Genomic DNA, 57,671 nt, shown 5'->3' with positions numbered 1-57,671 from the left:
CAGATGGGGGTGATCTTCATTACTCACGATATGGGCGTGGTGGCCGAGATCGCCGACCGGGTGCTGGTGATGCGCCGCGGTGAGCAGGTGGAGCAAAATCGGGTGCGTGAGCTGTTCGCCGCGCCGCAGCAGGACTACACGCGGGCGCTGCTGGCGGCGGTGCCGAAGCTGGGGGCGATGGCCGATCGCCCGCTGCCAGCGAAGTTTCCGCTGCCGGGTGACGAGGGCGATGAAGCGCCGCAGGATACCGTGCCGCCGAGCGCCGCGCCGATCCTGCAGGTGGAGCATCTGGTCACGCGTTTTGATCTGCGCGGCGGGTTGTTCAATCGGGTTACTCGCCGGGTACACGCGGTGGAAAACGTCAGTTTCGATCTTTACCCCGGCGAGACGCTGGGACTGGTGGGCGAGTCCGGCTGCGGCAAGTCCACCACCGGGCGCTCTTTGCTGAAGCTGGTGGACAGCCAGAGCGGCACCATCACCTTCGCCGGGCGGCGAATCGATCAGTTGAAGGGGCCGGCGCTGCAGCACCTGCGGCGCGATATTCAGTTCATCTTTCAGGATCCCTACGCCTCGCTCGATCCGCGCCTGACGGTCGGTTTCTCCATCATGGAGCCGCTGCTGGTGCACAACGTGATGCGCGGCCGGGAGGCGGAGCGGCGGGTGGCCTGGCTGCTGGAACGCGTCGGCCTGCTGCCGGAGCATGCGCGCCGCTACCCGCACGAGTTTTCCGGTGGCCAACGCCAGCGCATTTGCATCGCACGCGCGTTGGCGCTGAACCCGAAAGTGGTGATCGCCGACGAGGCGGTCTCGGCGCTGGACGTGTCGATTCAGGCGCAAATCGTCAATCTGTTGCTCGATCTGCAGCGCGAGTTCGGCATCGCTTTTCTGTTCATTTCACACGACATGGCGGTGGTGGAGCGCATCAGCCACCGGGTGGCGGTGATGTACCTCGGGCAAATTGTCGAGATCGGCCCGCGGCAGGCGGTGTTTGACAACCCGCAGCATCCCTACACCCGCAAGCTGATGGCGGCGGTGCCGGTGGCCGATCCCGCTCACGCCCACAAACGGCAGCCGTTGCCGGTCGATGAGATCCCCAGCCCGGTACGCGCGCTGGGTGATGAACCCGTTACCGCACCGCTGGTGCAGGTTGGCGCCGGGCACTTTGTCGCCCGCCACCCGATCGCCGGTGCTTTTTAAAGACCTCAGGAGAGACAAGCGACATGAAGCACACATTCAAACGCAATGCGCTGTTGGCCGCCGTACTGCTGGCGGCGGGAACCGGCCCGGTCTGGGCGGCCAAGGACGCGGTGATCGCCGTGGCGTCCAACTTCACCACCCTTGATCCTTACGACGCCAACGACACGCTGTCGCAGGCGGTAGCCAAGTCTTTCTATCAGGGGCTGTTCGGCTTCGACAAGGACATGAAGCTGGTGAACGTGCTGGCGGACAGCTATGAGGTCAGCAAAGACGGCCTGACCTACACCGTTAAACTGCGCCAGGGCATTAAATTCCACGACGGCACCGCGTTCAACGCCGAGGCGGTGAAGGTTAACCTCGACCGCGCCAGCAACCCGGACAGCCACCTCAAGCGCTACAACCTGTTCAAGATGATCGACAAAACCGAGGTGGTGGACGCCAATACGGTGAAAATCGTGCTGAAGGCGCCGTTCTCGGCGTTCGTCAACAATCTGGCGCACCCGGCGGCGGCGATCATCTCGCCGGCGGCGCTGAAGCAATACGGCAAGGAGATCGGTTTCCACCCGGTCGGCACCGGGCCGTACCAGTTCGAGACCTGGAACCAGACCGATTTCGTCAAGGTGAAGAAGTTCGATGGCTACTGGCAGCCGGGGCTGCCGAAGCTCGACAGCATCACCTGGCGCCCGGTGGTGGATAACAACACCCGCGCGGCGATGCTGCAGACCGGCGAGGCGACCTTCGCCTTCCCGATCCCTTACGAGCAGGCCAAGGTGCTGGAGGGCAACGCCAAGCTGGACGTGGTGGCCGCGCCGTCGATCCTGCAACGTTACATCAGCATGAACGTCACCCAAAAGCCGTTCGATAATCCGAAGGTACGTCAGGCGCTGAACTATGCCATCAATAAGGACGCGCTGATCAAGGTAGCGTTCGCCGGCTACGCGGTGCCGGCGGAAGGGCCGGTGCCGCCGGCGATCGACTTCGCCGCCCGCTATAAGCCGTGGCCGTACGATCCGGCCAAGGCGCGCGAGCTGCTCAAAGAGGCCGGCTATCCGAACGGTTTCACCACCACGCTGTGGTCGTCCCACAACCACAGCACCGCGCAGAAGGTGCTGCAGTTCACTCAGCAGCAGCTGGCGCAGGTCGGGGTGAAAGTGACGGTGACGGCGATGGACGCCGGGCAGCGCGCGGCGCAGGTGGAAAGCGTCGGGGTGAAAGACACCGGCGTGCGGATGTTCTATACCGGCTGGTCGGCCTCGACCGGGGAGGCCGACTGGGCGCTGTCGCCGCTGTTCTCCACTCAGGCGGCACCGCCGAAGCAGTTCAACACCGCGTTCTACAGCAACCCGCAGGTGGACAAGGATCTGACCGATGCGCTGGCGACCACCGATCGCGCCGAGAAACAGAAACTGTACCAAGACGCGCAGGATCGCATCTGGGCCGACGCGCCCTGGATCTTCCTGGCGACCGAACGTCTGTTGTCGGCCAACAGCAAGCAGCTGAGCGGCTTCTACGTGATGCCGGATACCTCGTTCAACTTTGATAACGCCGATCTGAAATAAGGCGCCCATCCCCGCCCGTGGCCACGCGGCTGCGGGCGGGGGAAGGAATGAGATGCTCAATTATTTTCTGAAACGACTGCTGGGTCTGATCCCGACGCTGCTGATCGTGGCAGTGCTGGTGTTTCTGTTCGTCCATCTGTTGCCGGGCGATCCGGCGCGGCTGGCGGCGGGGCCGGAGGCCGACGAGGCGGTGGTGCAACTGGTGCGCAAGGATCTGGGGCTGGATAAGCCGCTGCCGCAGCAGTTCGCGCACTTCTTCGTCAACGCGCTGCGGGGCGACTTCGGCATCTCGATGGTGTCCAAACGGCCGGTGAGCGAAGAGATCGCTTCGCGCTTTATGCCGACCTTCTGGCTGACCGTGGCCAGCATGCTGTGGGCGGTGGCGTTCGGTCTGGCGATCGGCGTGGTGTCTGCGGTGTGGCGCAACCGCTGGCCGGATCGTCTCGGCATGACGCTGGCGGTGTCGGGGATCTCGTTCCCGGCCTTTGCTCTCGGCATGCTGCTGATGCAGGTGTTCTCGGTCGAGCTGGGCTGGCTGCCGACGGTGGGCGCCGACAGCTGGCGGCACTACATTCTGCCTTCGATAACCCTGGGGGCGGCGGTGGCGGCGGTGATGGCGCGCTTCACCCGCGCTTCGTTCGTCGAGGTGCTGCAGGAGGACTACATGCGCACCGCGCGCGCCAAGGGCGTGCGGGAAAGCGTGGTGGTGATGAAACACGGCCTGCGTAACGCGATGATCCCGGTGGTGACCATGATGGGGCTACAGTTCGGCTTCCTGCTCGGCGGTTCGATCGTGGTGGAGAAGGTATTCAACTGGCCGGGGCTGGGGCGGTTGCTGGTGGACTCGGTGGAGATGCGCGATTACCCAGTGATCCAGGCTGAGGTGCTGCTGTTCTCGCTGGAGTTCATCCTGATCAACCTGCTGGTGGATATGCTGTACGCGGCGATCAACCCGGCGATTCGTTACCAATGAGGACGCGGCATGATTAAGCATTGGCGGCGCAACGTTGCACTGAAGGCGATGCCGCTTATCGACCCCAACGCGGTGCGCACGCCGTGGGGCGAGTTTTGGCGGCGTTTTCGCCGCCAGCGGGCGGCGCTGGTCGCCGGTCTGTTAGTGCTGCTGCTGATCGCGGCGGCGCTGCTGGCGCCTTATCTGGCACCGTTCGATGCGGAAAACTATTTCGATTACGACCGGCTGAACGAAGGGCCTTCGCTGATGCACTGGCTGGGTGTCGATTCCCTCGGGCGCGATATCTTCAGCCGCATCCTCATGGGCACGCGCATTTCGCTGGCGGCCGGGGTGTTCTCAGTGCTGGCGGGCGGGGCGATCGGCACCTTGCTGGGGCTGCTGGCCGGCTACTATGAGGGCTGGTGGGATCGCCTCACGATGCGCGTCTGCGACGTGCTGTTCGCGTTTCCCGGCATTCTGCTGGCGATCGGCGTGGTGGCGATCATGGGCAGCGGCATGGCCAACGTGATCGTCGCGGTGGCGATCTTCAGCATTCCGGCCTTTGCTCGCCTGGTGCGCGGCAACACGCTGGTGCTGAAGCACCTGACCTATATCGAGTCGGCGCGCAGCATCGGCGCCTCGGACTGGACCATCATCCTGCGGCACATTCTGCCGGGTACGTTGTCGTCGATCGTAGTCTATTTCACCCTGCGCATCGGCACCTCGATCATCACCGCCGCCAGCCTGTCGTTTCTGGGTCTGGGCGCCCAGCCGCCGACGCCGGAGTGGGGGGCGATGCTCAACGAGGCGCGCGCCGATATGGTGATCGCGCCGCACGTGGCGATCTTCCCCAGTCTGGCGATATTCATCACCGTGCTGGCGTTCAACCTGTTGGGCGACGGATTGCGCGACGCGCTCGATCCGAAGCTGAAGGGATGATGCTTTAACGTATGGCGCATATTTGAACGGGCTCAAATGTCGTCTCAATGCTACTATCGTTCAATAAACCGTGTTGTTTGCACGAAAATGAGTGAGAGAGGTGCCGATGCCAGTAAAACAACGAACGACGCAAAGTGTGACCATGACGCTGGAACGCAGTTTGTTGAGCCGTGCGCGTGAGGCGGGGATTAATCTCAGTGCGACGCTAACTGCTGCTTTAGATGCTGAGTTGCGTCAGCATGAGAGGATAAAATGGCAGGAAGAAAACCGAGAGGCGCTTGAAGCGCTTAACCGATTTAATGATGAGCATGGTTGCTTTAGCGACGAATACAGGACGTTTTAGCGATGCAATTTACGGTGTATGCGAATAGGGGGAACAGCGCGGTTTATCCCCTGCTGCTTGATGTGACGAGCGATATCATTGGGCAATTAAATCGTCGGGTTGTGATCCCTTTGTTGCCCGTTGAAAAATACCCGGGGAGTACACGACCGGAGCGCTTGATCCCGTTGATCAGATTGATTGATGACAACGAGTACGCCGTGATGACATATGAAATGGCCAGCATCCCGGTTCGGGCTTTGGGGGCCGAGTTTTGTGATGTTTCCCAGTATCGGACCAGGATAAAAGCCGCCATCGACTTTCTTCTTGACGGTATTTGAAGAAATCCGGGCGGTTTAACCGCCCGGATTTTTTATCAGCGGAACAGGTGCTCGGCGTGGAAGCGCAGGTGATCTTCCACGAAGGTGGCGATGGTGAAGTAGCTGTGATCGTACCCCGGCTGAATGCGCAGCGTCAGCGGCCAGTCGCGCTGACGCGCCAGTTCGGCCAACCGCGCCGGCTGCAGCTGATCGGCCAGGAACTGGTCGTCGTCGCCCTGGTCGATAAGCACCGGCATTTTCTCCGCGCCGCTGGCCAGCAGATGGCAGCTGTCGTACTGCAGCCATTGGCTTTCGTCGCTGCCCAGATAGGCGGTGAAGGCCTTGCGGCCCCACGGCACCTGGCACGGGTTGACGATCGGCGCGAACGCCGACACCGAGCGGAAGCGCTGCGGATTGCGAAACGCCATCATCAGCGCGCCGTGGCCCCCCATCGAGTGACCGAAGATCGATTGACGATCGCTGACGCTGAAGTGCTGTGCGATCAGCGCCGGCAGTTCGGCGCTGACGTAATCGTACATGCGGAAGTGACGATCCCACGGCGCCTGGGTGGCGTTCAGGTAGAACCCGGCGCCCTGGCCCAGATCGTAGCCTTCGTCGTTCGGCACTTCGTCGCCGCGCGGGCTGGTGTCCGGCATCACCAGCACCAGACCCAGCTCGGCGGCGATGCGTTGCGCGCCGGCTTTCAACGTGAAGTTCTCGTCGTTGCAGGTCAGCCCCGACAGCCAGTACAGCACCGGCGGCGGGTTATCATCGCGCGGCGGCGGCAGGTAGATGCTGAATGTCATGTTGCAATTCAGGCTCTGCGCCGCGTGGCGATAACGCTGTTGCCAGCCGCCGAACATGCGGTGCTCTTCGAGAAGTTCCAATGACAACGTCATCTCTGCCTCCTGGCTTATTGGTCGAAGTGGATAACGGTGCGGATCGATTTGCCTTCGTGCATCAAATCGAACGCTTCGTTGATCTGCTCCAGCCCCATGGTGTGGGTGATAAAGTCGTTCAGCGCGAACTCGCCGTTCAGATAACGCTCGACGATGCCCGGCAGCTGCGAACGGCCCTTGACGCCGCCGAACGCCGAACCGCGCCAGACGCGGCCGGTCACCAGCTGGAACGGACGGGTGGCGATCTCTTCACCGGCGCCTGCGACGCCGATGATCACCGACTCGCCCCAGCCCTTGTGGCAGCATTCCAGCGCGGAGCGCATCACGTTAACGTTGCCGATGCACTCGAAGGAGAAATCGACCCCGCCGTCGGTCAGCTCGACGATCACGTCCTGAATCGGCTTGTCGTAATCTTTCGGGTTGATCAGATCGGTGGCGCCCAGTTTTCGCGCCAGATCGAATTTGCTGGTGTTGAGATCGATGCCGATGATGCGGCCTGCGCCGGCCATTTGCGCGCCGATGATCGCCGACAGGCCGATACCGCCCAGGCCGAAGATCGCCACGGTATCGCCCGGCTGCACCTTGGCGGTGTTGATCACCGCGCCCATGCCGGTGGTCACGCCGCAGCCCAGCAGGCACACTTCTTCCAGCGGCGCTTCCTTGTTGATTTTCGCCAGTGAGATTTCCGGCACCACGGTGTACTCAGAGAAGGTGGACGTGCCCATGTAGTGGAAGATCGGCTTGCCGTCCTTGAAGAAGCGGGTGGTGCCGTCCGGCATCAGCCCTTTACCCTGAGTGGCGCGGATCGCCTGGCACAGGTTGGTCTTGCCGGATTTACAGAATTTGCACTCGCCGCATTCCGGGGTGTAGAGCGGGATCACGTGGTCGCCGACCGCCACGCTGGTGACGCCTTCACCGACCGCTTCCACCACGCCGCCGCCCTCATGGCCGAGGATCGCCGGGAACACGCCCTCCGGATCTTTGCCGGACAGGGTGTAGGCGTCGGTATGGCAGACGCCGGTAGCGACGATCCGCACCAACACTTCGCCTTTTTGCGGTGGCATCAGATCGACTTCCTCAATCTTCAGCGGCTGGTTCGGACCCCAGGCAACGGCGGCGCGGGTTTTGATCATCTCCATCATAGTCTCCTCAGTGGTTTTCTTTTTAAATCAGGCGATATCGCTAACGTCTGATAAATCGTTGGGGGTGCTTTCATCAACAGCGGCGGTTTCCGTCTGTTCAATAATCAATTCTTTCAGCGCGCGCACGTTCGGCCCGAACGCGTCGCGGCGCCACAGCAGCCAGGTGGCGGTGTCGGCCACTTCCGGCGGGAGGGCGTGAACCCGCACCCGCTCATGGCCCGGCAGCAGGCTGAGCACCGAGTGCGGGATCATCGCCAACCCGGCGCCGCTGGCGACGCAGGCCAGCATCGCGTGATAGGACTGGATCTCCATGACCTGCCCCGGCCGCGCCCCTTCGTTTTTGAACCAGGCTTCCAGCCGCAGGCGGTAGGAGCAGCTGGCGCGAAAGGCGAACAGCGTTTCGCCATTGGCGTCTTTGGCGCTGTGGATCGGCGCATGATCGAGACAGGAGATCACCACCATATGTTCAGGATAGGCGATACAGCCGTTCAACTCGTCATAAGGCACCGGGCCGTCGACCAGGGCGGCCGCCAACGTGCCGGCGCGCACCCGATCGGCGATTTCGCCGGAGGTGCCGGTGGTCAGCGACAGTGAAACCTGCGAGAAGCGCTGGTGGTAAGCCGCCAACAGCGAGGGCAGGCGGGTGGCGGCGGTGCTTTCCATCGAACCGAGGGCGAAGTTGCCCGCCGGTTCGCCGGCGTGGGTGATGCTCATCGCCTCGTCGCTCAGCGCCAGAATCCGGTTGGCGTAACACAGAAAGTTATGGCCCATCGGCGACAGGCGCAGACGCTGCTTTTCTCGGATAAACAGATCGGCGCCGAGCTCCTGCTCGAGCTGGCGCAGCCGGGTGGTCAGATTCGACGGCACGCGGTGCAGCTGCTCGGCGGCGCGGGCGACCGAGCCGGTTTCCGCCACGCAGCAGAACATGCGAAGCTGGGTCAGATCCATTTCATTCTCTTTTCGTGATGAACTTGATAACTATTATTCAGTTTTTGTGAGTTTAATACTGCGGCATGATACTGGCAACCTTCTTTTAACCTTTTGGATATCGATATGGCTTTACGCATTGCCTTGAGTGGTTTTGTCGCGCTGATCGTCGCGATGGGCATCGGCCGCTTCGCTTTCACCCCTCAGGTGCCGCTGATGATCGCTGAACACCAGTTCAGCCTGACCGGCGCCGGGCTGGTGGCGGCGATCAACTATTTGGGCTACCTGTGCGGCGCCTATGATGCGATGCGCGCCACGCGCCACGTCGAACGGCGCCTGTGGCTCGGCGTGTGGGGCGCGGTAGTGCTGACGCTGCTGTCGGCGCTGGCGCAGGATGCGTGGACGCACGGTGCGCTGCGCTTCGTCATCGGTTGGGCCAGCGGCTGGGCGATGGTACTGGTGGCGGCCTGGACCAACGAGCGGTTGGCGCACTACGGTAGGCCGGCGCTGAGCGCGGCGGTGTTCGCCGGGCCGGGCGCCGGTATCTTCCTCAGCGGCATGCTGGCGGTGGGCATCAACACGCTGGGGCTGACGGCGGCACAGGCCTGGCTGGCGTATGGCGTGCTGGCGCTGGTATTGATAGGAGCGATTAGCGCCTATCTGCCGCGGGCCGGCGAGTTGCACCGCCCGAACGCAGCCCTGGAGCCGCTGCTGTTGACGCCGGCGCTCAAACGTTTGGTGTGGAGTTACAGCCTGGCCGGCTTCGGCTACATCCTGCCGGCGACGTTCTTGTCGCAGATGGCGGCGGCGCGTTTTCCCGGCAGCCTGTTCGCGCAGTTCGTCTGGCCGGTATTCGGCGGCGCGGCGGTGCTGGGGATCGTCATCGGTATTCTGACCCGCCACCGCCTGACCACCCAGACCCGATTGGCGATCACGCTGTGGGTGCAGGCGCTGGGCGTGCTGAGCGCCGAAGTGGTGCCGGGCGTGGCCGGTCTGGCGCTCGGGGCGTTGTTGACCGGCGGCGGTTTTCTCTGCGTGGTGCAGCTCGCTCTTCAGCACGGCCGGGAGCTGGCGCCGCGCCATGCGCGCTACATGGCCGGGTTGCTGACTACCGGCTATGCGATCGGCCAGCTGGTAGGGCCGATGCTGTCGGCGCTGTCGACCGCTTTGACCCATCGGCTGGAGCCGGCGTTGTACGTGGCGGTGGCGGCGCTGTTGGCGGCCGGCGTATTGGTGGTCAATACGCCAGCGCGGCGATTGGTGCAAAAAGCGGCGCCGCGGTGATTAAAATCCATACAAAAAACGTGGAATCCCGCAGCCGGCCTGATTGTGCTAAATGCGAATATTTCACCTGCGGATGACGCACAATCACTGGATAATCGCCGCGCTCTCATCTACAGTGGGGGCAAAATCTTGACCGGGTTCACGTTATCCATCACGAAAACTCTGCCGTCACGAGAGCAAGCAATCCGTCGGCCGCACGCCATGCCTGGCCGCCGGCGGGTTCCGTCCGCAGGAGAACAAGTACATGACATCATTAAGTAAAGAAGCCGCGCTGGTGCATGCGGCGCTGGAAGAGCGTGGTCTGGAGACCCCGCTGCGCGGGGAAGTGCTGGATCGCGAAACGCGCAAACGCCGCATCAAAGAGCACATGACCGAAATCATGCAGCTGCTGAATCTCGATCTGTCCGACGATAGCCTGGCGGAAACGCCGCATCGCATCGCCAAAATGTATGTCGACGAGATCTTCTCCGGCCTGGACTACGCCAACTTCCCGAAAATCACCGTCATCGAAAACAAGATGAAGGTGGATGAGATGGTGACGGTGCGCGACATCACGCTGACCAGCACCTGTGAACACCACTTCGTGACCATCGACGGCAAGGCCACCGTGGCCTATATCCCGAAAGACTCGGTGATCGGTCTGTCGAAGATCAACCGCATCGTGCAGTTCTTCTCCCAGCGTCCGCAGGTGCAAGAGCGCCTGACCCAGCAGATCCTGGTGGCGCTGCAAACCCTGCTCGGCACCAATAACGTGGCGGTATCGATCGATGCGGTCCATTATTGTGTCAAGGCGCGCGGCATCCGCGACGCGACCAGCGCCACCACCACCACCTCGTTGGGGGGGCTGTTCAAGTCCAGCCAGAACACCCGCCAGGAGTTCCTGCGCGCGGTGCGTCATCACCAGGGGTGATGGCGTTGCGGGGCGACCCGCAAGACGACAACAGGCGCCTGCGGGCGCCTTTTTCATGAGCGGAAGACAGCGATAAAAAATGAACAGTCATCCTCTGCCGCGCATCGCCACGCTGGACTGCGTGCGCGGCATCGCCATCCTCGGCATTTTATTGCTGAACATCAGCGCCTTCGGTTTGCCGAAGGCCGCCTACCTCAACCCGGCTTATCTGGGTATGCCGTCATCACGCGACGCCTGGACCTGGGCGCTGCTCGATCTCTTCGCCCAGGCCAAATTCCTGGCGATGTTCGCGCTGCTGTTCGGCGCCGGGCTGCAAATGCTGTTGCGACGAGGCAAAAGCTGGATCCGCGCGCGGCTGTCGTGGCTGGTGCTGTTTGGCCTCGCGCACGCGATCTTGTTGTGGGACGGCGACATTCTGCTGGCCTACGGGCTGATCGGCCTGGTGTGCTGGCGCCTGATCCGCGATGCCAAAGAAACCTTTCAACTGCTGAAAACCGGCGTGGTGCTGTATCTGATCGGCGTGGCGGTACTGCTGCTGCTCGGGTTTGTTTCGCACGGCGAACCGGGCGGCTTCTGGCTGCCTGGCGTGGCGGAGTTACAGTACGAGAAGTTCTGGAAGCTGCAGGGCGGTTTCGAAGCCTGGCGCAGCCGCGCCGATCTGCTCTCTTCCAGCCTGTTGGCCATCGGCGCGCAGTATGGCTGGGAGCTGGCGGGGCTGATGCTGTTCGGCGCCGGGCTGATGCGCAGCGGCTGGCTGCGCGGCAGCTACTCCTCCGGCTATTATCTGCGGCAGGCGGCGTGGCTGCTGCCGCTCTCGGTGCTGATCCAACTGCCGGCGGTGGCGCTGCAATGGCAGGTGCATTGGGACTATCGCTGGAGCGGTTTCCTGCTGCAGGTGCCGCGCGAGCTGGGCGCGCCGCTGCAGGCGATGGGCTATCTGGCATTGTGCTATGGCTTCTGGCCCGCGCTGTCGCGCCTGCGCATCGCCCACTGGCTGAGCCAGGTGGGGCGCATGGCGCTGAGCAACTACCTGTTGCAAACGCTGATCTGCACCACGCTGTTTTATCGCTTCGGTCTCTATGAGCGGTTCGACCGGCTGCAGCTGTTGGCGTTTGTACCGCTGGTCTGGTTGATCAATCTGGCGTTTTCCGCACTGTGGCTGCGTTATTTCACCCAGGGACCGATGGAGTGGCTGTGGCGCAAGCTGACGCAGATGGCCGCCGGCGAAGCGGAAACCAAAGCGCCGAAGTGAGCGCCCGCCGGCAGGTTAAAAAAATGTATGTAAACGTTTTCTTTCCTGTGACGTAATTCACGCAGAACAGCGGGCCAATCGGGGTAGGATAGCGCCACCGGCCACTACCCCGATTTCAGGATCCTGCATGCCTCCAGTTCATCCGATCACCATTCGCGACGTGGCGAAACGCGCCGGGGTCTCTGTCGCGACCGTCTCCCGGGTACTCAATCATAGCGCGTTGACCAGCAAGGAGACGCGCGAGCTGGTGCTGCAGGCGGTGGCGGAGTTGGGCTACCGCCCCAACGCCAATGCACAGGCGTTGGCGACCCAAAGCAGCGATACCCTGGGCGTGGTAGTGATGGACGTGTCCGATCCGTTCTTCGGTGCGCTGGTGAAAGCGGTAGACACGGTGGCGCAGAAACACCACAAATATCTGCTGATCGGCAACAGCTATCATCAGGCGGACAAAGAGCGCCATGCGATCGAAGTGCTGATCCGCCAGCGTTGTAACGCCCTGATTGTCCATGCCAAAGCCCTGAGCGATGCCGAGCTGATCGGTTTTCTGGAGCAGGTGCCGGGCATGGTGCTGATCAACCGCATCGTTTCCGGCTATGAATCGCGCTGCGTCGGGCTGGATAACGTCTGCGGCGCCGAGATGGCGCTGCGCCTGTTGCTGTCGCAGGGCCATCGGCGCATCGGCTATCTGGGTTCCAACCACCCGATCGAGGACGGGCCGCTGCGTCAGCAGGGCTACGCACAGGCGATGGCCGCCGCCGGGCTGGCGACGCCCGATAGCTGGCGCGCCTACGGTTCGCCGGATCTGCAGGGTGGCGAGGCGGCGATGGTGGAACTGCTGGGGCGCAACTTACAGCTAAGCGCGGTGTTCGCCTACAACGACGCCATGGCCGCCGGTGCCATGGCGGTACTGAAAGAAAACGGTATCACTGTGCCGCCGCATTTCTCGCTGATCGGCTTCGACGACATCCCCATCGCGCGGTACACCAGCCCCAAACTTACCACGGTGCGCTACCCGATCGTCTCGATGGCCACGCTGGCGACCGAGCTGGCATTGCAGGGCGCAGCTGGCCTGGCAGAGCCACAGGCCGCGCATCTGTTCATGCCGACGCTGGTGCGCCGCCATTCCGTCGCTCCCTGGCAAAGTGAGGCGACGGTCACTCTCTGACGATTTAGTCTTGTGTAACCGTTTTCAATCTGTGAGAAAATTCACAGATTATTAACATCACGCCGTCTATGCTCTAGGCGTTTTCCGGCGCAAAGGCCCTTGCCGCTGTAACCTTTATCTCGCGCTGACGCAGCATTTCTCGGAAATAACAAGATCCACGGACGACAGGTGTTGAGTGGAAATCGCCTGGCCTGGGGTGTGCGCACTGCCGGTGACCATTGGCTCAAAGACGAGTAATACCCTACACAGAACCGGAGACTGACAATGAATAAGAAGGTTTTCACCCTGGCCGGCCTGGCCGCAGCCATGATGTTTGGCGCCGCAGCCCATGCTGATACCCGTATTGGCGTCACGATTTACAAATACGACGACAACTTCATGTCGGTGGTGCGCAAAGCGATCGAAAAAGACGCCAAGGCCTCGCCGGACGTCACCCTGCTGATGAATGACTCGCAGAACGACCAGTCCAAACAGAACGACCAGATTGACGTGCTGTTGGCCAAGGGCGTGAAAGCGCTGGCGATCAACCTGGTCGACCCGGCCGCGGCGCCGGTGGTTATCGATAAGGCGCGCGCAAACGATATCCCGGTGGTGTTCTACAACAAAGAACCTTCCCGCAAGGCGCTGGACAGCTACGACAAGGCGTATTACGTCGGCACCGACTCCAAAGAATCCGGCGTGATCCAGGGCGAGCTGATCGCCAAGCACTGGAAAGCCAACCCGGCCTGGGATCTGAACAAAGACGGCCAGATCCAGTACGTGTTGCTGAAGGGCGAGCCGGGCCACCCGGATGCCGAAGCGCGCACCACCTACGTGGTGAAAACGCTGAACGAGAAAGGCATCAAGACCCAACAGCTGCAGATGGATACCGCGATGTGGGACACCGCACAGGCGAAAGACAAGATGGATGCCTGGCTCTCCGGCCCGAACGCCAACAAGATTGAAGTGGTGATCGCCAACAACGACGCCATGGCGATGGGCGCGGTGGAAGCGCTGAAAGCGCATAACAAGACCAGCATTCCGGTGTTTGGTGTCGATGCGCTGCCTGAAGCGTTGGCGTTGGTGAAATCCGGCGCGATGGCGGGCACGGTGTTGAACGATGCCGACAACCAGGCGAAAGCCACTTTCGAGCTGGCGAAGAACCTGGCGGCGGGCAAACCGGCCACCGAAGGCACCCAATATAAAATCGAAAATAAAGTCGTGCGTATTCCTTACGTCGGCGTAGATAAAGACAACCTGTCTCAGTTTGTTAAATAAACGCTGAGATCCCGCTAAGACCCCGCCTGCGGCGCCAACACCAGGGATACCGCCGGCGGGGATGTTTACGACTGCAAATCGTTAAGCCAGGTGTATTTATGGCCGATAGTTCACGCGAATTTTTGCTGGAAATGACGGATATCTGTAAGTCGTTTCCCGGCGTCAAAGCCTTGGATAATGTCAATTTACGCGTCCGTCCGCACTCGATTCATGCCCTGATGGGGGAGAACGGGGCGGGGAAATCGACGTTGCTGAAATGCCTGTTCGGCATTTACAAAAAAGACAGCGGCAGCATCGTGTTTCAGGGCCGGGAAATCGATTTCAAGAGCTCGAAGGAGGCGCTGGAACACGGCGTTTCCATGGTGCACCAGGAGCTGAACCTGGTACTGCAACGCACCGTGATGGACAACATGTGGCTGGGGCGCTACCCGATCAAAGGCCTGTTTGTCGATCAGGATAAAATGCTCAAAGACACCCAGGCGATCTTCGACGAGCTGGATATCGACATCAACCCGCGCGAGAAGGTGGGTAATCTGTCGGTGTCGCAGATGCAGATGATCGAGATCGCCAAGGCGTTCTCCTACGACGCCAAGATCGTCATCATGGATGAACCGACCTCCTCGTTGACGGAGAAAGAGGTCAATCACCTGTTCACCATTATCCGCAAGCTGAAAGAGCGCGGCTGCGGCATTGTCTATATCTCGCACAAGATGGAGGAGATCTTCCAGCTGTGCGACGAGATAACGGTGCTGCGCGATGGCCAGTGGATCGCCACCCAGCCGCTGGAAGGGCTGGATATGGACAAGATCATCGCCATGATGGTCGGCCGCTCGCTGAGCCAGCGTTTCCCCGACAGGCAGAACACGCCGGGTGAAGTGATCCTCGAGGTGAAGAACCTGACTTCGCTGCGCCAGCCCTCGATCCGCGACGTTTCCTTCGATCTGCATCAGGGCGAGATCCTCGGCATCGCCGGGCTGGTGGGCGCCAAGCGCACCGATATCGTCGAGACGCTGTTCGGCATTCGCGAAAAGGTGGCGGGCACTATCAAGCTGCACGGCAAGGCGATCGACAACCACAGCGCCAACGAAGCGATCAACCACGGCTTTGCGTTGGTGACCGAAGAGCGGCGTTCCACCGGGATTTACGCTTACCTCGACGTGGGCTTCAACTCGCTGATCTCCAATATCCGCAATTATAAGAACAAGCTCGGCCTGCTGGACAACGCGCGAATGAAGAGCGACACCCAGTGGGTGATCGACGCCATGCGGGTGAAAACGCCGGGGCATCACACCCATATCGGTTCGCTGTCCGGCGGCAACCAGCAGAAGGTGATCATCGGCCGTTGGCTGCTGACGCAGCCGGAGATCCTGATGCTGGATGAACCGACGCGCGGCATCGACGTGGGCGCCAAGTTCGAGATCTATCAGTTGATGACCGAGCTGGCGAAGAAGGGCAAGGGGATCATTATCGTCTCGTCCGAAATGCCGGAGCTGTTGGGGATCACCGACCGCATTTTGGTGATGAGCAATGGTCAGGTTGCGGGCATCGTTAACACCAAACAGACCTCGCAAAATGAAATCTTACGTCTCGCCTCCCTGCACCTTTAAGGATCGGAATTATGAACGCGCTAAATAAAAAAACCTTATTTACCTATTTCAAGGAAGGCGGCATTTACGTGGTGTTGCTGGTGCTGTTGGCCATCATCATCATTCAGGACCCCACCTTCCTCAGCCTGATGAACCTGAGCAACATCCTGACACAGTCTTCGGTGCGCATCATCATTGCGCTGGGCGTGGCGGGGCTGATCGTCACCCAGGGCACCGACCTGTCCGCCGGGCGCCAGGTGGGGCTGGCGGCGGTGGTGGCTGCGACGCTGCTGCAATCGATGGATAACGTCAACAAAGTGTTTCCGCACATGGAAACCTGGTCGATTCCCCTGGTTATTCTGCTGGTGTGTGCGGTCGGCGCGGTGATCGGCCTGGTCAACGGCTTGATTATCGCCTATCTCAACGTGACGCCGTTTATCACCACCTTGGGCACCATGATCATCGTCTACGGCATCAACTCGCTGTATTACGACTCGGTCGGCGCTTCGCCGGTCGCCGGCTTCGATCCGAAGTTCTCCACCTTTGCCCAGGGCTTTTTGCGCTTCGGTGACTTCAAGCTGTCGTACATTACCTTCTATGCGCTAATAGCCATCATATTCGTCTGGATCCTGTGGACCAAGACCCGCTTTGGCAAGAACATCTTCGCCATCGGCGGCAACCCGGAAGCGGCCAAGGTGTCCGGCGTCAACGTGCCGTTGAACCTGATCATGATCTATGCGCTGTCCGGCGTGTTTTACGCCTTTGGCGGCCTGCTGGAAGCGGGGCGCATCGGCAGCGCTACCAACAACCTCGGTTTTATGTACGAGCTGGACGCCATCGCCGCCTGCGTGGTGGGCGGCGTCTCGTTCGCCGGCGGTGTGGGTACGGTGTGGGGCGTGGTGACCGGGGTGATCATCTTCACTGTCATCAACTACGGTTTGACCTATATCGGCATCAACCCGTACTGGCAGTACATCATCAAGGGCAGCATCATCATCTTCGCCGTGGCGCTGGATTCGTTGAAATACGCCAAGAAGAAGTAGCTGTTTGGCTTCGCAGACAACAAGGCCGGCATATTGCCGGCCTTTCTTGTTGGGCATTGCGCGTCAGGGCTGTTTAGCTTTCTGCTTCTCTTCTTTCAGCTTGTGCTCCAGCTCCACCAACTGTTCCGGCGAGACGGCGGGATACCCCTGGGCGTCTTCCGGCACGGTGTGCATGGCGGAGATCGGGATCAGCGGGCCGAGGAAGCGCGGCTCGCGCTTGAGGATGTACAGATCGGTCAGTGCGCCCAAGCGGGCGAAGATCTCGCGAGCGCGCACCGTCATCATGTCTTTCGGCGACGGCACCGCGTAGCACTGCGCCTGAATCCCCATGTGCAGGGCGATAAACAGCGCCCGCTCGCAGTGGAAGCGTTGGGTGATGATGATGAAGTCGTTGGTGTCGAACACCTTGCGGGTGCGCACGATGGAATCCAGGGTGCGGAAGCCGGCATAGTCCAGCACGATATCGCTCGGCGCTACGCCGGCGGCGATCAGATCGCGCCGCATGGTCATCGGTTCGTTATAGCTTTGCTGGGCGTTGTCACCGCTCAGCAGCAGGTATTTCACCTTGCCGCTGTTATAGGCGTTGATCGCCCCCTGAATGCGGTAACGGTAATACTGGTTGATCACCCCGGTGCGGTAATACTTGGCGGTGCCGAGCACCACGCCAACCTGGCGGTGCGGCAATTCCTGCAGTTCGTCGTAGACGTAAGGCGCGGTTTTCCAGCTGATCCAGCGATCGAGCGCAATAGCCGAGCCCATCAACACCGCAATGATGATGAACAGGCTGATTATCAGGCGTTTCCACATGTTGTTGCCTTACGCGCGCCGGGCTGAAAAAGATGGATCAAGGCTACTTTACCTGACCGGGCGACGCAAGACGCGAACCGCCTGAAGCACGCGCTCCGCCGCATTTTTCGGCGGTTTTACCGCACAAAAAAGCCCGGCGGAGCCGGGCTGGGTCATTTCAGCGCGCCGATCAGAACGAGGTGCGCTTGTAGCTGCGGTACTGCGGCCGCCAGAAGTTGTGCTCGATGGCTTTCGACAGCGCGTCTTCGGAGGTGACGATCGCCACGCCCTGCAGCTGCGCGGCTTTGCCCACTTCCATGGCGATGCACTTCGACACGCCCTGAATATCGTCGATATTCGGCAGCAGCGCGCCGTGGCCGTCGGTAGCCAGCGGCGAGCAGTCCGCCAGCGCGCGGCTGGCGGCCATCAGCATGGAATCGGTGACGCGGGTGGCGCCGGAGGCCAGCACGCCGAGGCCGATGCCCGGGAAGATGTAGGAGTTGTTGCACTGGGCGATCGGGAACAGCTGGTCTTTATAGCTCACCGGCGCGAACGGGCTGCCGGTTGCCACCAGGGCGGCGCCGTCGGTCCAGTTGATGATGTCTTCCGGACGGGCTTCCACGCGTGAGGTCGGGTTGGACAGCGGCATCACGATAGGGCGTTCGCAGTGCTTATGCATCTCGCGGATCAGCTCTTCGGTAAACAGCCCCGGCTGACCGGACACGCCGATCAGAATGGTCGGCTTGGCGTTGCGCACGACGTCCAGCAGCGAAATGGCGTCGCTGGCGGTTTCCCAGCCGGCGAGATTTTCGCTCTTCTGCACCAGCTTGCTCTGGAAATCGAGCAGGTTCGGCAGCTTGTCGGTCAGCAGGCCGAAACGGTCGACCATGAACACGCGGGCGCGCGCTTCGTCTTCGCTCAACCCTTCGGACTTCATCTGCGCGATGATCTGCTCGGCGATGCCGCAGCCGGCGGAACCGGCGCCGAGGAAGGTGACGGTTTGATCGCGCAGCTGGCTGCCGGCGGCGCGGCTGGCGGCGATCAGGCTGCCGAGGGTGACCGCAGCGGTGCCCTGAATGTCATCGTTGAAGCAGCAGATCTCGTCGCGGTAGCGGTTCAGCAACGGGGTGGCGTTGTTCTGCGCGAAGTCTTCGAACTGCAGCAGCACGTTCGGCCAGCGGCGTTTGACCGCCTGAATAAACTCTTCGACAAAGGCGTGGTACTCCTCGCCGGAGATGCGCGGATGGCGCCAGCCCATGTACAGCGGATCGTTGAGGCGCTGCGGGTTGTTGGTGCCGACGTCCAGCACCACCGGCAGGGTGTAGGCCGGGCTGATGCCGCCGCAGGCGGTGTACAGCGACAGCTTGCCGATCGGAATCCCCATGCCGCCGATGCCCTGATCGCCCAGGCCGAGGATGCGTTCGCCGTCGGTGACCACGATCACCTTGACGTTCTGCTTGGTGGCGTTTTGCAGCATGTCATCGATGCGATCGCGGTTCGGGTAGGAGATGAACAGCCCGCGCGCGCGGCGGTAAATATCGGAGAAGTGTTCGCAGGCCTCGCCGACGGTCGGGGTGTAGATGATCGGCATCATCTCGCTCAGGTGCGAGTCCAGCAGGCGGTAGAACAGGGTTTCGTTGGTGTCCTGGATGTTGCGCAGATAGATGTGCTTATCGTTATCGTTCTTGAAATCCTGATACTGGCGGTAGGCGCGTTCCACCTGTTCTTCGATGGTTTCCACCGCTTCCGGCAGCAGGCCGTGCAGGTTGAAGTGGCTACGTTCTTCCTCGGTGAAAGCGCTGCCTTTGTTCAGCAGCGGAAATTCCAGCAGAATTGGGCCGGCGTAAGGGATGTAGAGCGGGCGTTTGCTTTCGTATTCTAGTTCCATCAGTTTTACTCTTCACGTATCAGATAACTTTATTGCCGACGATCCTAAAAGATAAAGAGCAGATGTACAGCATTTGTTGCCAGATGATGAACCAGGTTGGCGTAATTATCGACAATCAAATGATTTTTTAACTAAATAAAGTGTCTACGGCGGCGTCGGGGCATTGTATTTGGCGGGCGGGGCTGTTAGCGGCGGAACCGGATGGCTCCGCCGTGGTGCGCTTAGAACGCGGTGCGGCTGACGTTCTGGCAGCCCAGCGCCGCCAGGGTGGCGCGGGTGGCGTCCCATTGGCTGATGATCGCGTCCTGCGGTTCGGCCAGCACGGCGCGGCGGATGTTCTGGCAGTCGCCGCCGGAGAGGTTCAGCAGGATCAGCGCGGCCTGCAGCGGCGGCAGGCTCGGGTTGAAGGCGGCGTTTTCCGCATAGCGGCCGGCGTAGATGTTGCCGTCTGCCGTTTCCAGCGCCACGCCGCTATGGGCGCGGCTGTATGGCGCGTGGCTTCGGTTGGCCGCCGCCAGCGCCGCTTGCGCCAGCGCATCGTTCAGCGCCAGCTGATGACCGTGATCGACCTCGTCCATCAGCAGTGAGGCGACATCCAGATCTTTCGGGCCGAAGGCGTCCGGCAGATAGTCCGCCAGCGTGGCCGGCGCGCGGCCCGGCAGGCGGATTTGCAGCTCGCCGCCGCTGTTCAGCTCATTCATAAACTGGCGGCAGTGGCCGCACGGCGTGTAGTTGACGGTGACCGAGGCCAGCGCTTTTTCGCCGCGCAGCCAGGCGTGCGTCACCGCACTCTGTTCCGCATGCACGGATTGCTGCAGCGGCGCATCGCTGAACTCCATATTGGCGCCGAAATAGAGATTGCCGCTTTGCCCGCGCGCGATGGCGCCGACATGGAAATGCGATATCGGGGTTAACGAGCAGGCCGCCGCCAGCGGCAGCAGAGCGAATGCCAGCGCGTCATCGTCCAGTCCGCAGCCTGAGCGGATCGCCGCCGCTTGCTCGGCCGTGAACATCGCCGGAAAGTCGGACGCGTCCAGATAGGGCTGCAGGGCGGATTGCAGTGTCGCGGGCAGTGCGCTGAAAGCGGTGTGAAAACGCGGATGCATAGAAGGTCTCTCTACAGGTTAACGGGATAACATTCTAGGCAGCGCGGCAATATTAAAGTGTGACCGATATCTCTTAATTGATGAAATCAATGCAATGAAATACATAAATGCGAGATGTATCGCAAGTTTAATCCTGTTTAACCGAACAGGTGCAGCAGCACCGGGAACAGAAATGGCGCCAGCAGTGAGGTGATGATGCCGCAGATCACCAGCGCCAGCGAGCCGAAGGCGCCTTCCTGGTAGTCCATCTCCGCGCAGCGCGCGGTGCCCAGCGCGTGAGATGCGGTGCCCATCGCCAGGCCGCGCGCCGAGTGGGTGGTGATTTTCAACAGGTTGAACAGCGTATGGCCGAACACGGCGCCGAGGATGCCGACGAAAATGACGCAGACCGCGCTGATCGCCGGAATACCGCCGAGCGAGTCCGCGACGGCCATGGCGATTGGCGTAGTGACCGATTTCGGCAGAATAGAAGCGGCGATTTCCGGCGTAGCGCCCAGCCACAGGGCGATGGCGCCGCCGCTGATCATGGCGGTGAGGCTGCCGATGAAGCACACCGCGATAATCGACTTCCAGCGCGCGCGAATTTGGTGCAGCTGCTCATACAGCGGGAAGGCCAGCGCGACGACCGCCGGCTGCAGCAGATCGTTGAGGATCCTGCTGCCCTGAAAATAGCGCTCATAGGGGATGCCGGTGAGCAGCAACAGCGGGATGATCACCGCCATGGACACCAGCAGCGGGTTGAGCAGTGGCATGTTCAGTTTGCGCGCCAGCCAGCGCGCGGCGAAATAGACCGCCAGCGTCAGCGGCAGCGACCACCAGATTTCATGGATCATGGATTGCCCTCCGCATCGTCGGGCTTACCGACGATGCGGCGCTCGCGGTGGAAATAGTGTGAGGTATAGCCGACCACCACCAGCACCATCAGTGTGCTGATGAGGCAAGAGATAACCAGCGGGCCCAGGTGCGCCACGATCTGGTCGTAGTATTTCATGACCCCGACGCCGATCGGCACGAACAGCAGCACCATATAGCGGATCAGTAAATGGCAGCCGGGTTTGACCCACTTGGCCGGCAGGATCTGGGTGGAAAGCAGGGCGAACAGCAGCAGCATGCCGAGGATGCTGCCGGGAATGGCGAACGGCAGCAGCGCCGCCAGCGCGTTGCCGACGAACAGACAAAGGTAGATGAGGAGCAGGGCCCTGAGGTATTTCCAGCACAGTGTGAGCACGTTGGCCATTGTCTTTTCCCGTTTAACTGATGCATTCATCATACAATTAAACTGTGAGCCATGCCACAGATCGCACCATGAATTCTCGCTATGGCCGCCATGCACGATCGTTGGGTTGACAGCCTGGATTAAGTGTAGCGCGCCGGATTAAGGTGCATCTTCAGCCGCCGTCGCCTGTTCCGCCAGCCGATGGCCGAGGAAGAAAAACAGCAGGCTGAGCAGGGCGGCAACGATCAGCATCACGAACATCAACGGCGGCGCGGCGTAGCTGAGCAGCACCCCGCACAGCACCGGGTTGATGGCGCCGCCCAGCGCGCTGAGGTTCTGTACCCCATAGTAGCTGCCTTTCAGGTGCGGCGGCGCGATAAAGTCGATGAACATGTATTCCACCGGGATAACGATGATTTCGCCGAGGGTAAACACCGCCATCGCCGCCAGCCACAGCCAGACCGCCTCGCCGGCGACCATAAAGCCGAGTAGCCCGACGATGAAAAACAGCGTGCCCAGCGCCAGCCAGCGCAGCATGTTTTCCTGGCGCATGCCGCGACTGAGCAGGTATTGCAGGGCGATGACGATGCTGGCGTTGACGATCATCACCAGCCCGATGATTTTGTAGGCGAATTCGGCGCTGGAAACGGTGATCAGGTACTGCGACAGATAGCCGGTGAACTGTCCGAACACCACGGCGCCCAGGGTGCTGCCGAGGGTGAAGTAGATCAGCCGGCGATCGCTGCGCAAGATGGTCAGCGTCTGGCGGAAGTTGGGCAGTGAGGCTGATGCGGCGATAGGGGCTGCGTGCTGTTCCCGCCCGCGCAAGCGCAGGCTCAGCGCCGCCACCGTCGCCAGCGCCAACCCGCCCGACAGGTAAAACGGCAGTAGCGGGTTGAGGCCAGCCACCAGTACGCCGAGCGCCGAGCCGATCGCCCAGCCGATGTTGACCAGCGTGTAGTTGATTGAGAAAGCCTTGATGCGCTGCTCGACCGGCAACCAGTCGGCGAAGCAGGCCTTGATGGTGATGCTCAGCACCGAATAACAGGTGTGCAGGATCGCCAGCACCACGATCACGCCGCCGGGGCGCGGGATCCAGGGAATGGCGAAGAAGCTGAGCGCAAACAATAAAATCGACAGCAGGATCAGGCGATTTTTGCTGAATTTGTCCACCAGATAGCCGCCGTACAGGCTGGCGATGATGCCGAGGGTGAGGCTGACGCCCAGGATCACGCCCACGCTCTTCGGCAGCAGGTGGAAATGCTCGGTAAGGTAGATGGTGATGAACGGCAGAGTGACGCCGCGACCGATGGTCAACACCAGCGAACTGGCCAGCAGCACGTTAATCTGCGAGGGGAATCCCTTCATTCGAAACCTGTTTATGCATACAGTTATTAGGCGATGCAAATAACATAGCGCATTTTGGCGGGGACGGAAGGGGGAGGCCGATAATTAGTTGAAAAACAGAGGCTGCGTCGGCAGCCCCGTGAAAAACAGCATTATTTACCGTGTTCTGCCTGTAGCGTGGCGAACCACGGCTGAACGAAATCGCTGCTGCTGCCCCAGCCGGGGATGATCTTCGCCAGGCCGGCGACGTTGACCGGCCCCGGCTGCGCCAGCAACAGTGCCTGCGGAATGGCCGTCGCTTTGAACTGGTAGTTGTCCGGCGTGCTTTCTCCGGCAATTTTGTTGGCCACCAGGCGCAGGTTGACCGCGCCGATCAGCTTCGGATCCACCGCGACGCTAACCTGCCACGGGCTGCCGGCCTCACGCATCAGCTGCAAGTCCTGGTTGGAGATATCGATACTGTACAGTTTGATTTCGGTGCGTCCGTTCTCTTTCAGCGCCTTGTAAGCCCCTTGGGTAAAGGCATCCCAGGTGCCCCAGATGGCGTCGATCTTGCCTTTCGGGTATTTCGCCAGCACCGCGCCCACCTTGTTGGCGGTATCGCCCTGTACGTCGGATGAGACCGCGCCGATCGATTCCAGCTCATGAATGCCCGGATGCTGTTTCAGCAACTGCTGATAGGCGGCCTGGCGGCGCTCCATCGGTGGGAAGCCGGCCACCCAGAGTTTGATGATGTTGGCCTGGCCGTTGAAATCTTTCACCAGCTGGCCGAAGGAGGCGTTGGCCAGCGAAGCGTCGTCCTGCTGCGAGACGGTGATGCCGGGAATGCTGCCGCTGACGTCGGTATCGAAAGCCGCGACGGCGATGCCGGCCGCCGCGAGGCGTTTGACCAGATCGGTGGAATAGGGGGCTCGCCCCTGCGAGAGAATGACGCCGTCATATTTCTGGCTGATGGCCTGGTTGACGAAGTCCTGGAAGCGCGCGTCGTCGCCGTTGCTGAGAAAGGTATCCACCTTGAAGCCCAGTTTGCGCCCTTCCTGAATGGCGCCCGCCAGAAATTGCGTGGTGTTGTCGTCGGAACCGAGATTACGGATCACCGCGATGCGCACCGGCCCCTGATGCTGAGCGATGGCAACCGGCACGGCGGCCTGTTCCGCCGCCTGCAGCGGCAGAGCGGACAGCAGGCTGAGGGCGAGCAGCGAAGTCTTGAGATTTTTCATTATTATAGGCTCCAAAAAGGCAGGGAAACGGTCCCGGCGAAGGTCTGTTATAGCAGTCTTTCTGTCTGGACGTCTATTTGTTGTTTCGGAGCATCATAGCCGGATGCGGCGGGCCTGGGAATCAGCGCGGTTATGACTTTTTCTTAATGCTTATAACTCTGAGTTTGGGGCAATAAAAAAGGGCCGAGCAAGCTCGACCCTTGAAACCGCGCGTTAGTGCGATTACTTGACCTGCATGCCAGGCTGCGCGCCGCTGTCCGGGCTCAGCAGGAAGATCTCTTTCCCGCCAGGGCCCGCCGCCATCACCATGCCTTCTGACACGCCGAAGCGCATTTTGCGCGGCGCCAGGTTGGCGACCATGATGGTCAGACGGCCTTCCAGCGCCTTCGGATCCGGGTAAGCGGAGCGAATGCCGGAGAAGATCTGGCGCGATTCGCCGCCCAGATCCAGCTGCAGCTTCAGCAGCTTGTCGGAGCCCTCGACGAAGTCGGCGCTCTTGATCAGTGCGATGCGCATGTCTACCTTGGCGAAGTCGTCGAAGGTGATGGTTTCCTGGATCGGATCATCGGCCAATGGACCGGTCACCGGTTTGGCGGCGGCCATGTCCTCCTTCGAGGCGTTGACCATCTCGCTGACCTTGTCCAGATCGATGCGGTTGAACAGCGCTTTAAATGCGTTTACCTGGTGACCCAGCAGCGGCTGCGGGATCGTGTCCCAGCTCAGCTCGGCGTTGAGGAACGCTTCGGCGCGTTCGGTCAGCGAAGGCAGCACCGGCTTCAGGTAAGTCATCAACACGCGGAACAGGTTGATGCCCATCGAGCAGATGGCCTGCAGATCGGCGTCGCGGCCTTCTTCCTTCGCCACTACCCACGGTGCCTGCTCATCCACGTAACGGTTGGCCAGATCGGCCAGTGCCATGATCTCGCGGATCGCGCGGCTGAACTCGCGGCCGGCGTAGGCTTCGGCGATGCTCTGCGCCGCGTCGACGAAGGTCTGGTACAGCGCCGGATCGGCCAGGCTGTCGGCCAGCTTGCCGTCGAAGCGCTTGTTGATAAAGCCGGCGTTGCGTGAAGCCAGGTTCACCACCTTGTTGACGATATCGGCGTTTACGCGCTGTACGAAGTCTTCCAGATTGAGATCGATGTCATCAATGCGTGAAGAGAGCTTGGCGGCGTAGTAATAGCGCAGGCAGTCGGCGTCCAGATGCTGCAGGTAGGTACCGGCCTTGATGAAGGTGCCGCGCGACTTGGACATCTTGGCGCCGTTCACCGTCACGTAGCCGTGCACGAACAGGTTGGTCGGTTTGCGGAAGTTGCTGCCTTCCAGCATCGCCGGCCAGAACAGGCTGTGGAAGTAGACGATGTCCTTGCCGATAAAGTGATACAGCTCGGTGGTGGACTCTTTGCGCCAGAATTCGTCGAAGTCCAGATCGCCGCGCTTGTCGCACAGGTTCTTGAAGGAGCCCATGTAGCCGATCGGTGCGTCCAGCCAGACGTAGAAGTATTTGCCCGGCGCATCCGGGATTTCAAAGCCGAAGTAAGGCGCATCGCGGGAGATGTCCCACTGCTGCAGGCCGGATTCGAACCACTCCTGCATTTTGTTCGCCACCTGCTCTTGCAGCGCGCCGGAGCGCGTCCACGCCTGCAACATTTCGCTGAAGGCCGGCAGATCGAAGAAGAAGTGTTCGGAGTCGCGCATCACCGGCGTCGCGCCGGAAACCACGGACTTCGGATCGATCAGTTCCGTCGGGCTGTAGGTGGCGCCGCACACTTCGCAGTTGTCGCCGTACTGATCCGGCGATTTGCATTTCGGACAGGTGCCTTTCACGAAACGGTCCGGCAGGAACATGCCTTTCTCCGGATCGTAAAGCTGAGAAATGGTGCGGTTCTTGATAAAACCGTTTTCTTTCAGGCGGCTGTAAATCAGGGTGGACAGCTCACGGTTTTCATCGCTATGGGTCGAATGGTAGTTGTCATAGCTGATGCCAAAGCCGGCGAAATCCTGTTGGTGCTCCTGGCTCATCTCCGCGATCATTTCTTCCGGTTTGACGCCCAGTTGCTGCGCTTTCAGCATGATCGGCGTGCCGTGCGCGTCGTCCGCGCAGATGAAATGCACTTCGTGGCCGCGCATTCGTTGGTAACGCACCCAGATATCCGCCTGGATGTGCTCGAGCATGTGGCCGAGATGGATGGAACCATTTGCGTACGGTAGCGCGCACGTCACCAATAATTTTTTCGCGACTTGAGCCATAGTGAGAACTTGCTTTCTGTAATGAATAAAAGGGCCTTCGATGTTAACCGATCGCGCCCTTCGCTGCTAGGGCGGTTTCTTACAGGTTATACGCGCCAGCTACCGGGCAGTTCTGATATGCTTAGCCGGAAGCGACTCATTCAAAATCAAGGAGCCGGGATGAACGCAAAATCCCCTGAGCAGACCAACCCCGAAGTTCTGCGCGCCCTGGTGACCGGTGTACTGGCCGCCTTTGAACACCCGACGTTGAAAAACAACCTGACTGCGCTGAAGGCTATTCATCACTGCGCATTATTGGACGATGTACTGCATATCGAACTGACGATGCCGTTTGCCTGGCAGAGCGGCTTTGAAGCGCTGCAGGCGAGCGTCGGCCCTGAGCTGCTGCGCGTGACCGGCGCCGCCGCCATCGACTGGAAGTTGAAACACGACATCACGACGCTGAAACGCGCCAACGGCCAGGCTGGGATCAAAGGCGTGCGCAACATCATCGCCGTCAGCTCCGGCAAAGGCGGGGTGGGGAAATCCAGCACCGCCGTCAACCTGGCGCTGGCGCTGGCCGCCGAAGGCGCCAAGGTCGGTATCCTTGACGCCGACATTTACGGCCCGTCAATCCCGAACATGCTGGGCACCGAACATGAGCGACCGACCTCGCCGGACGGTCAGCACATGGCGCCAATCATGGCGCACGGCCTGGCGACCAACTCCATCGGTTACCTGGTGACCGACGACAACGCTATGGTGTGGCGCGGCCCGATGGCCAGCAAGGCGCTGATGCAGCTGCTGCAGGATACGCTGTGGCCGGATCTGGATTACCTGGTGCTGGACATGCCGCCGGGCACCGGCGACATCCAGCTGACGCTGTCGCAGAACATTCCGGTGACCGGCGCGCTGGTGGTCACCACGCCGCAGGATATCGCCTTGCTGGATGCCGCCAAGGGCATCGTGATGTTCGAAAAAGTGCACGTGCCGGTGCTGGGCATTGTCGAGAACATGAGCGTGCATATCTGCAGCAACTGCGGCCACCATGAGCCGATCTTCGGCACCGGCGGCGCCGAGAAGCTGGTGCAGAAATACCACAGTCGTCTGTTGGGTCAGATGCCGCTGCATATCTCGCTGCGTGAAGACCTGGATCGCGGTACGCCGACGGTGATCAGCCGCCCGGACAGCGAATTCGCCGAGATGTATCGCCAGCTCGCCGGCCGCGTAGCCGCGCAGATGTACTGGCAGGGCGAGGCGATCCCGACGGAGATTGCGTTCCGCGCGCTGTAATTTGCCTGGAATAATGATGAAAGAACCCGGCTTAAGCGCCGGGTTTTTTATGGGGTATGGGTAGGCTTGTGCAGATCCGCACGGGTATAAGGGCGTTCGATCTGCGCCAGCGTTTTGGCGATATGCTCCAGCAATCCCTGGGTGGGAGCCGGTTGCCGCTGCCCCACCAGCGCCAGCGGCAAGGCCAGTGCGATGACGAATTGCGGCCAGGAGAGCTGGGGACGTGTTTTGTTCCGCTGCAACCACAGGAACAGCGTGCTGGCCAGGTAGCCTAAAATCAGCCCGCTGATCACCTCGGATACCGAGTGCACGCGAATTTCCAGCCGCGATACGCCGATAGCGAAAGGCAATATCCATCCGGTCAACAGTGCGATGCTGCGCACTGGGTGGGAAAACCGGCCGCTCAGCGCCCAGAGCAGTGGTGGCCAGATGCTGGCGGCGAGGGCCGAATGGCCGCTGAATCCGGTGAAGTCATAACTTGCGTTACCAATACCCCAGCCCATAAAGGCCAGTTTGGACAGACAGACCACCCCGCCGGTGAAGCCGAAGATCAGCGCCCACTGCCAGCCTGCCGCACGGGTGGCGGAAGACGTAAGCAGCAATAGAAACAGAATCAGCGCGCAGGGCAACAGCAACATGCTGTCGCCGAAAAAAGTCAGAAAATACCAATCCAGCACATCACTCTCCGATGAAAGACTACGGGGTCCAGAAGTCAGCGCTGGAGTTTAACCTGTTGCCGGGCATTGCCCTAGCCGTGAGATTCTTAAAATACCGCCTTGCCGATAAGACGCGATAGCCCGAATTCGCCGGTCGTCGCGCAATATACAGTGGCGCAAACCCCGACGACTCCCTATAATTGTCGCGTTTTAGTTCCCCCCTTCACATTACGAAATCAGGTCTTTAATTTTATGACTGACAATCCGCATCAGTGCGTCATTATTGGTATAGCTGGCGCATCTGCCTCCGGAAAAAGCCTTATTGCCAGCACGTTGTACCGCGAACTCCGTGAACAGGTCGGCGATGAGCACATCGGCGTTATTCCAGAAGACAGTTACTATAAAGACCAGACTCACCTGACCATGGAAGAACGGGTCAAAACCAACTATGACCACCCGAGCGCCATGGATCACAATCTGCTGTTCCAGCATCTGCAGATGCTGAAGGCCGGCAAAGCGATCGAACTGCCGCTGTACAGCTACACCGAACACACGCGCAAGAAAGAAACCGTTCATCTGGAACCTAAAAAAGTGATCATTCTGGAAGGGATCTTGTTGCTGACGGATATTCGTCTGCGCCAGGAGATGAACTTCTCGATCTTTGTCGACACGCCGCTCGATATCTGCCTGATGCGCCGTATGAAGCGTGACGTCAACGAGCGCGGCCGCTCGATGGATTCGGTGATGGCGCAATACCAGAAGACCGTGCGCCCGATGTTCCTGCAGTTTATCGAACCTTCCAAACAATACGCCGATATCATCGTCCCGCGTGGTGGCAAAAACCGCATCGCGATCGATATTCTGAAAGCCAAAATCAGCCAATTCTTTGAATAATGCCGCTTAATGGCCGGAAATGTGCATTTCCGGCCGACGGCCAACTATTTGCAGCCCGGCGTAGACCTTTCGCCCGTTGTGTGGCAATTTTTGTTTAGTTACGCGTTTTGATGGAGAAGAAACACATGAGACTGTGCGACCGCGATATAGAAGCCTGGCTGGATAGCGAGAAACTGGTGATTTCCCCGCGTCCGCCGCTCGAACGCATCAACGGGGCCACAGTAGATGTCCGTTTGGGCAATCAGTTCCGCGTGTTCAGTGGCCATACCGCGCCTTTTATCGACCTCAGCGGGCCGAAAGATGAAGTCAGCGCTGCGTTGGATCGCGTGATGAGCGACGAAATTGTCCTGCCGGAAGGCGAGGCGTTTTTCCTCCATCCCGGTGAGCTGGCCCTGGCGGTGACGTTCGAATCCGTGACGCTGCCTGACGATCTGGTGGGTTGGCTCGACGGCCGTTCTTCCCTGGCGCGTTTGGGATTGATGGTGCACGTCACCGCGCACCGCATCGACCCGGGCTGGCATGGGCGCATCGTGCTGGAGTTTTACAACTCCGGCAAGCTGCCGCTGGCGCTGCGGCCGGGGATGCTGATCGGCGCCTTGAGCTTTGAGCCGTTGTCCGGCCCGGCGGCCCGGCCATACAACAGCCGTCAGGACGCAAAATATCGCGATCAGCAGGGCGCAGTAGCCAGTCGAATCGACAAGGACTAACGGCGCGGGATGCACCGTCGGTGTGGCGCTGACAAGAGGGTGGCATGAGAAGATTACTGACGACATTGGCGATTTTACTGGTGGTAGTGGTGGCGGGAATGTCCGCACTGGTGCTGCTGGTGAATCCGAATGATTTTCGCGGTTATATGGTCAAGAAGGTCGAGCAGAAAAGCGGTTATCAGCTGACGCTCGAAGGCGATCTGCGTTGGCATATCTGGCCGCAGCTCAGCATTTTGGCCGGGCGCATGACGCTGACCGCGCCGGGCGCCAAGGCGCCGGTGGTCAGTGCGGAAAACATGCGCCTCGATGTCAAACTGTTGCCTCTGTTGTCGCATCAGCTGTTTGTGAAACAGGTGATGCTGAAAAACGCCGTCATTCGCCTCACGCCCGACAGTGAAGAACATTCGCAGGTGGATGCGCCGATAGCTCCGGCCGGCAGCGGCACTGACGCGGCAGACGCGGCCTGGAAGTTTGATATCGATGACTTGCGGGTCGTGGACAGCCTGCTGATTTGGCAGCGTGCCGACAACGATCAAATCAATGTTCGGGACATCAATCTCACCCTGCAGCAAACGGCGAAACGGCAGGCGCAGCTTGAACTGTCCAGCCGGGTCAACCGCGATCAGCGTGACCTGACCTTCAGCATGGCGGCCGATGTTGACCTGCAGCAGTTCCCACACCAGATCGGCGCCAAAGTGACCCAGTTCAATTATCAACTGGCCGGGGCGGACATTCTTAACGGCGGCATTCAGGGCGAGGGCAATGCCCAGGTAGTCTATCAACAGACGCCGGCGCAGATTGTCGTCAGCCAACTGAACGTCAGCGCCAACAACAGCCAGTTGGCCGGCGATATCAGCGCCACGCTGGGGGCGGTGCCGGGCTATGTGGTGAATCTCAATTCGGCTAACCTCGATCTCGACGCGCTTTCCGGCTGGCAATCCAGCAGCAATACTGCCGAGCAACCGGCCGTGACTGCCGCCCCGGTGATCGCGAGCCAGGTTGACGATCGGCAGCAGAATTTAGAGGCGCTGCGCGATTTCAATGCGCAGTTGAACCTGCAAGCGGCGCAGTTGACCTATCGCGGCATGAATGTCACCCAATTGGCCGTTGCCGCGGACAACCAACGCGGTCTGTTGACGCTGCATAAGCTGGCCGGGCAATTGGCCGGCGGGGATTTCTCCCTGCCAGGATCGCTGGATGCTCGCGGAAATAAACCGGTCATCAGCGTGCAGCCGACGTTGAACCAGATTGAGTTGGGCACGGTGCTCAAAGCCTTCGACATGCCGCAGATGCTGACCGGCAAGTTCAGCATGAAAGGGGATCTGACCGGCGATCGCCTCTCTTCACAGTCATTTGAGCACCGCTGGCGCGGTACGGCGCAGCTGGCGATGCAGGATGCGCAACTGCACGGCTTGAACATCCAGCAGCTGATCCAACAGGCCGTGGCGCGCAATGACAACAGCGTGCGCGGACAAGACAGCTATCAGCGCTATACCGAGGTCAAAAGCGTTTCGGCGCAGGCTACCCTGAACCAGGGCACGGTCAAACTCAGCGGCCTGACGGCGGATTCGCCTTTGCTGGCGCTGACCGGCGCCGGCAGCATTGATATGCCGGGTAAACAGTGTGATATGGCGCTTAACGTGCGCGTCACCGGCGGTTGGCAAGGGCGCGGCGAGCTGATCGAACAGCTGCAAAAAACGCCGATCCCGCTGCGGGTCTACGGGCCGTGGCAACAGCTGAACTATCAACTGCAGGTCGATCAGGTACTGCGTAAAACGCTGCAGGATCGGGCCAAGGATGCGCTGAACAAGTGGGCTGAAAAGAACAAGGATTCGCGCGAAGGCCAGGATCTGAAAAAGCTGCTCGACAAACTCTAATCATCCCTGATGCGGGCCGTCTTGTGGCCCGCGTCAATATCGACATTTCCCGTGAATATTTCCCTCCGTTACCTTGATGAAGGTCATGAAGACCCGCGCTCAGATTGTGCAAAGTAAGGGCTTGTTCTGCTATGACTGTGCGCCTGAGCGCGAAAACATGACGAGTTGAGGAAACATGATAGAGCTTCTTATTGGCGCCTTAGTAGCGGCGGGCGTGGGCCGTTACATCATCAAGGGGTATTCCGCCACCGGCGTCTTGATGGTGGGAGGGCTGCTGCTGCTCGGCATCAGCGCCCTGATGGGGAAAACGCTGCTGCCGTCCGGCGCTGCGTCTACCGGCTGGCGCGCGACCGACATGATCGAGTACGTCAAGATCTTGCTGATGAGCCGCGGCGGCGATCTGGGCATGATGATCATGATGCTGTGCGGCTTTGCCGCCTACATGACGCATATCGGTGCCAACGACGTGGTCGTCAAGCTGGCCTCGCGCCCTTTGCAGATGATCAACTCGCCTTATCTGCTGATGGTGGCGGCGTACTTTGTCGCTTGCCTGATGTCGCTGGCAGTTTCTTCCGCCACCGGCCTTGGCGTATTGCTGATGGCGACGCTGTTCCCGTTGATGGTGAACGTCGGTATCAGCCGTGGCGCGGCGGCAGCCATTTGCGCTTCGCCGGCGGCGATTATTCTGGCACCAACCTCCGGCGACGTGGTGTTGGCGGCTAAGGCGGCGGAGATGCCGCTGGTGGACTTCGCGTTCAAAACCACGCTGCCGATCTCGATCGCCGCCATCGTCTGTATGGCTGTGGCGCACTTTTTCTGGCAGCGTTATCTCGATAGAAAGGGCAATGAACAACATCACATCATGGACGTCAGCGAGATCAAAACCCATGCGCCGGGGTTCTACGCGCTATTGCCGTTTACGCCGATTCTCGGTGTGTTGATCTTTGACGGCAAATGGGGGCCGGAGCTGCACATCATCACCGTGTTGGTGGGGTGCATACTGTTGGCTGCAGCGATTGAATTTCTGCGCAGCTTCAGCGCCAAACAGGTATTCAGCGGCCTGGAAGTGGCCTATCGCGGCATGGCGGACGCTTTCGCCAGCGTGGTGATGCTGCTGGTGGCTGCGGGCGTCTTCGCGCAAGGGTTGAGCACCGTTGGCTTTATCAGCGGATTGATCGGGTTGGCTCAGTCGTTCGGCACCGGCGGTTTGATCATGATGCTGGTCTTGGTGGTAATCACCATGCTGGCGGCGATGACCACCGGCTCCGGCAATGCGCCTTTTTACGCGTTTGTCGAACTGATTCCGAAACTGGCGGCGCAGATGGGCGTGAATCCGGCCTATCTGGTGATCCCGATGCTGCAGGCGTCTAACCTTGGCCGCACGCTATCGCCGGTCTCCGGCGTGGTGGTGGCGGTTTCCGGCATGGCGAAAATCTCGCCGTTTGACGTGGTAAAACGCACGTCGGTGCCGGTGATTGTCGGACTGGTGGTGGTGATCGTGGCGACGGAGCTGCTGGTTCCCCAGTAAAGAAAGGCCGGGCAATGCCCGGCCTCAATGTTAAACCTCGTAGTCCTCCGGTGGGGGAGGCGGGGTGATCTTCACTTTCAGGATGCGGTGGCTGTTGACCTCCAAAGGTTCGAACTGGTAGTCACCGATCTTGATTTGCTCGCCTTCTTGCGGCACGCGCTGGCTATGCTCCATCAGCAGCCCCGCCAGCGTGTGGTATTCGCGCTTTTCTTCCAGCGGCATTGGCAGATACAACACCAGATCCTCCAGCGGCATATAGCCGTTGGCAATCCAGCTGCCGTCTTCGTTTTGCTGAATGTCGTGGCGTGCGTCTACCTCTTCGCCGGCCTCCGGCAGGTTACCGGCAATGGTTTCCATCACGTCCGTCAGGGTGACGATACCTTCGACCGAACCGAACTCATCGACCACAAAAGCGAAGTGCGTCTGCGCCTGACGGAATTGCTCCAGGGCGCTTAACAGCGTGAGCTGTTCCGGGAAGATCAGCGGTTGGCGTATCAGCGTGCGCAGATCCAGCGGTGCCTGCGCCAACTGCTGTTTGAGGACGTCGATGGTGTGGATCACACCCAGCGGTTCGTCGCTGGCGCTGCTTTCCACCACCACGATGCGCGTGTGCTGATTACGTTCCAGCAATTGCGTCAGCTTTTCCTGCGGATCGTTCAGCTCAAGATATTCGACGTCATGACGTGAGGTCATGATACTGCTGACCGTGCGCTGCGCCATGCCCAGCACGCGTTCGATCATGCGTCGCTCTTGCTGGTTAAAGATCTCGCCGTTTTCACTGTCGCTGTCTGCCAGCAGGTTGGCCGAATGGCTGTCGACTTCCGCTTCTTCATGTTTACCGCTCAGCATGCGCAACACCGCCTCGGCGGTACGTTCGCGCAGCGGCCGCACCTTCGACAGGAAGCGGCGGCGGTTGAATTGCGCCAGTTGGTTCAAGGCTTCGATCATCACCGAGAAGCCGATCGCCGCGTAGAGGTAGCCTTTCGGAATGTGATAGCCGAAGCCCTCCGCCACCAGGCTGAAGCCGATCATCAGCAGGAAGCTCAGGCACAGGATGACGATAGTCGGGTGAGCGTTGACGAAGCGCGTCAACGGCTTGCTGGCCAGCAGCATCAGACCGATGGCGATACAGACCGCGATCATCATCACCGCCAGGTGGTCGACCATGCCGACTGCGGTGATCACCGAGTCGAGCGAGAACACGGCGTCCAGCACCACGATCTGCGCCACTACCGGCCAGAAACGCGCACCTTTGCGTGTGCCGTGCTGCTCTTCATCCTTGCCTTCCAGCCGCTCGTTCAGCTCCATGGTGGCTTTGAATAGCAGGAATATCCCGCCGACCAGCATGATCAGATCGCGGCCGCTGAAGGGGTGCTCCGCAACGATGAACATCGGTTTGGTCAGCGTCGCCAGCCACGAGATGGAGGCGAGCAGCGCCAGACGCATCACCAACGCCAGCAGCAGGCCGACGACTCGAGCCTTATCTCTTTGTTGTTTTGGTAGTTTATCCGCCAGAATGGCGATGAAGACAAGGTTGTCTATACCCAGAACGATTTCCAGCACGACCAAGGTGGCCAGGCCGGCCCAAATTGTTGGATCAGCGATCCATTCCATACGCCCAATTTCACCTGTAAGTTCTACGGCTTATGCCGCAGGGGAATGATGGGCGCTGAGGCGGCAAAATTCAACTTTAATCAGAAGAAGTGGATGAAAACAGGTTATTTCGGCAGAAAAAGTACCCAATATTTCAACGCACATTCAGGTGCCGCTGGCATCACGGAGAAATGGTGTATGAGAATGCTAACTGGGCTGTTCATAAAAGACACATGATTTAAACATCAATAATATCAATGGATTGAAATGAGCTTTTTATGCTGGTACTTGGACCACTCCAGTGTATTAGTAGTCTTATTCTGAAAACACCTAACCACGGGTATCTAAGGCTTGTATCAGCAAGTCAATAGTATAAGAATCCTAGAAATATAAGCGAAGGTATCTCGCGTTTTTTGGTTATAAGAACATGGATTCTCGTTGTTCTTCCAGCTGCGAAATACCAACGTGTGACGTGTACTCTTTGTTATGTACGGAAGCGTGCTTAGCGTTGCGTACAGGATTTTTCATAACAGTGTTTTGGCAGCTATAAGCCAAGGGCGGTAGCGTGTCTGATCGAATTGTCTGCGCTGTCATGCTTTGCCGAAAATGTATGATTTATGATATATAAATCAGTTAATTGCTTGTGGAAGTGGAAATGCAGAAAAGGCTAAAAGCTGTGATCCCAGTGGCGGGTCTGGGAACTCGTATGTTGCCGGCAACCAAGGCGATCCCTAAAGAAATGTTGCCGGTGGTCGATAAGCCACTTATCCAATACATTGTCGGAGAGTGTGTCGCTGCTGGCATTAAGGACATCGTGCTGGTCACCCACTCTTCGAAGAATGCGATTGAAAACCATTTTGACACTTCTTTCGAGTTGGAAGCCGTACTGGAAGCACGTGTAAAACGCCAACTGCTGGCGGAAGTGCAAAACATTTGCCCGCCGGATGTGACCGTGATGCAGGTGCGTCAGGGGCAAGCGAAAGGGCTCGGGCATGCGGTATTGTGCGCGAAACCCATGGTAGGGGATTCCCCTTTCGTCGTCTTGCTGCCAGATGTGTTGTTGGATGATGCAACCGTGGATCTTCGTACAGAAAACCTGGCTAAAATGATCCAGCGCTTTGAAGCTACAGGGTGCAGCCAAATTATGGTTGAACCGGTACCAGAGCAGGATGTGTCAAAATATGGCGTAGTGGATTGTGCGGGTGTAGCACTGGTTGCAGGCGAAAGTGCACCGATGTCGGCTGTGGTGGAAAAACCCGCACGCGAGGAAGCGCCTTCTAACCTGGCGGTTGTGGGGCGCTATGTGCTTTCCGCCGCTATTTGGCCGTTACTCGAGAAGACGCCTCCAGGCGCGGGCGATGAGATCCAGTTGACCGACGCTATCGCCATGCTGATGGATGAGCAAATAGTGGAAGCTTTCCATATGAGCGGTAAATCACACGACTGCGGCGATAAACTTGGTTATATGAAGGCCTTTGTGCAATACGGTCTACGCCATGCCACAGAAGGTGAAGATTTCTCGCAATGGTTGAAGCTGGCCTTGAATAACAACTAACATGTGGCTGAGTGCGTTCACAAGATTGAAGAGGACGAGCATGACGAAGTTGAAAGCTGTCATTCCTGTCGCTGGCCTGGGCATGCATATGCTACCGGCGACCAAAGCGATTCCTAAAGAGATGTTGCCGATCGTCGATAAGCCTTTGATTCAATATATTGTTAATGAGTGCGTAGCGGCAGGTATCAAAGAGATCATTCTGGTTACGCATTCATCTAAAAATGCAATAGAAAACCATTTCGATACGTCCTTTGAATTGGAAGCGATGCTCGAAGCTCGCGTTAAGCGCCAGTTGTTGGATGAAGTCCAATCAATAACGCCGAAAGGCGTAACGTTGATGCATATTAGGCAAGGGCAACCAAAGGGGCTGGGTCATGCGGTACTTTGTGCCAAGCCATTGATCGGAGACTCTCCTTTCGTGGTGCTGTTGCCGGATGTGTTGCTTGACGATGCTAAAGCCGATCTGAAAAAAGATAATCTGGCTCACCTCATTTCCCGCTTCGAAGAGACGGGTTTGAGTCAGGTACTGATCCAACCCGTGGATGAGCATGTTTTGCGCGACTATTCCGTTGTGGAGTGCCAGAACAATGCGTTGCGACAAGGTGAATCCTCACCCATTACCGCGATTATCGAAAAACCGGACAGCGGTGTTCAACTGAAGTCCAACTATTCAGCCGTTGGGCGCTACGTGCTGTCAGCCGCCATCTGGCCCATTTTGGAAAAAACCGAGCCGGGTGCCTGGGGACGCATTCAGTTGACGGACGCGATTGCCGAATTGCTGAAACATCAGACGGTAGAAGCCACAGAGTTGGTTGGCGAGTCGTTTAACTGCGGTGAAAAGATGGGCTATTTGCGGGCATTCGTGACTTATGGCTTGCGCCATCCAACGCAGGGTAAGGCCTTCCGTGAGTGGGCTGAGCAACTCTCTCTGTAGCGTTTATCAATTACCTTTATGACGGCTGGTTTGGAGCGATATCAGACCGGCCTCCGCTATGTTTAGGCAAAAACGACGGTGCTTATGCTGCTCTTTTTATTTAAGAACTATGCAATAATGCTCCTAGGCTTTCAGTCTAACAAATCTGAATTCAACACTTGCTCAATGAAAGTGCGTTTTAGGATGTCTTCGTGTGAGCATTGATAACTCATTTCGCTGAGTGCCGCGGTAGGCGCCATGGTTGGCCTGGGACTTGGCATTACATGCATTTTTTACTTTGAAAGTGATGATAACTCGATGGCAAAAAAACAATGGAAACTGATACCGCTTCTGGTATCTATCAGTGTGGTCAGCGGCTGTACTATCGTGCCGGGCTCTCATCTTTCAACCAGTGGCAAAGACGTCGTAAAACAGCAAGATAGCGATTTTGATCTTGATAAGTTGGTTAATATTTACCCGATGACACCTGGTCTTATCGATAAGCTACGGCCGAAACCAGTGGTTGCACAGCCTAATTCCGCGTTAGAGCGCGAGTTGCAAAATTACGAATACCGCATTGGCGTCGGCGATGTACTGATGGTGACCGTATGGGATCACCCGGAGCTAACGACGCCGGCGGGGCAATACCGCAGTGCCAGTGATACCGGTAACTGGGTCAACTCGGACGGGACTATTTTCTATCCTTACATTGGCAAAGTGAAAGTTGCAGGCAAAACTGTCAGTCAGGTGCGCAGTGATATTGCCGGCCGTCTCGCTCAGTATATCGAGAGCCCGCAAGTTGACGTCAGCATCGCCGCATTCCGTTCGCAGAAAGTTTATGTGACTGGTGAAGTGGAGAAATCTGGCCAACAACCTATCACTAACGTCCCATTGACGATTATGGACGCAGTGAATGCTGCGGGGGGGCTAAGTGCTAACGCGGACTGGCGAAACGTGGTATTGACACATAATGGTAAAGAGCACCGTATATCCCTGCAGGCATTAATGCAGAAAGGTGACCTCACGCAGAACCATTTATTGTACCCGGGCGATATTCTGTACATCCCACGCAATGACGACCTGAAAGTATTCGTGATGGGTGAAGTGAAAAAGCAATCGACACTGCGCATGGATCGGAGCGGGATGACCTTAACCGAAGCCTTAGGTAATGCGGAGGGGATGGATCAGGCAATGTCTGATGCAACGGGTGTCTTCGTTATTCGACCTTTGCGTGGAAGTGAAGGGAAGAAGATTGCTAATATTTATCAATTGAACGCTTCTGACGCTTCTGCACTTGTTATGGGTACAGAGTTCCAGTTGCAACCCTACGATATCGTCTATGTGACAACGGCGCCTGTCGTTCGCTGGAATCGCGTGGTAATGCAATTGGTGCCGACAATAACTGGTGTTCACGATATGACCGAAACTGTACGGTTCATCAAACAATGGAATTAACAAATGTTTGATTCAATTTTGGTGGTTTGTGTAGGAAATATTTGTCGCTCTCCTACCGGAGAGCGTCTACTAAAACAGCTCTTGCCGGATAGAAAAATATCATCAGCGGGTATTGGGGCGCTAGTAGACAAACCCGCAGATGAAAGTGCTGAAATTGTAGCGCAAAAGCATGGTCTAAGCTTGAAAGATCATCTAGGTAAACAATTAACAAGTTCTATGTGTAAAGAGTATGATCTTATTTTGGTCATGGAAAAATCGCACATTGATGCCGTATGCCGCCTAGCCCCCGAAGTTAGGGGGAAAACAATGCTATTCGGGCACTGGTTAAATCAGAAAGAAATAGCCGATCCTTACCGAAAAAGCCGAGAAGCATTTGAGTTTGTGTATGATATTCTCGATGAGTCCGCCCAAAAATGGGCGCAAGCACTAAATCGATAGATAGCCAGGATTTCCAATGTCAGAAAAGAACCGTGTGAATCTTTCAGGAAGTGATAAAACCGAAGAAATTGATTTGGGACGTCTATTTGGGGAGCTGTTAGATAACCGCTGGCTCATTATAGGGGTTACCTCCGTGTTTATCGCACTTGGTATTACTTATAGTCTATTCGCAACCCCGATTTATCGGGCAGACGCAATAGTTCAAGTAGAGCGAAATGTGGGAAGCTCTCTACTGAGTAATATCTCGCAAATGTTGCCTAATGGGCAACCTGAAGCCGCTCCAGAAATTGAGTTGCTTAAATCGAGAATGATTTTGAATAAAACGATTGATGATCTGAATTTGAGAACAATCGTTAAAGAAAAGCATTTTCCTTTGATAGGGAAAGGGTTAGCCCGCCTGATGGGGCAGCCGGTATCAAACTTAGATGTGGCAGAGTTTGTTCCTTCAGATTCGTGGAATAGCGATTCTTATTTAGAACTTGTCGTATTGAATAAAAATGAGTTCACCGTGTCTGTGGGTGATGGAAAGGCTATACATGGAGAGGTTGGGAAGTTACTAACGATCGATGGCAATGCCATTTTAGTCGAACGAATTAACGCTAAACCGGATACAGTATTTTCTATAACAAAACAATCTGAACAAAAAGCATTCAGTGGACTTTTGGATAGATACAATGTTGTAGACAAAGGTAAAGACACTGGGGTGCTTGGTCTAACTTTAATAGGGAGTGATCCGGTCAAAGTTGAAGCAACACTAAATAGTATACTGCAGAACTATGTTTATCAGAATGTTCAGAGAAAGTCAGAAGAAGATGCGAAAAGTTTAGATTTTCTACGAGTACAGCTGCCTAAAGTACGAGTTTCTCTTGATACTGCTGAAGATAAACTAAATAAATTCAGACAGAAAAATGAATCTGTTGATCTTTCTCTTGAGGCGAAGTCAGTCTTGGATTCGATTGTGTCAGTTGATACACAACTAAACGAACTGACATTTAAAGAGGCTGAGATTTCCAAGCTATATACCAAAGAGCATCCATCATATAGAGCATTACTGGAGAAACGCAAGACTCTGGAGATTGAGAAGGATAAGCTCAATAAGCGAATCAATGGAATGCCGCAAACGCAGCAGGAAATATTGCGTCTTAGCCGCGATGTTAAATCAGGTCAAGAAGTTTATATGCAATTGCTCAACAAAGAGCAAGAGCTAAATATTTCAAAAGCAAGCAAAGTAGGGAATGTAAGGATTATAGATTCAGCAATTACTCAAGAAGATCCTGTAAAACCACAGAAGGCAGTTATACTTTTTCTAAGTTTCTTCTTTGGTATTATTCTTTCAGTCTTTTATGTACTGATCCGAGCCTATTTGCATCGTGGTATTGAAAATCCGGAGGAGTTGGAAAGTATAGGTGTTAACGTTTATGCAAGTGTACCTCTTTCAGAGTGGCAGCGTAAGCGAGATCAAGAGTTTACGGCAAAAAATAAAAACAGAAATGCAGACTCGAATACGTTGCTAGCATTTGGCAATCCGGCTGATTTAGCAATTGAAGCGATCCGAAGTCTAAGAACTAGCCTGCACTTTGCGATGATGGAGGCAAAAAATAATATACTTATGATCTCAGGTGCAAGTCCTGGAATTGGTAAGACGTTTATAAGCGCAAACCTGGCAGCGGTTGTTGCTCAGACTGGAACAAAAGTGCTTTTCATTGACTGTGATATGCGTAAAGGGTATGCGCATGAGTTGCTGGGAGTTGATGGGAAAAATGGATTGTCAGATGTCCTATCTGGAAAATCGACCGTCGAGAATATCATCAAAAAGGCAAATAATTTTGACTTTATAGCTCGGGGAATGGTCCCTCCAAATCCATCTGAACTGTTGATGCACAATCGTTTCCCAGAACTTCTTGCATGGGCATCAAAGCATTATGACCTTGTTGTTGTTGACACCCCCCCTATTCTTGCAGTAACCGATGCAGCTATTGTTGGCAAGCAAGCGGGCACATCATTAATGGTTGCAAAATTTGAGCAAAACACAGCCAAAGAAGTTGAGATCAGTATAAAGCGTCTCAGCCAAAATGGTGTAGACATCAAAGGTGTTATACTCAATGCCGTTATCAGAAAATCATCTAACTATTATAGTTATGGGTATGATTATTATGATTACAGCTATAAATCTTCGAAAAACTGATTAACAACTATGTCGACCACCCGGCTTAAAACATCGGGTGGTATTTAATTTTTATATTTTTTGATGAACATGAAGGATGAAACTTGAGCGGAAATAAATGCATGGTAAATTAACAAACTGCTCTCGTGAGGTGATTTAAAATGTTCAAAATAATTTCTTTTCTTGCAGTATTCTTTTTTTCATTAAGTACATTTAGTTATAGGGCTGCGGCTCTTGGATATTTCTTTCTTTTTTTATCTATCGCACCGTATTGGAAAAATACGTTAGTGGTAAAACGTAGAGATATTTTTTATTTTTTACTTATAAATATTTCAGTTATTGCATGTTCGTTACTGCAAAATATTTATTGGATATACTACGTCAAGTTTTTGGGAATGATATTTTTTGCATCGATTATCTATGTGATGTACACAAGTAACATAATCAAAATTTCTGATATCGAGTTTTATTGCAAAGGTTTAATCCTTGTCAACCTCACATTTTTCCTTATTCAGCTAATTGCATATCAAGCGTTTGGTCACTTTATCGATTTTAACAATATGGTAAGGGAACAGGAAAGTACGACGCTGTACGCATCGAGAGCCTTGAGTGGCTTCATACTCTCGATAAGAGCTACCGGTTTGTATTCAGAACCTTCATTCTATAGCATGAGCGTCTTCTGCCCTACGATGATTCTTATGCTGTTAAATAAGAAAATAAATAAATATGTTCTACTGGGGTTGTTTAGTTGCGCATTAAGTTTATCTATAGCATCATTGGCGATTGTCGCATTGGCAATGATCATTCTTTTCTTTAGATTAAAGAAAAACTATTTACTAAAAGGTGCGGTTATCGCTGCTATTGTACTTTCGGCTCCTTATTTAGGTGATTTTTATACAAAAAGAATAACCGATGACTCTGATTATGATGCAATATCCTCGAGGCTTTTAATTCTTAAAGAGTTCGAAGCACGCGATTTTATCAATGATATAGTTGGTAGTGGTTTTTTCTGGGCCGAGGATGAGCCGATTGGTAAAATTGGGTTAAAAGGATATCATACTCGAGATTCATCGTTCTATCCCTATATTTATTTCTCTGGTGGTATATTCGGCCTGCTTTTATTATTCTTCTTTTTATCACGACTGGGGCTGAAGAATCTTGATATCCTCTATGGAGTTACCATTACGCTGTTATTTAAATTCAACATATTATCTTCTTTCTTTTGGATATTTATCGTGTTCTGTAAAGCATTGACTGCTGAAAGAAGAAAGAATCGCTCAAATTTAGAGGATGAACATGACATCACATAAAGAAATAAGTATCTGTATTATCGATTACGCGTTGGCCGGAAGCTTTTTCCTGCGTTTAGCTGCTTCAGACAAAAATAGAGAGTACATTTTTGTATCTACATTGTTAAGTACATATTTGGCCGCACAAAAAAAACATGAAGCTCACTTAATATCGAAAGTAAGAAAAATACGAGGAAAAGATAAAGTCACTAGTCTTCCTGACAATAGAGTGAGAGAGCTTGGCTTAAATATTCTTCCACTAAAAAATGCAATGGAGCTTGCCTCAGCATTACAATCCTCAATAAGAAAAATTTTGGATAAAAATAAAGGGAGGAGGATAAATTTACTTACGTGGAATGGTGATAATATTATAGGAGCTGTAATGCGCCAAGCGAAACAAGCAGACGGTGCGATTAGCCTATTGTTTTTCGAACTATCAAATTTAAAAGGAAAGATATTTATTGATCCCGAGGGAGTAAATGCTGCATCTAGCATTTATTTAAAACCAGAAGTGTTGGAAAATATTCCTTCCGTCGATGAGAGTGTTCATGACGGTTGGTTGAAAGATTTTTTTGAAGAAAAAAAAGGAAATAAACTACTACCTCAAGCATCTAAAGGTAAAGAGATAACACTGAGGCATCTAATCGATTTTGTATATACAAGATTTTTGGGTTTCCAAACATTCCCTAAAAGCTCGATAAGTAATAGGATAAGAAAAAAAAGAACCCAGACGATTAGTGAAGATAAAACTATTCCCGATGAGTATATATTTTTCCCCATGCAAGTGTCGACAGATACTCAGATAATTCTAAATAGCGATGTTGATAATGTTGATGTACTAAATCATCTCATTGAAAAAGAGATCTTACCTATCGTAACGAAGCCTCATCCTGCAGAATCCGACTTTGACTATATATACAAGATTAAAACCGCGAACCAAGGGCGATTGTTTATCTCTCAGAAAAATACTTACGAATTAATAAAAAACGCAAAGCGTGTATATACGATAAATTCCACAGTTGGAATGGAATCGCTGTTATTTGATAAAAATGTTGTATTTATGGGGCGTTCTGTATATTCAAATATGGGAACCGCTGAATTGAAAAAATACATACATAATTACCTTGTAGATATAGACTTCTTCGATGAAAATTTTTCTATAACACCTAACCTCATTGATAGTGTTTATTCAAGGCGAGACAATGGATAAATGTATAGTTGCATTAAAAGTAGCGTACTCAGGCTGTCTAGTTTTACTTAGTAAGCTTATTTTTAGGCGTCGACTTTTAACAAAGAAAATATTTTTCACAACAGATCTTCCACATATTAGATGTAGAGCAAACGGAAAAATATACATAGGGAATGTGAAATTTAGAAGTGGTTGTAGAATATTTTCTGATGGGGGCGTAATTTCATTTTCAGACGGTTGCTTTATAAATAATGATTGCTCATTCAATGCAAAAGGTAGGATTGATATTGGAGAAAATACACTTTTTGGCGAAGGTGTAAAAATATACGATCATAATCATAGAATTGGAAATGGTTATGTTGTATCCACAAATGAGTTTGATGTTTCAGATGTAATTATAGGGCGTAATTGCTGGCTCGGTTCAAATGTTACTATTCTGAAAGGGATAAAGCTTGCTGACAATGTGATCATTGGAGCTGGTAGTGTCGTTACAAAAAGTATTTTAGAGTCTGGAGTGTACGTAAGTAGTAATGGAGGGTTGAAGAAAATAAAATGAAAATAATGCATATTATTGAATCTTCAGCGACTGGTACTTTATCTGTAGTGACGATGCTGGCCAATAGTCAGGTAAAAAGTAATAATGATGTATGTGTGATCTATTCGCGGCGAGACGACACACCAGAAAACATAGCTTCACTGTTCGATCCAAGAATTGAACTAGTGGAGGTTGATATGGCTATGCGAAAGTTCCCTACATCATGCATCGTACTCAGAAAAATAATAACAGAAAGAAGTCCTAATATTGTCCATCTGCATTCATCGTTAGCTGGTTTTGTTGGACGATTAGCCAATATAGGAAATAAAAAAAATAGAATCATTTACAGCCCACATTGCATCTCTTTTATGAGGAAAGATATTGGAAAAACAAAGGAATATGTTTTTAAAACATTAGAGAGAATCGCGAATTTCATTCCTTCGACCTATGTTGCTTGCTCAAAAAGCGAATACGACTCAATAAAATCCAACCTATCTATAAAAAATGTCGAAGTGATAAATAATGCCTACGATGGGGAGTCTTCATTTGAGTTATCCATTTCTGATTTGGATATTAAAAACAAAAAGAAAGTAGAAATAATCACTGTTGGCGGAATAAGAAACCAAAAAGATCCCGCTTCATTTTCGCTTTTAGCAAAAAGCTTAATTAATAAATCGGTTAATTTTACTTGGGTTGGGGATGGAGATCATAATTTAAAGAACCTTCTGCAGGAGGCTGGTGTGAACGTTACGGGATGGCTACCTAAAACGGAAGTGCTGAAGCTAGTAAGGAAATCAGATATATATGTTTCTACGGCTAGGTGGGAAGGTATGCCTATTTCTATATTGGAGTCAATGGCATCCGGAGTTCCGGTAGTGGCGAAGAATTGCGCTGGAAATAATGACTTAATTAAAAACAGAAAAAATGGTTATTTGTTTGACGAGTTGGATGAGGCAATCGTGGCTATTCAACTACTAATCGAGAACGACAAAATAAGAAGATCTATTATATTGACTGCTCTCGAGGACATAAAAAGAGAATACTCTCTGACCGGTTATGTTAACAAGATGCAATGTTTATATGAGCGTCGCCTAGCGTCGTTAAATTAATCACTCGTCATATAATTATGCCGTAATTATTAATTGGGTCTTTAGAATGCAGCAGACTATTTGTATGGGTTCAAAAGACAGCAAAATTTTTTAGTGCAAGTAGGTAAGAACAGATGAATGTTTTTGCGGAAAATAGAAAAGTTAAGATTGTCATCCCAGCACGTCTATCGTCTAGTCGATTGCCAGAAAAAGCGTTGCTCATGCTGCAAGGACATGCTGTATTTTGGCATGTATATAGACGTTGTATCGAGGCTGGTATAGAACACAAAGATATATATTTAGCAACTGACAGTGATAAAATATATGAAAAAGCAGTTGATGAAGGTATTCTTACTATCATGACTAGTAATCAACATATGTCCGGAACTGACAGAGTCAATGAAGTTTCTGAACTATGCCACTGGCCGAATGATACTTTAGTTGTTAATGTTCAAGGCGATGAGCCGTTAATCCCACCACGACTAATTAGGGAGTTTATCGAGTTCTCTCTCAAGAACAAGCAGTTTGACATTTTCTCAGCCTACTCGAAAATAACTAGTCTAGAAGATGCAGAAAATAATAATATGGTAAAAGTTGCAATTGGCGAGAGAGGGAATGCGGTTTATTTTAGCCGCTCTCGTATTCCTTTTAACCGAGATAAGCCTCTTGATATCAGCTCATGTGTCAAACATATAGGTATTTATGCCTACAGCGCAAATAGCTTAGCTGCTTTTTGTTCGTTGCCTACTGGAACGCTGGAATCTTTGGAGAAACTTGAGCAACTAAGAGCATTAGAAAATGGTATGAAAATGGGTATGATGCGCTTTGACGGGGATGTTCATCATGGCATTGACACCGTTGAAGACTATAACAACATAAAAAGGATATTAGAGAATGAAGGCAATTGAAGTTGCTAAGAAAGTTATTAATACAGAGATCCGTGGGTTGGAAAGTGTGTTAGAGCTTTTAGATGAAAATTTCGCGGCCTCAGTTGAACTTATCTTGCAGTCGACAGGGCGGGTAATTATTAGCGGAATGGGAAAGTCAGGATTGATTGGCAGGAAAATTGCTGCATCTTTGGCGAGTACAGGTACCCCGAGTTTCTATATGCATCCTGGTGAAGCATTTCATGGTGATTTGGGTATGATAAAAGAGGAAGATATATTTATTGCTATATCTAACTCAGGGGAAACAGATGAGATGCTTAAATTGCTTCCATTCCTGGAGGATAATAAAAATAAAATCATATCAATCACAGGTAGTGAGCACTCAACATTAGCAAGAAGTGCTGATTACCACCTGAATGTGTGGGTTCCTGAAGAGGCATGTCCACACCAATTAGCGCCAACATCTTCTACGACCGCTGCGTTGGTTATGGGGGACGCTCTAACTATTGCTCTGATGGAGTTACGCAATTTTCGTCCAGAGAATTTTGCGAGATTTCATCCTGGCGGGTCCTTGGGAAGAAAATTACTAAGGAAAGTGCGCGATGAAATGGTTAGCTCTAACTTGCCTATAATTGATTTGAATTCAAGCGTCATTGATGCAATAAAAGTTATCAGTTCTGGGAATTTGGGATTAGTTATTGTATGCGACTCGAAAAAGTTATTTGGGATCATTACTGATGGCGATTTAAGGCGTGCACTGGATAAGTATTCAAAAGAAATATTTGATCTGCGTGTTTTGGACATAGTTAAAACTACGCCACATACCATTTCGGAAAATATTTCGATTAGCAAGGCCTACGACAAAATGGAGTCTCTCAACATTACATCATTAATCGTGACCGATGATGAAGAAATCCTGGGTATCCTTAAAAAGTAAGCTGAACTAGAACTAGGTTGTAGAAGATGGCGATTAAAGGTTTTAAAAATAGCGAGAATAAGGAGGTTATAGTACACTCCATTATTTCACTTTTTGTAAGAGTTCTAAGTGTACTCTCAGCCTTCTTGATGAATTTGACGGTGGCTAGGGTTCTGGGTGTTGAGGGGGCCGGTTATTTTCTCCTGGCGCTCAGCATTATTACATTCCTTTCGACAGTAGGGCGATGTGGCTTTGATAACTTAGTTCTTAAGTTCTCAGGGATTTCTTCAGGGCAAAATACTGTACTGATAGCGAGTCAAATTTTAAAAAAAACCTTGTTAGGTTGCCTTATTATATCAGGGTCGCTGACACTAATATTGGCTATTTTCTCAAAGACTATCTCGGCAAGTTTTTTTTCAAAACCAGAACTAGAGTTAACTTTGTTGTCAATTTCGCCAGGCTTAGTAGGTATTTCACTTTTCACGTTGTTGGCAATGGCTCTACAGGGACTTCGAAGGATAATTCTTTCTGTATTTATACTCAATATTAGTGTAAATATTATTTTTATTCTTATTGCACTTAGCGGGGTAATACATTCAAGTACTGACGCCTCGCTTGCTTTTTCTGCATCAGCGTTGATTACTGCTAGCCTTGGTGGGCTTATATATCTTTCGATTCAGCGTAAAAGTAAAAAGGCTGACTTAACGGCTGTACTGGAGCTGCCTGACATAGGATGGGGAACTGTTCTTACTTCAGCTATACCCCTATGGACAGTTATCGTTATGAGTCAGTTTGTTCAATGGTCTGGGCAGTTTTTAAGTGGCGGCTATGTACCTGCTGATGATATCGCACGTTTCGCTGTCGCACAGCGTACATCAATGCTGACAAGTTTCGCCTTAATGGCAGTAAATTTGGTTGTAGCTCCCAGATTCGCTTCATTCTATCATTCCGGTAAGCTTGTCGAACTAAGGCGGCTTGCTATAATGTCGACTCGGCTAGTAGTTGTTGGTGCTACGCCAATGGTTGTTGCTGCATTTTTTTTCCCAGATTTGATTATGAGTTTTTTTGGGAAAGACTTCATTGAAGGCGCCAGTTTACTGAAAATATTAACAATTGGACAATTGGTTAGTGTGCTAACAGGATCCGCAGGCTACCTGCTGATGATGTCTGGACACGAAAAAGACGTGCAGAAAGTTTTTTTGTTTTCGGCTCCATTAATATTCATACTTATAATGGTGTTAACCCCTATCTGGGGAATTGTTGGGACCGCTTGGGCAACGTCAATAACCATTTCGGTTCAAAGTTTAATTACAGTTTTTTTCGTTAAGCGAAGACTCGGATTCTACTCATTAGAATTCAAGTAGATTTGTTCAATCATTCATTATTTAGGCTGGTTAATAGTTTTGTTCAACATGCTCTTTGTTGACTTATAGAGAGGTAATGATGAGAAAGCTTATTTTATTGGTTTCAATGTTTGGGCTATCTTCGACAGCGCTATCGACAGAAATGGTGGCTAAGAGCGAAGCTACCGTCGAGCCAGCCAATACTGCGCAGCAAATGAATTATCACTTCGGGGTTGCCACTCATTTTGTGAGAAAAATGCGAAGCATGGCTCACTGGGACCCTGAGAGGTATATTCCAGAAATAGCTGCTATGAACGTCGGCTGGATTCGAGACGAAATCATGTGGGATAAGGTAGAGAAGGAAAAAGGTGTCTATTCCATCCCTAAAGAGGATCTCGAGTGGATTAATATTGCTAATAAATATGGTATAAAAGTAATTATTACCTTTAATGGTAATAATCCGAACATTTACAGCAATAACCAATTTCCTCCTGATGCCTACTCTAATGCCATTGCATATGTTGCGCAACAATTACAAGGAAAAATAGACGCTATTGAAGTGTTGAATGAACCATTCAACTGGTATGCAAACTCGTTCGGCCAGGGGACAAGGAACGCAGGAACAATTTATGGGACTGCGAAGGATGGTACAATTGAAAGCTGGATGCGGAACTATGTTCAGCTATTAAACGAGTCGGCTGACAAGATCAAAGCAAGGACTACAGGCATAAAGGTCATAGGTCTTGGCGGATTTCCTGCAATGAACTGGCGAATGATAAGGTATGGGATCAGTAAGAATGTTGACGGCATTACATTACATCCATATAGCTATGCAACCACTCCTGAAATAATGCCGTATCCTGACTCAAAAGCAAGTTTCAAGAACAATGGAAATACTCTTATCTCTGACAAAGACGGGAGTTTTTCTGCACTGATTGATCGAATGCTTAATTTCTCTATTGAGAATGGTGGGCCGAAAAGCATCTGGTTAACTGAGTGGGGATGGACGACTAAAAAGAACCTACCTATCTCAAGAGGAAATTTTGTTGGTGTTAGTGAAGATGAGCAAGCAGTTTATATACAACGGCGCTTCATGGAGTCTTTGGGGGTTGGAATTAAAACAAGCATTGTTTATTCTTTCATGGATGACAAGAATGACACTGGTATTGCAAGTCAAGTCAACAGCGAAGACAACTTTGGCTTGTTGCGGTCGGATGGGACACCTAAACCTTCATATTATGCAGTTCAGCGTTTGGCTTCGTTATCGGTAAACTTGCTACCTACTAATGATGTAAGCTACATTATTCAACAAGAATCAGCCAGACCAGATGATTCACCTGTTAAAGCCTTTGATGGAACCTTGCTTTACGCACCCGATCGTGTGATGTCTTATCAATTTAAAAATGAAAAGAACAATACGAGATACATAGCTGCTTGGTCGATGGAGAAATATAGTCAAAAACCTCCTAGACTTTCAAACATAACTTTGCCTGCGTCAGTCAAAGGGATTGTTGTGACGAATATGCTTACCGGCACCAAAGTAAAATTTAATGTCACTACTGTGGATAATCATAAAATTGTACATAATGTACCAATTCCAGTCAATCCAGTTCTTATCGAGTTGCAAGAATAATTATTTTAACTAAGCTTGGCTGGATGATATTTAGATAATGCACAGATATGGTAGTGTGGATTTTCGTTTGTGTAAAATCTGAGCGTGCTTTGATAGTTTATTTCAAATTTAGAGATGCTAACTTGAACATTATAAAAAACTCGTACTGGATCTCTGCTGAAAGAGTCGTGACAGTACTTGGCTTGATTTTTGTTACCTCATATGTTGCAAGATATATTGGGCCCGAAAATTTCGGTAAGCTAGCATTTTCTACAACTGTTTTTGCAGTTATTCAGTCAATTTCTCTGCTAGGAACTGATAGTATCATTTTTAAGAGAGCGTGTGATAATAAAACATCGTGCTTCAAGTTAATGTTCGCAGTTAAGAAATTGCGTGCATTTATTCATCTCTCACTATCTACGATTGCACTTATTTGGTTCTACTTTAACTCTGATTATCTAACATTTGTTTTTCTTTTAGCTTCATGTATCTCTGTCTATTTTATAACGCAGGATGTGTTACGAGTCTTTAATGAGGCGACATTAAATTCTAAAAAAAATACAATAGCAAATCTAGTTGGTTTGGTTGTAGCCATTTCTTTGCGCTACTTTATAGCGGTATTGAGTCTTGATCCTGCATGGCTCGCAGCTCCGATCATCCTCATTTCATTGATTCCTTATTTGATTAGAAGATTGAATTACCGACGTCAACACAATGCAGTTATAATTTCTGAGGTTCAAAGGAGGAAGTATATATCTTATGCTCTAGCGGTCGGCTTACCATTGGCGATTTCCGGTGTCTCAGTTACTATTTACACAAAGTTTTCACAGTTTGTTCTTGCCCACTATTGCGGCGACAGAGAATTGGGTGTTTTCTCAGCGGCAAGTACAATCGCTACCTCCTGGGTTTTCATTCCATTATCAATTATTACTTCTTATTTCTCTATCATCTATAAAGAGAAAATTAAAGGAAATATTGACCGCCTCGTCCGGCAAGTTAACAAAATCACATTCTTAATATCTCTATTAGCGGTCATTGGCGTTTTACTAACAGGAAGAGAAGTCTTGTCCTTTTTGTTTGGCAATGCATATTCATCGGCTTACTATACGCTGGTACTTCTAACTATCGCATCACTATTCTCAGTTATGGGAGTTGTGTCATACCGTTATATTATAAAAAAATCAGGGTATCATTACTTATCTATCAAGGCACTGATGGTGACTATCACCAGCGTTATATCGGCTTTCATTTTTGTCCCAGGCCATGGAAATATAGGTGCAGCATATAGCATTTTATTAACTGAGTTCGCTTCCTTGACTTTATTCAATTACTTTTTCAGACGTGGCGAAATTGGAAGAATGCATTTATCAATATTTTCACTAAATAAGTAATTATTCTTTAAAGGTGATGTGATGCGAGTTCTCATTATTAATACCCTCTATACCCCCAATTTTGTTGGCGGTGCTGAGCGCTCGGTGCAGCTTCTAAGTGAAGAGTTGGTTAAAAATGGAGACGATGTGCGTGTTGTCACGTTGCATAAGAGTGCTACTCGGGAGTTCTCGACCATCAATGGAGTTGAAGTTGTTTACTTGCCATTAAGAAATATCTACTGGCCATTCGATAATTTACGCAGAGGATACTTAGAAAGATTAGTCTGGCATTTTATCGATAACTATAATCCCATGATGAAGGCATTAATTTTATCTGAGATCTTGTTGTTTACACCTGACATTGTTCATACTAACAATTTGTGTGGTTTTTCTGTTGCTGTATGGGATGCCGCGGATAAGTGCGGTGTAAAGATAATTCATACCGCTCGTGACTACTATCTTTTTCATCCAAACTCAACACTGTATAAAAAAGGAAGAAATACTAATGAGCATAGTATTAGTGTTCTGATCTTTTCTCTTCTAAAAAAATTAAAATCACGAAAGGTTAGTTTTTTTGTTGGGATAAGTGATTATATAAGAAAGTTCCATACTATAAATGGATTTTTTTCTTCCTGCGATGGTATAACAATTTATAATGCTGTGGTTATTAACCGGCCACAAAGAGAAAGAGATGATGTTGTTAAAATAGGCTACATAGGTCGACTTAGTGAGGAGAAAGGTTTTGATGATTTCTGTTCAACCATTATCTTTTTGCGAAAGAATAGTATTAACATAGAAGCATTAGCTGCAGGGAAATTCAACAACTCTAAAAATAGTAATTCTCTCGAAATGTTGGCAGATGCAGCGAATGTTAGAGTAAGTGAGTATGAGGATATCGAAGAATTTCTTTCAAAAGTTGATCTGGTTATTTTGCCTACGAAGTGGAGAGAACCATTCGGTCGGACTATCGTTGAGAGCGCTTTAGCCAATAAACCTGTATTTACAAGCCCTATTGGTGGAATTGTTGAATTGATGTCTCTATTGCCTAATGTGAAGCCATTAGTATTAAGTGATATTGAGCGAGAGATTTTAATGCCTAGTATTGCTCTCCCTGATGCGCGCGATGTGATCGAATTTAGTATTGAAAAAACAACTAGCGAGTATAAGAAAATATATGAAAGAGCCTGCAGCAGAACTTGAGCTAAAAGAGGTGCCTGGTGAATTGATCTCAATCGATTCCTTCTTTTTTTTAGTTGGGTTGTTTTTTGCACTTTACTATTTGTATTCGTTCTCTAAAGGTCGCGGTTTTAGCAGGTATCTTTTTATATTTCTGTTATATTATATAATATGTTCATATTCATCTTATAATATGATGGTTATGCCAATACATGATTTTAACATTCCAGTTGCGCGTAATTTCATCTATCATTATAAGATTTACTCTATATTATCACCATTAGATATAGTTTCCATTGTGTTCTTGTTTTTCGTACTGTCTCGAGTCGTAATCTCAAGGGTTGATTACTGCAATGTTAATGCACTCATAATTAAAATACTGTTGTTGATAATTCTTCAGGCTGTTTTCATTGCTGTTGTTTCTTCTTTTGGTTATTATGTGCACTCAGCAAGAGGTGGTATGGTTAGTTTTAAAGATCATGCTGTCTACATCAGAGGCATTATTTACTTTTTGACGTTTTTAATTCTGTTCTTTAAAGTATATCCGGAGTTAAAAAACTATAGTTTTTATGATATTTTAAAGCTGTTTATTGTAATTGATGTGATTAATTTTATTTCAAGTTTAGTTTCGTGCGGTATTTACTATGATTTTTTGTGGGAGAGATACGGGGTAAAAGTAACTATTATAGATCAAGACAAAATATATAATTATTTTACAATGTATGCTTTGATTTTTGTAGTAATGCCTTTTTCATTTATCAAGTCGATGAGATTTATTTATTGGGCAGCACTGACTATTGGTCTCTTCGTATTCTTAAATATATATAAATTCATTTTCGTCATTGCTGCTATTTTTCTGTTCTATGACATTTTTATTTCTGCGCTTTCCGGCGGAAAATATAAAATAAAGCTAGTGCTGAGTGCACTTATTATAGCATTGACATTACCAGCAACCGTGCCTATGCTAACCAGTAAGTCTATAGTAACTCGGTCTAGTCAGTTAAATGACTATTGGAAATATACAGGACATTACTTCCCAGCGAATCTTATTGGTATAGGATATGGTGGAAAATATATTTCACCGACAGGGATTGCTGATAAAGGTGAAACAAAAAAGATCGACCAGTATCCTGAGGGTGAGGTGGTCTATAAGAAAAGCATTCAGATGCCGATGTTAACACAGGTTAAGAATAGTGGAATTATTGGTTTTTCTTTTATGTTGGTTATGGCTCTATTATTCATGTGTGTTATTATTCCTGAGAATATCAGGAATAATAACACACCGTTTTCAACGGTGATTTTTTTTAATATTTTATGGTTGATGGCTAGTACAAGTATCATTATTCAGCCATATCCAATGCCTGCACTTTCCTTTTTCAAACTTTTGATTTTGACTGTTTTACTCATTCACTTTAAAGATGAATCCAGAAATCGAAAATCCATTATCGGTAAAGTTTATGAATAGCTGGCTTGTTTTGGTAAAAGAATATTTATTCCGGCGAGTAAAGAGAATACTCCATTTTGCTCCTTGGAGGATTCAAGATTGTTTGGTTTTTTTTTATTACTTTAGACGTTTCCCTAGATTGAGAAATCCGATAAGTTTCAATGAGAAGGTGCTGTACAGAAAAAGTAGACAGTTTGAGCTGAGCGCTTTTTCTATATTGGCTGATAAATATAAAGTCAGACAGTATATCAGTGATACAATAGGTAATGAGTTTTTAGTACCTCTTCTTTTTCATTCAAAACATCCCATAAAACCTTGCGATTTAAGATTTGGATGTGATGTGATTATTAAACCAAATCACTGTGCTGGGATGTATGTGGTCATACCTGAAATAGCTGATGATTTTTTCCTTGATAGGATCTGTAGTGAGGTAAATAAATGGCTTTCTATCGATTTTTCACAGGTCCAGAGAGAGAGACATTACAGTAAAATATCACCTAAAATACTGGTGGAAAAACTATTAGGTGATGGATTTAAGGCTCCTATTGATTACAAGTTCCATATATTCAATAATGCTAATGGTAATACAAATTATGTATTGCAGGTAATCGATGATAGATTCTCCGGTAAGATTCGTAGAACTTTTTATGTAAATAGTTTGGAAACAGTGTTTTGTAAAGAAAAGGGGGAGGAGGGGGTACCTGTATGTAGCAATCTACTTGCTTGTGCATTGAGCAAAAGCTTAACGTTGGCCGCTAAATTTGATTATGTCAGGGTTGATTGGTATATTCATTCAGGAAACTTGTACTTTGGCGAAATGACATTTACGCCTGCCGCAGGGTTTGGTATTGGCTTCGGTGATGAATTAGACAATGTTATGGGGCATTTTTGGTCTATGAGCTCATTGGATCAATTACGAGCCTCCACAATTGGATTGGAGCGCTATAATTGATTTACATTAATGCAAGATTTCTTACTCAAGAACTCACTGGAGTTCAGCGCTACGCCAAAGAGATCTCTTTAGCGTTGATGTTGCTCAGAGATGATATCATTTTTCTTGTTCCAAGGAATATTGTTTTTGGGGAGTTTCCTGAGTCTGCCACTATCAGAATTATAGGTAGCAATACTGGTTATCTGTGGGAACAGTATGATCTACCGCGTTACCTGCTGACGCTAGGAAGTCCTTTACTTGTGAATCTCTGTAATCTAGCGCCGGTTTTTTATAAAAATAAAGTTATTACACTTCATGATATTACTTACAAGCGGTTTCCACAAAGTTATACATGGCAATTTCGCGGAATCTATAATTTCATGACCCCTTTTTTGATTCGTTTTTGCAAGAAAATTGTGACAGTGAGCAATTTTTCCAAGAATGAATTGATTCATAATTTCTCATGTAATGACCAAGATGTGGATGTTGTTTATAATGCTGTGTCTAAAAACTTTATTCACAATAACGAAATTGATTCTAAATCAGAAGTAAGGTACTTTCTTGCATTATCGTCGCCTCTTTACCATAAAAACTTAAGTTTTTTAATTGATGTATTTTTAGTCTTCTCGAAAAAATACGATGTTGAGCTGAGAGTCGTTGGTGATAGAAACCATGCCCATCTCTCGTTAGACAGCGACAAATTTGACGAGTTGAATGCAAGCCGCGTGAAGTTTTTGGGACGCGTCGATGATAATTCTTTGTCGGAATTATATAAAAATGCAGTTGCGTTTGTGTTTCCATCTCTCTATGAAGGATTCGGTATTCCACCTATTGAGGCACAGGCCTGTAGCTGCCCAGTAATTTCTTCCAATGCAGCCTCTATGCCTGAGGTGTTACAAGACAGTGCTTTTTTTTTCTCTCCGGAGAGTAGCTCAGAGCTATATTCTGCTATGGAACTGTTAATGCTGGATACAAATTTAAGAACAGAACTAGTTGCAAGTGGTAGAGAGAACGCAAAAAGATTTTCTTGGAGTAAATCTGCAGAAAAGTTAAACTCTCTTTTGGATGGCATAATTTGATTAATTACACGCTTTTCTTCCCTATAGACTTATATGGGGTGTTTTTAGAAATGAAAATATCCCTAGAGGTCAGCAATGTTATATAGCAATGTTAATATTGGTGTTGTAGCAGATTGGTTGGTTACATATGCTGGTTCAGAAAGTGTCATTAAACAGGTTCTTAATGCTTTCCCTACATCAACTCTTTACGCTGTAGTTGATTTTTTAAATGATCGAGATCGTGCTGAATTATTTGGTAAGACTGCGAAAACTACATTTATACAACAGTTGCCTTTCGCAAAGAAACTCTATCAATCATACCTTCCATTAATGCCTTATGCGGTTGAACAGCTAAATATGAAGGAGCACGATATTATCATATCGAGCAGCCATGCTGTTTCTAAAGGTGTTTTATCTGGACCTGATCAATTGCATATCAGCTATGTTCATTCACCAATGCGCTATGCATGGGACTTGCAACATCAGTATCTAAAAGAGTCCGGCTATGATTCTGGGTTGCGGGGATTATTGATTAAATGGTTCTTGCATAAAATGAGACTCTGGGATTGCCGTACCTCTAATGGAGTGGATTTTTTTATTGCTAATTCACACTTCATCGCTAGGAGGATAAAGAAAGTATATGGTCGAGATGCTGACGTAATTTATCCGCCAGTTGATAGCTCTCAATTTGTTTATAGAGAGTCAAAAGACGATTATTATATGACGGCCTCTAGACTTGTACCTTATAAACGAATAGATTTAATTGTAGATGCTTTCTCGTTAATGCCAACTAAAAAACTAATTGTCATTGGTGACGGCCCTGAAATCAAAAAGATTAAGATGAAGGCGTCTTCTAATGTTCATATATTAGGCTATAAAGATAAGTCTGAACTTATTGACTATATGTCACATGCAAAGGCATTTATATTTGCTGCAGAAGAGGATTTTGGAATTGTTCCCGTTGAGGCTCAGGGTTGCGGAACTCCTGTTATCGCGTTCGGGAGAGGGGGCGCACTGGAAACAGTTAGACCTTATGGTGTCGGAAAGGCAACAGGGCTATTCTTTGAACGACAAGATGTTAAATCATTAATCGAGAGTGTTCATCGCTTTGAAAAAGTCCAAGACAAAATTCTACCTTCCGATTGTTGTAATAATGCGCTGAAGTTTTCTTCTGAAAGGTTTGATAAAGAGTTTAGTGAGTATGTCAGCGAAAAGTG

The 57,671-nt window shown here is 52.1% G+C and carries 50 protein-coding genes (2 of these 50 cut by a window edge); 37 read left to right on the top strand and 13 right to left on the bottom strand.

Annotated features, from left to right (window positions below; translation table 11 throughout):
- The 6 genes from ACRAWE_RS12220 to ACRAWE_RS12195 all read left to right on the top strand — a co-directional run.
- Positions 1 to 1,197 carry the 3' portion of a dipeptide ABC transporter ATP-binding protein gene (locus ACRAWE_RS12220; RefSeq protein ID WP_432525415.1) on the top strand. Its footprint begins 681 nt before the window's first position, so 1,197 of the gene's 1,878 nt are visible here — the last part of the coding sequence; its start codon lies beyond the left edge, outside the window; it ends in the stop codon at positions 1,195 to 1,197.
- A 23-nt stretch (positions 1,198 to 1,220) separates the two neighbouring features.
- Positions 1,221 to 2,756: a glutathione ABC transporter substrate-binding protein GsiB gene (gene gsiB / locus ACRAWE_RS12215; protein ID WP_063919056.1), complete on the top strand. Its 1,536-nt coding sequence runs from the start codon at positions 1,221 to 1,223 to the stop codon at positions 2,754 to 2,756.
- Between the two features lie 52 nt (positions 2,757 to 2,808).
- Positions 2,809 to 3,729: a glutathione ABC transporter permease GsiC gene (gsiC, locus tag ACRAWE_RS12210; RefSeq protein ID WP_025302141.1), complete on the top strand. Its 921-nt coding sequence runs from the start codon at positions 2,809 to 2,811 to the stop codon at positions 3,727 to 3,729.
- Between the two features lie 9 nt (positions 3,730 to 3,738).
- Positions 3,739 to 4,647: a glutathione ABC transporter permease GsiD gene (gene gsiD / locus ACRAWE_RS12205; protein ID WP_177342835.1), complete on the top strand. Its 909-nt coding sequence runs from the start codon at positions 3,739 to 3,741 to the stop codon at positions 4,645 to 4,647.
- Positions 4,648 to 4,753: 106 nt separating this feature from the next.
- Positions 4,754 to 4,990: a type II toxin-antitoxin system CcdA family antitoxin gene (locus ACRAWE_RS12200; RefSeq protein WP_029988820.1), complete on the top strand. Its 237-nt coding sequence runs from the start codon at positions 4,754 to 4,756 to the stop codon at positions 4,988 to 4,990.
- A gap of 2 nt (positions 4,991 to 4,992) precedes the next feature.
- A complete protein-coding gene (locus ACRAWE_RS12195; RefSeq protein WP_019454426.1) occupies positions 4,993 to 5,307 on the top strand; it encodes a CcdB family protein in 315 nt (104 codons plus the stop codon).
- Positions 5,308 to 5,342: 35 nt separating this feature from the next.
- Here the strand turns inward: ACRAWE_RS12195 and fghA are convergent, their stop codons facing one another.
- Genes fghA through ptrR form a run of 3 tightly spaced genes read right to left on the bottom strand, consistent with a single transcriptional unit; the run spans position 5,343 to position 8,275 of the window.
- Positions 5,343 to 6,185, bottom strand: coding sequence for an S-formylglutathione hydrolase (gene fghA / locus ACRAWE_RS12190; protein WP_019454425.1), 843 nt, complete (start codon positions 6,183 to 6,185; stop codon positions 5,343 to 5,345).
- Between the two features lie 14 nt (positions 6,186 to 6,199).
- The gene (locus ACRAWE_RS12185; RefSeq protein WP_063919057.1) at positions 6,200 to 7,324 is read right to left on the bottom strand and encodes an S-(hydroxymethyl)glutathione dehydrogenase/class III alcohol dehydrogenase; all 1,125 of its coding nucleotides are present in this window, start codon (positions 7,322 to 7,324) and stop codon (positions 6,200 to 6,202) included.
- Positions 7,325 to 7,354: 30 nt separating this feature from the next.
- The gene (ptrR, locus tag ACRAWE_RS12180; RefSeq protein ID WP_432525414.1) at positions 7,355 to 8,275 is read right to left on the bottom strand and encodes a putrescine utilization regulator PtrR; all 921 of its coding nucleotides are present in this window, start codon (positions 8,273 to 8,275) and stop codon (positions 7,355 to 7,357) included.
- A gap of 105 nt (positions 8,276 to 8,380) precedes the next feature.
- Between ptrR and ACRAWE_RS12175 the strand changes: the two genes are divergently transcribed.
- The 7 genes from ACRAWE_RS12175 (at position 8,381) to mglC (ending at position 16,751) form a co-directional block, all read left to right on the top strand.
- Positions 8,381 to 9,538 (top strand): YbfB/YjiJ family MFS transporter, encoded by a 1,158-nt coding sequence (locus ACRAWE_RS12175; protein ID WP_063919593.1) that lies wholly within the window; start codon positions 8,381 to 8,383, stop codon positions 9,536 to 9,538.
- Between the two features lie 244 nt (positions 9,539 to 9,782).
- On the top strand, positions 9,783 to 10,448 hold the full coding sequence (folE, locus tag ACRAWE_RS12170; protein WP_004938969.1) for a GTP cyclohydrolase I FolE: 666 nt from the start codon (positions 9,783 to 9,785) through the stop codon (positions 10,446 to 10,448).
- Between the two features lie 79 nt (positions 10,449 to 10,527).
- Entirely contained in the window at positions 10,528 to 11,700 is a 1,173-nt protein-coding gene (gene yeiB / locus ACRAWE_RS12165; RefSeq protein ID WP_019454421.1) for a DUF418 domain-containing protein YeiB, read from the top strand.
- A 127-nt stretch (positions 11,701 to 11,827) separates the two neighbouring features.
- The gene (galS, locus tag ACRAWE_RS12160) at positions 11,828 to 12,865 is read left to right on the top strand and encodes an HTH-type transcriptional regulator GalS (protein WP_019454420.1); all 1,038 of its coding nucleotides are present in this window, start codon (positions 11,828 to 11,830) and stop codon (positions 12,863 to 12,865) included.
- 264 nt (positions 12,866 to 13,129) lie between these two features.
- The gene (gene mglB / locus ACRAWE_RS12155; protein WP_019454419.1) at positions 13,130 to 14,122 is read left to right on the top strand and encodes a galactose/glucose ABC transporter substrate-binding protein MglB; all 993 of its coding nucleotides are present in this window, start codon (positions 13,130 to 13,132) and stop codon (positions 14,120 to 14,122) included.
- A 98-nt stretch (positions 14,123 to 14,220) separates the two neighbouring features.
- On the top strand, positions 14,221 to 15,729 hold the full coding sequence (mglA, locus tag ACRAWE_RS12150) for a galactose/methyl galactoside ABC transporter ATP-binding protein MglA (protein ID WP_019454418.1): 1,509 nt from the start codon (positions 14,221 to 14,223) through the stop codon (positions 15,727 to 15,729).
- A gap of 11 nt (positions 15,730 to 15,740) precedes the next feature.
- Positions 15,741 to 16,751, top strand: coding sequence for a galactose/methyl galactoside ABC transporter permease MglC (gene mglC / locus ACRAWE_RS12145; protein ID WP_004938953.1), 1,011 nt, complete (start codon positions 15,741 to 15,743; stop codon positions 16,749 to 16,751).
- 63 nt (positions 16,752 to 16,814) lie between these two features.
- Here mglC and sanA read toward each other — a convergent pair whose 3' ends face one another.
- The 8 genes from sanA to metG all read right to left on the bottom strand — a co-directional run bounded on the left by sanA (position 16,815) and on the right by metG (position 26,564).
- The gene (gene sanA, locus ACRAWE_RS12140; RefSeq protein WP_004938948.1) at positions 16,815 to 17,558 is read right to left on the bottom strand and encodes an outer membrane permeability protein SanA; all 744 of its coding nucleotides are present in this window, start codon (positions 17,556 to 17,558) and stop codon (positions 16,815 to 16,817) included.
- Between the two features lie 169 nt (positions 17,559 to 17,727).
- Positions 17,728 to 19,425: an NAD-dependent malic enzyme gene (locus ACRAWE_RS12135; protein ID WP_019454417.1), complete on the bottom strand. Its 1,698-nt coding sequence runs from the start codon at positions 19,423 to 19,425 to the stop codon at positions 17,728 to 17,730.
- Between the two features lie 221 nt (positions 19,426 to 19,646).
- A complete protein-coding gene (gene cdd, locus ACRAWE_RS12130) occupies positions 19,647 to 20,531 on the bottom strand; it encodes a cytidine deaminase (RefSeq protein WP_432525413.1) in 885 nt (294 codons plus the stop codon).
- A gap of 137 nt (positions 20,532 to 20,668) precedes the next feature.
- A complete protein-coding gene (locus tag ACRAWE_RS12125) occupies positions 20,669 to 21,364 on the bottom strand; it encodes a CidB/LrgB family autolysis modulator (RefSeq protein WP_063919061.1) in 696 nt (231 codons plus the stop codon).
- On the bottom strand, positions 21,361 to 21,768 hold the full coding sequence (locus tag ACRAWE_RS12120; protein WP_432525412.1) for a CidA/LrgA family protein: 408 nt from the start codon (positions 21,766 to 21,768) through the stop codon (positions 21,361 to 21,363). The genes ACRAWE_RS12125 and ACRAWE_RS12120 overlap by 4 nt, the downstream gene beginning before the upstream one ends.
- 138 nt (positions 21,769 to 21,906) lie before the next feature.
- On the bottom strand, positions 21,907 to 23,115 hold the full coding sequence (locus ACRAWE_RS12115; RefSeq protein ID WP_432525411.1) for an MFS transporter: 1,209 nt from the start codon (positions 23,113 to 23,115) through the stop codon (positions 21,907 to 21,909).
- 131 nt (positions 23,116 to 23,246) lie between these two features.
- On the bottom strand, positions 23,247 to 24,314 hold the full coding sequence (locus ACRAWE_RS12110) for a sugar ABC transporter substrate-binding protein (protein ID WP_432525410.1): 1,068 nt from the start codon (positions 24,312 to 24,314) through the stop codon (positions 23,247 to 23,249).
- A gap of 222 nt (positions 24,315 to 24,536) precedes the next feature.
- Positions 24,537 to 26,564: a methionine--tRNA ligase gene (gene metG / locus ACRAWE_RS12105; RefSeq protein ID WP_063919064.1), complete on the bottom strand. Its 2,028-nt coding sequence runs from the start codon at positions 26,562 to 26,564 to the stop codon at positions 24,537 to 24,539.
- A gap of 159 nt (positions 26,565 to 26,723) precedes the next feature.
- On the opposite strand from metG, the gene apbC reads away from it, so the two are divergent.
- On the top strand, positions 26,724 to 27,836 hold the full coding sequence (apbC, locus tag ACRAWE_RS12100; protein WP_019454410.1) for an iron-sulfur cluster carrier protein ApbC: 1,113 nt from the start codon (positions 26,724 to 26,726) through the stop codon (positions 27,834 to 27,836).
- Positions 27,837 to 27,883: 47 nt separating this feature from the next.
- Here apbC and ACRAWE_RS12095 read toward each other — a convergent pair whose 3' ends face one another.
- Positions 27,884 to 28,513: a phosphatase PAP2 family protein gene (locus ACRAWE_RS12095; protein WP_432525409.1), complete on the bottom strand. Its 630-nt coding sequence runs from the start codon at positions 28,511 to 28,513 to the stop codon at positions 27,884 to 27,886.
- Positions 28,514 to 28,744: 231 nt separating this feature from the next.
- Between ACRAWE_RS12095 and udk the strand changes: the two genes are divergently transcribed.
- The 4 genes from udk to dcuC all read left to right on the top strand — a co-directional run bounded on the left by udk (position 28,745) and on the right by dcuC (position 33,498).
- The gene (gene udk, locus ACRAWE_RS12090; protein WP_004938922.1) at positions 28,745 to 29,386 is read left to right on the top strand and encodes a uridine kinase; all 642 of its coding nucleotides are present in this window, start codon (positions 28,745 to 28,747) and stop codon (positions 29,384 to 29,386) included.
- Between the two features lie 125 nt (positions 29,387 to 29,511).
- Complete coding sequence (dcd, locus tag ACRAWE_RS12085) at positions 29,512 to 30,093, top strand: dCTP deaminase (RefSeq protein ID WP_019454407.1); 582 nt, start codon at positions 29,512 to 29,514, stop codon at positions 30,091 to 30,093.
- Positions 30,094 to 30,137: 44 nt separating this feature from the next.
- On the top strand, positions 30,138 to 31,970 hold the full coding sequence (gene asmA, locus ACRAWE_RS12080; RefSeq protein WP_432525407.1) for an outer membrane assembly protein AsmA: 1,833 nt from the start codon (positions 30,138 to 30,140) through the stop codon (positions 31,968 to 31,970).
- Between the two features lie 175 nt (positions 31,971 to 32,145).
- The gene (gene dcuC, locus ACRAWE_RS12075) at positions 32,146 to 33,498 is read left to right on the top strand and encodes an anaerobic C4-dicarboxylate transporter DcuC (protein WP_025159973.1); all 1,353 of its coding nucleotides are present in this window, start codon (positions 32,146 to 32,148) and stop codon (positions 33,496 to 33,498) included.
- Between the two features lie 30 nt (positions 33,499 to 33,528).
- Here the strand turns inward: dcuC and ACRAWE_RS12070 are convergent, their stop codons facing one another.
- Entirely contained in the window at positions 33,529 to 35,112 is a 1,584-nt protein-coding gene (locus ACRAWE_RS12070; RefSeq protein ID WP_432525406.1) for a TerC family protein, read from the bottom strand.
- Positions 35,113 to 35,746: 634 nt separating this feature from the next.
- Between ACRAWE_RS12070 and galU the strand changes: the two genes are divergently transcribed.
- The 19 genes from galU to ACRAWE_RS11975 form a co-directional block, all read left to right on the top strand.
- Positions 35,747 to 36,646 carry a UTP--glucose-1-phosphate uridylyltransferase GalU gene (galU, locus tag ACRAWE_RS12065; RefSeq protein ID WP_432525405.1) on the top strand — a complete coding sequence of 300 codons (900 nt, stop codon included), beginning with the start codon at positions 35,747 to 35,749 and terminating at the stop codon, positions 36,644 to 36,646.
- A 40-nt stretch (positions 36,647 to 36,686) separates the two neighbouring features.
- Positions 36,687 to 37,580 (top strand): sugar phosphate nucleotidyltransferase, encoded by an 894-nt coding sequence (locus ACRAWE_RS12060; RefSeq protein WP_230490240.1) that lies wholly within the window; start codon positions 36,687 to 36,689, stop codon positions 37,578 to 37,580.
- Positions 37,581 to 37,877: 297 nt separating this feature from the next.
- A complete protein-coding gene (locus ACRAWE_RS12055; protein WP_432525404.1) occupies positions 37,878 to 39,014 on the top strand; it encodes a polysaccharide export protein in 1,137 nt (378 codons plus the stop codon).
- Positions 39,015 to 39,017: 3 nt separating this feature from the next.
- Positions 39,018 to 39,452, top strand: a complete 435-nt coding sequence (locus tag ACRAWE_RS12050; protein WP_432525403.1) for a protein tyrosine phosphatase — start codon at positions 39,018 to 39,020, stop codon at positions 39,450 to 39,452.
- 16 nt (positions 39,453 to 39,468) lie between these two features.
- Positions 39,469 to 41,637 carry a tyrosine-protein kinase Wzc gene (gene wzc / locus ACRAWE_RS12045; protein WP_432525402.1) on the top strand — a complete coding sequence of 723 codons (2,169 nt, stop codon included), beginning with the start codon at positions 39,469 to 39,471 and terminating at the stop codon, positions 41,635 to 41,637.
- A 140-nt stretch (positions 41,638 to 41,777) separates the two neighbouring features.
- A complete protein-coding gene (locus ACRAWE_RS12040) occupies positions 41,778 to 42,926 on the top strand; it encodes a hypothetical protein (protein WP_432525401.1) in 1,149 nt (382 codons plus the stop codon).
- Positions 42,913 to 44,115, top strand: coding sequence for a hypothetical protein (locus ACRAWE_RS12035; RefSeq protein WP_432525400.1), 1,203 nt, complete (start codon positions 42,913 to 42,915; stop codon positions 44,113 to 44,115). Before ACRAWE_RS12040 ends, ACRAWE_RS12035 begins: the two co-directional genes overlap by 14 nt.
- A complete protein-coding gene (locus ACRAWE_RS12030) occupies positions 44,108 to 44,650 on the top strand; it encodes an acyltransferase (RefSeq protein ID WP_432525399.1) in 543 nt (180 codons plus the stop codon). Before ACRAWE_RS12035 ends, ACRAWE_RS12030 begins: the two co-directional genes overlap by 8 nt.
- A 5-nt stretch (positions 44,651 to 44,655) precedes the next feature.
- Positions 44,656 to 45,738: a glycosyltransferase gene (locus ACRAWE_RS12025; protein ID WP_432525398.1), complete on the top strand. Its 1,083-nt coding sequence runs from the start codon at positions 44,656 to 44,658 to the stop codon at positions 45,736 to 45,738.
- A 113-nt stretch (positions 45,739 to 45,851) separates the two neighbouring features.
- On the top strand, positions 45,852 to 46,625 hold the full coding sequence (gene kdsB / locus ACRAWE_RS12020) for a 3-deoxy-manno-octulosonate cytidylyltransferase (protein ID WP_432525397.1): 774 nt from the start codon (positions 45,852 to 45,854) through the stop codon (positions 46,623 to 46,625).
- Positions 46,612 to 47,541, top strand: a complete 930-nt coding sequence (locus ACRAWE_RS12015; protein ID WP_432525396.1) for a KpsF/GutQ family sugar-phosphate isomerase — start codon at positions 46,612 to 46,614, stop codon at positions 47,539 to 47,541. Before kdsB ends, ACRAWE_RS12015 begins: the two co-directional genes overlap by 14 nt.
- Before the next feature lie 26 nt (positions 47,542 to 47,567).
- The gene (locus tag ACRAWE_RS12010) at positions 47,568 to 48,884 is read left to right on the top strand and encodes a polysaccharide biosynthesis C-terminal domain-containing protein (protein ID WP_432525395.1); all 1,317 of its coding nucleotides are present in this window, start codon (positions 47,568 to 47,570) and stop codon (positions 48,882 to 48,884) included.
- Between the two features lie 76 nt (positions 48,885 to 48,960).
- On the top strand, positions 48,961 to 50,496 hold the full coding sequence (locus tag ACRAWE_RS12005; protein ID WP_432525394.1) for a hypothetical protein: 1,536 nt from the start codon (positions 48,961 to 48,963) through the stop codon (positions 50,494 to 50,496).
- A 47-nt stretch (positions 50,497 to 50,543) separates the two neighbouring features.
- Entirely contained in the window at positions 50,544 to 51,866 is a 1,323-nt protein-coding gene (locus ACRAWE_RS12000; protein ID WP_432525393.1) for an oligosaccharide flippase family protein, read from the top strand.
- A 21-nt stretch (positions 51,867 to 51,887) separates the two neighbouring features.
- On the top strand, positions 51,888 to 53,045 hold the full coding sequence (locus tag ACRAWE_RS11995; RefSeq protein ID WP_432525392.1) for a glycosyltransferase family 4 protein: 1,158 nt from the start codon (positions 51,888 to 51,890) through the stop codon (positions 53,043 to 53,045).
- A complete protein-coding gene (locus ACRAWE_RS11990; protein ID WP_432525391.1) occupies positions 53,020 to 54,486 on the top strand; it encodes a hypothetical protein in 1,467 nt (488 codons plus the stop codon). The genes ACRAWE_RS11995 and ACRAWE_RS11990 overlap by 26 nt, the downstream gene beginning before the upstream one ends.
- Complete coding sequence (locus ACRAWE_RS11985) at positions 54,479 to 55,417, top strand: ATP-grasp fold amidoligase family protein (protein ID WP_432525390.1); 939 nt, start codon at positions 54,479 to 54,481, stop codon at positions 55,415 to 55,417. Before ACRAWE_RS11990 ends, ACRAWE_RS11985 begins: the two co-directional genes overlap by 8 nt.
- Positions 55,414 to 56,475 (top strand): glycosyltransferase family 4 protein, encoded by a 1,062-nt coding sequence (locus ACRAWE_RS11980; RefSeq protein WP_432525389.1) that lies wholly within the window; start codon positions 55,414 to 55,416, stop codon positions 56,473 to 56,475. Before ACRAWE_RS11985 ends, ACRAWE_RS11980 begins: the two co-directional genes overlap by 4 nt.
- A gap of 75 nt (positions 56,476 to 56,550) precedes the next feature.
- Positions 56,551 to 57,671: the 5' portion of a glycosyltransferase family 4 protein gene (locus ACRAWE_RS11975; protein WP_432525388.1), read on the top strand. 37 nt of this gene lie beyond the right edge of the window; 1,121 of the gene's 1,158 nt are visible here — the first part of the coding sequence; it begins with the start codon at positions 56,551 to 56,553; its stop codon lies beyond the right edge, outside the window.

This window comes from Serratia sp. BFP-2025, from assembly GCF_050880365.1.
Classification (GTDB): domain Bacteria; phylum Pseudomonadota; class Gammaproteobacteria; order Enterobacterales; family Enterobacteriaceae; genus Serratia; species Serratia surfactantfaciens.
The sequence above is the reverse complement of the archived record's forward strand: the minus strand, read 5'-3'. Positions and strand labels throughout refer to the sequence as shown.

Excerpts from the sequence above, each read along its gene's own strand:
- gsiC (WP_025302141.1), top strand. The coding sequence starts at position 2,809 with ATGCTCAATTATTTTCTGAAACGACTGCTGGGTCTGATCCCGACGCTG.
- ACRAWE_RS12115 (WP_432525411.1), bottom strand. The coding sequence starts at position 23,115 with ATGAAGGGATTCCCCTCGCAGATTAACGTGCTGCTGGCCAGTTCGCTG.
- apbC (WP_019454410.1), top strand. The coding sequence starts at position 26,724 with ATGAACGCAAAATCCCCTGAGCAGACCAACCCCGAAGTTCTGCGCGCC.
- ACRAWE_RS12035 (WP_432525400.1), top strand. The coding sequence starts at position 42,913 with ATGACATCACATAAAGAAATAAGTATCTGTATTATCGATTACGCGTTG.
- ACRAWE_RS12125 (WP_063919061.1), bottom strand. The coding sequence starts at position 21,364 with ATGATCCATGAAATCTGGTGGTCGCTGCCGCTGACGCTGGCGGTCTAT.
- yeiB (WP_019454421.1), top strand. The coding sequence starts at position 10,528 with ATGAACAGTCATCCTCTGCCGCGCATCGCCACGCTGGACTGCGTGCGC.
- ACRAWE_RS12110 (WP_432525410.1), bottom strand. The coding sequence starts at position 24,314 with ATGAAAAATCTCAAGACTTCGCTGCTCGCCCTCAGCCTGCTGTCCGCT.
- galS (WP_019454420.1), top strand. The coding sequence starts at position 11,828 with ATGCCTCCAGTTCATCCGATCACCATTCGCGACGTGGCGAAACGCGCC.
- mglB (WP_019454419.1), top strand. The coding sequence starts at position 13,130 with ATGAATAAGAAGGTTTTCACCCTGGCCGGCCTGGCCGCAGCCATGATG.
- ACRAWE_RS12000 (WP_432525393.1), top strand. The coding sequence starts at position 50,544 with ATGGTAGTGTGGATTTTCGTTTGTGTAAAATCTGAGCGTGCTTTGATA.
- dcuC (WP_025159973.1), top strand. The coding sequence starts at position 32,146 with ATGATAGAGCTTCTTATTGGCGCCTTAGTAGCGGCGGGCGTGGGCCGT.
- ACRAWE_RS11985 (WP_432525390.1), top strand. The coding sequence starts at position 54,479 with ATGAATAGCTGGCTTGTTTTGGTAAAAGAATATTTATTCCGGCGAGTA.
- mglA (WP_019454418.1), top strand. The coding sequence starts at position 14,221 with ATGGCCGATAGTTCACGCGAATTTTTGCTGGAAATGACGGATATCTGT.
- ACRAWE_RS11995 (WP_432525392.1), top strand. The coding sequence starts at position 51,888 with ATGCGAGTTCTCATTATTAATACCCTCTATACCCCCAATTTTGTTGGC.
- ACRAWE_RS12060 (WP_230490240.1), top strand. The coding sequence starts at position 36,687 with ATGACGAAGTTGAAAGCTGTCATTCCTGTCGCTGGCCTGGGCATGCAT.
- folE (WP_004938969.1), top strand. The coding sequence starts at position 9,783 with ATGACATCATTAAGTAAAGAAGCCGCGCTGGTGCATGCGGCGCTGGAA.
- wzc (WP_432525402.1), top strand. The coding sequence starts at position 39,469 with ATGTCAGAAAAGAACCGTGTGAATCTTTCAGGAAGTGATAAAACCGAA.
- asmA (WP_432525407.1), top strand. The coding sequence starts at position 30,138 with ATGAGAAGATTACTGACGACATTGGCGATTTTACTGGTGGTAGTGGTG.
- ACRAWE_RS12185 (WP_063919057.1), bottom strand. The coding sequence starts at position 7,324 with ATGGAGATGATCAAAACCCGCGCCGCCGTTGCCTGGGGTCCGAACCAG.
- mglC (WP_004938953.1), top strand. The coding sequence starts at position 15,741 with ATGAACGCGCTAAATAAAAAAACCTTATTTACCTATTTCAAGGAAGGC.
- ACRAWE_RS12050 (WP_432525403.1), top strand. The coding sequence starts at position 39,018 with ATGTTTGATTCAATTTTGGTGGTTTGTGTAGGAAATATTTGTCGCTCT.
- ACRAWE_RS12005 (WP_432525394.1), top strand. The coding sequence starts at position 48,961 with ATGATGAGAAAGCTTATTTTATTGGTTTCAATGTTTGGGCTATCTTCG.
- dcd (WP_019454407.1), top strand. The coding sequence starts at position 29,512 with ATGAGACTGTGCGACCGCGATATAGAAGCCTGGCTGGATAGCGAGAAA.
- ACRAWE_RS12010 (WP_432525395.1), top strand. The coding sequence starts at position 47,568 with ATGGCGATTAAAGGTTTTAAAAATAGCGAGAATAAGGAGGTTATAGTA.
- ACRAWE_RS12040 (WP_432525401.1), top strand. The coding sequence starts at position 41,778 with ATGTTCAAAATAATTTCTTTTCTTGCAGTATTCTTTTTTTCATTAAGT.
- kdsB (WP_432525397.1), top strand. The coding sequence starts at position 45,852 with ATGAATGTTTTTGCGGAAAATAGAAAAGTTAAGATTGTCATCCCAGCA.
- gsiD (WP_177342835.1), top strand. The coding sequence starts at position 3,739 with ATGATTAAGCATTGGCGGCGCAACGTTGCACTGAAGGCGATGCCGCTT.
- fghA (WP_019454425.1), bottom strand. The coding sequence starts at position 6,185 with ATGACGTTGTCATTGGAACTTCTCGAAGAGCACCGCATGTTCGGCGGC.
- ACRAWE_RS12175 (WP_063919593.1), top strand. The coding sequence starts at position 8,381 with ATGGCTTTACGCATTGCCTTGAGTGGTTTTGTCGCGCTGATCGTCGCG.
- gsiB (WP_063919056.1), top strand. The coding sequence starts at position 1,221 with ATGAAGCACACATTCAAACGCAATGCGCTGTTGGCCGCCGTACTGCTG.
- sanA (WP_004938948.1), bottom strand. The coding sequence starts at position 17,558 with ATGTGGAAACGCCTGATAATCAGCCTGTTCATCATCATTGCGGTGTTG.
- ACRAWE_RS11990 (WP_432525391.1), top strand. The coding sequence starts at position 53,020 with ATGAAAGAGCCTGCAGCAGAACTTGAGCTAAAAGAGGTGCCTGGTGAA.
- ptrR (WP_432525414.1), bottom strand. The coding sequence starts at position 8,275 with ATGGATCTGACCCAGCTTCGCATGTTCTGCTGCGTGGCGGAAACCGGC.
- metG (WP_063919064.1), bottom strand. The coding sequence starts at position 26,564 with ATGGCTCAAGTCGCGAAAAAATTATTGGTGACGTGCGCGCTACCGTAC.
- ACRAWE_RS12135 (WP_019454417.1), bottom strand. The coding sequence starts at position 19,425 with ATGGAACTAGAATACGAAAGCAAACGCCCGCTCTACATCCCTTACGCC.
- ACRAWE_RS12195 (WP_019454426.1), top strand. The coding sequence starts at position 4,993 with ATGCAATTTACGGTGTATGCGAATAGGGGGAACAGCGCGGTTTATCCC.
- ACRAWE_RS12030 (WP_432525399.1), top strand. The coding sequence starts at position 44,108 with ATGGATAAATGTATAGTTGCATTAAAAGTAGCGTACTCAGGCTGTCTA.
- galU (WP_432525405.1), top strand. The coding sequence starts at position 35,747 with ATGCAGAAAAGGCTAAAAGCTGTGATCCCAGTGGCGGGTCTGGGAACT.
- ACRAWE_RS12025 (WP_432525398.1), top strand. The coding sequence starts at position 44,656 with ATGCATATTATTGAATCTTCAGCGACTGGTACTTTATCTGTAGTGACG.
- ACRAWE_RS12070 (WP_432525406.1), bottom strand. The coding sequence starts at position 35,112 with ATGGAATGGATCGCTGATCCAACAATTTGGGCCGGCCTGGCCACCTTG.
- udk (WP_004938922.1), top strand. The coding sequence starts at position 28,745 with ATGACTGACAATCCGCATCAGTGCGTCATTATTGGTATAGCTGGCGCA.
- ACRAWE_RS12015 (WP_432525396.1), top strand. The coding sequence starts at position 46,612 with ATGAAGGCAATTGAAGTTGCTAAGAAAGTTATTAATACAGAGATCCGT.
- ACRAWE_RS12200 (WP_029988820.1), top strand. The coding sequence starts at position 4,754 with ATGCCAGTAAAACAACGAACGACGCAAAGTGTGACCATGACGCTGGAA.
- cdd (WP_432525413.1), bottom strand. The coding sequence starts at position 20,531 with ATGCATCCGCGTTTTCACACCGCTTTCAGCGCACTGCCCGCGACACTG.
- ACRAWE_RS12120 (WP_432525412.1), bottom strand. The coding sequence starts at position 21,768 with ATGGCCAACGTGCTCACACTGTGCTGGAAATACCTCAGGGCCCTGCTC.
- ACRAWE_RS12055 (WP_432525404.1), top strand. The coding sequence starts at position 37,878 with ATGGCAAAAAAACAATGGAAACTGATACCGCTTCTGGTATCTATCAGT.